We start from the raw sequence: 53,915 nt of genomic DNA, 5'->3' as shown, positions 1-53,915 counted from the left end.
ATTGGCAAATGTCTGCTGATGAGCTTCTCGCGTACCTCCTTGGCAAGTGCCGCATTGACAACGAAACCGGCTGCGAGTTGTGGGCTGGATCAACAAATGGCCGTCAGGGGCCGCTGGTGTATGTCCCAGGTGGCAAGCCCAAGACATCGGTGCGCAGGTTGATCTGGGAGACGACCACAGGCAAGTCGTTGACAAACAGCGATGTGTTGCTTCCCAAGTGTGAAGACCCCGCATGTGTGGCGTTCGGGCACATCAAGAAGGTAAAGCGAGGCCATTCCCAGAAGGGCAAGAAGATGACTCTTCTGCACCGCATGCGCCAGTCGATTGGCAGAAAGAAGCGTTCGCACATCACAGACGAGATGGTGCGTGGGTTGCGTGCATTCATTGGAACAAATCAGCAGGCCGCTGACCACTTCGGGATCACCAAAGCTGCAGCGCAAGGAATCCGGTCGGGTCGAAATCGCCGGGAGTACGCGGCGAACGGGATCTTCACGCAACTTATTGAGCGCAAGGCCGCATGAGGGGGGAGCAATGCAGCGAATTTCAAAGAACACGGGACTGGCTGGTGACGTTGGCAATGACGCCGGGGTGGTGGCACTACAGCAGGGCGCAGGCTGCCAAGCTGGAAGCCGACCAGGATGCGGCGGGTGCCTGGTCCGGGATGAGGGAGGCTGTGCGGGAGCAACTCAAGGCCAAAGGGTTCAAGCCATCGTCGGAGGAGGTCAAGCCTCTGGATTGATCGCTGCCCTGACGCTGCCATGGCCGCCAAAGGCGCTGAGCCCTAATGCTCGCCTGCATTGGGCAGTGGTGGCAAAGGCCAAGAAGGCGTACCGCGCAGAGTGCGCTTTGCAGGCGCGGGCTCAGGGAGTCAGCCGTACCAAAGTGCAGAAATTGCACATTGATCTGCTGTTCTATCCGCCGAGCCGCCGCGCCTTTGATCTGGATAACGCCCTGGCGCGCATGAAGTCTGGCCTTGATGGCTTGGCTGATGTGCTTGGAGTAGATGACAAGAATTGGAAACTGGGTATCGACAAGGCCGACCAGATCGGCGGAATGGTGAAAGTGGAGGTGCGCCATGTCCGAACCAATTGATCCTCAAGTTGCGGTTGACTACTTGCTCCAGACTGCACCCCGATACGCGGCAGCCAAGGCCAAGCGTGTCCAGCTGGAAGAGTTCCGCAAATCCAAGAAGGCCATCCTCATGCAGCAGGCCGAGGGCAAGACCGTGGCCGACCGTGAAGCCTACGCCTACAGCCACCCCGAGTACATCGAGCTGCTGAACGGCTTGGAATCGGCTGTAGAGGCTGAGGAACTGTTCCGCTGGAAGATGAAGGCAGCTGAGCTGCAGGTGGAAATCTGGCGTTCTCAGGAAGCAAGCAATCGGGCAGAGGGGAGGGTGGTGCGATGAAGCCAAGGCTTTCCCTCAAGCATGGCTATTGGTTATGTCTTGGAGGCGTAGGGTTTGGAATTGGCCCGACGCCTCAGTTCTCCTACCAACAATGGGAGGAAAACTGCCGTTGGAGGAATGAACAAGAGTTCACCAGAATCTATAGCGAAATCAAAGCTATGGTTCAACTCACATGGCAGGCTCTGGAGGACGCACGGAAATGAGCCGCAAGCAATGGACCGATGCCCAACTCTACGACCTGGCCGGCTGTGTTGCTCGTCGGATGACTTGGAGACAGATCGCCGATGAATACAAGATGAGCCAGAAATGGGTGCAGTGCGTCTACAGAGGGTATTTGCACCGGGTAGAAAAAGGCAAGTTCTGCCACTGGACGCCGATGCGCTTGATGAATCTTCATCTGGAGCGTGGCCGCGGCGTCAGTGTTGAGTCGCTTGCACATGCCAACAAGGTGAGTGTGCTGGTGGTCCATCAAAAGCTGGGTGAGGCCCGACGACTTCTGGAGGGCGCACGATGAGGCGCAGTGGCTTCAAGCGCCTGGAGCGGCAGATTGCCCCAAAGCCTGTGTGCCGACCTCTGCCTGCTGCGCCGAACTACGCACTGGCGTCTGCTGCAGCTATCCCAGTGTCAAAGGGTGAGTTTCTGCGCCATGAGGGCTACCGCCGACTGGTGGCGAGCCTTCCATGCTGCGCCTGCAAGATTGTTGGATACAGCCAAGCAGCGCATGCCAATCATGGAAAGGGGGCAGGCCTCAAGACTGATGACCGCACCTGCTTCCCGCTGTGCTGTGACAGGCCAGGGGTGAAGGGGTGCCACCCAAAATTTGACCAGTACGAGCTTTACCCCAGGATTGCTGCCGCCATCGTGGCCGAAGCCTGGGGCGCAGACACCCGCAGAAAGATCGAGATGCAAGGGAAATGGCCCAAGGATCTTCCCAAGTGGCCAAGCCCCGAGACAGAGATTCAACAGGAAAAGGAGGCCCTATGACCGAAAAGCTGACCCCCGCCCAGGAGCGAACCGCCAAGGCCCGCGTCTGTGAAGCAGTCTGGGAACTCTACGACCTCGGCGCCCCAATCACTCGGGATGCCTTGGTGCGCCAAACAGGGCTGAAGACCGTGACGGTCGATGAAGCCCTGAAATCCCTCAAGCGAGAGGACAAGATCATCAGCATTGAGCGCGGCCTTTATGAGCCGGCCGAGGTGCCTGAGCAGTCCGAGGCGGTGAGCGTAACCATCCTCCCCCGGGGATACGCCAAGATCGAGAAGGGCGACCAAGTGATGTCGCTCACCCCAGGAGAGTGGCGCATGCTGGCTCCTCTTGCCGCTGGATCAGCCGCCCAGGCCGCCGTGGTGGAGCATACGCACCTGACAGTACGCCTGGCTGACCAGGTGGAAAAACTCAAGCGTCAAGTTGCGGGGCTCAAGGAGATGCTGGAGGCGGATGGGCGGCAGATGGCAATTGAGATGTGAGGTCTAGGCTTTTCAGACTTATAAGCTGTCTCTGTAATTTAGGCGCAAGCGATCCAAACTATAGTTCTGCGCTTCACATTTATGGAGTTGGTGATGGAAGTAGGTGAAAAATTGGCTCAACAAAGCAACTCAGAACAATTGCGGGAGTTGGAGGCTAGAGTGCTCTCATGGAAGAAATGGGTTGCAGGAATAGCAGTGTGCCTTGTTGGGGCATATCTGATCTACTTTGGTTTAATCCTTGGACAAAATCCTGCAACTGATTCTGACAAATGGGGGGCTTTTGGGGATTTCTTGGGCGGGCTGATGAATCCGATAGTTGCCTTTGCGGCATTCTTCTGGCTTACCGAGTCTGTGAAGATACAAAAGCAAGAACTCGTCAATACTAGGGATGAGCTCGCGAAAGCTACCGAAGCACAGAATTTGTTGGTTTGGAATGGTAGAGAGTCAGTAAGGTTGGCGGCGGTTACGGCATTGGCAAACGCGGCATCTATGGCTATCGATCGTTTAGACAATTCCATAACACTTTATGAGATAGAGAAGCCTTCAGAGTTTTCGTCAAGTGCAGCAGAAGGTATAAAGCGTGATAATTTAATTGCTAAGATTTCTACGCTAAGGCATGAAAAGAAAACATTAGAGGCTGAGAGAGATGCATATTTGAATGAGATGAAAGAACTACTAAATGCTCATCACTTGAGCAAGAAAGATTAGCCCCCTCGTAGGGTTCGACACCAAGTAGCCTTCCCTGAACACTCAGGGAATGGCAACACCAAAGCAAGGCGCAAGGCCTGCAACCACCAAGAACTCTAAAGCTAAGCCTGCGGTCAAGAAGAAGGCGGCAGGCGTTGCTGCGCCTTTAGGTAGACCAACTGCCTATCGTGAGGAGTATTCGGATTGGGCTCTCAAGCTGGCCAAGCTGGGTGCGACCGACAAAGATCTAGCTGAGGCTTTCGAGGTCACAGAGCAGACAGTAAACACTTGGAAGAAGGTTCACCCAGATTTCTTTGAGTCCATAAAAAAGGGGAAGACTAGAGCTGATGCAGAGGTGGCAAGCAAGCTGTTCCACCGAGCAACTGGTTATGAGCATCCCGAGAACGATATTAAAAGCGTCAATGGCGAGATCGTCATTACGCCAACAATCAAGCATTACCCGCCAGATACGACAGCTGCCATCTTTTGGTTGAAGAATCGCCGTCCGGATCTGTGGCGCGACAAGTTTGAACAGGAACACAGCGGCCCAGGTGGTGGTGCGATGCAGGTTCAATCCACCGTTACGTTTGTACAGGCACCTGCCAGGAATGAGGGTGACCAGGAATGAGTGCCCCCCTGGCCATCAACGTGCAAATCCCTGCCAAGCTGTCGGGGCTGTACAAGCCTTGCCGGTACAAAGTGATGAAAGGCGGCCGTGGTGGTGGTAAGTCGCACGGTGTTGCTGAGGTGTTGCTGGAGAAGGGGGCTCGCAATCCATTGCGCATCCTCTGTGCCCGTGAAATACAGAAGTCCATGCGCGACTCTGTGCATCGGCTGCTCAAAGACAAGATCATCAAGCTTGGCCTGCAAGCGTTCTATGAAGTGCTGGATACTGAGATTCGGGGTGCCAATGGCACTCTGATCGTGTTTTCAGGCCTGCAGAGCCACACGGTGGATTCCATCAAGTCTTTTGAGGGGGTGGATCTTGTCTGGGTGGAAGAAGCCCATGGGGTGAGCAAGAAGTCCTGGGACACGCTTACGCCCACGATCCGCAAGGAAGGCAGTGAGATATGGCTGACTCTGAATCCGGACATGGAGACGGATGAAACCTACCAGCGTTTCATTGCCACACCCTCTGATGACACCTGGGTTTGCGACATCAACTGGCGGGACAACCCCTGGTTTCCAGATGTCCTGAATGAAGAGCGCCTCAAGGCCAAGCGCTCCATGCTCAAGGAGGACTACGAGCATATCTGGGAGGGCAAGGCCCGTACGGTATCTGCCGGGGCAATCTATCGCTTTGAGATTGAAGCGCTGTACCAGGACCAGCGTGTTGGCAATGTGCCATATGACACGCGTCTGCCAGTACACACAGTCTGGGACTTGGGCTGGAATGACTCTATGACCATCGCAATGGTCCAGATTGGCGGCGCGCAGGATGTGCGGATCATCGACTACATAGAGGACAGCCACCGGACATTGGATTGGTATGTCGCCCAACTAGACAAGCGCCCATACCGCTGGGGCTGGGACTATCTGCCGCACGACGGGAATGCTGGAAACTTCCAGACGGGACAGACCGCAGAGCAGAAGCTGCGTCTGCTTGGCCGGCGTCAAGTTAAGTGCAATCCGGCCCTCAGTGTGGAAGAGGGGATCAAGTCTGCACGCATGCTTTTCCCACGATGCTACTTCGACAAGAGCAAGGCAGCCAGGCTGCTGGAATGCCTGAAACGTTACCAGCGTGCGGTCAACAGCAAAACGAATGAGCCCATGGGGCCGCTGCACGATGAGTACAGCCATGGGGCAGATGCATTCCGGTATATCGCCATGTCGGCCGAGCACATGTACAGAGCCCAGCAAGAGCGCCCTATAGCAATCAATTCAAGCTGGGTAGCACACGATCCAGAGATGGGATATTGACATGCAAGCAATCACAGAAAACAACCAGGCAGACATGCAGCATGACCGCCCAGATTCTGGAGCGGATATTGGTCGCACTTTCCTCAATACGCTCCTGACCAAGCGCCGAGAAGCCATCTCCGGGCGCGCAGGAGCTGGCATCGAGGAAGAGTGGACAGAGGATGAAGAGCACTATCAGGGCATTGATGATGCCAACCGTGACTTTCAGAATGCCAACCAGCTCTACCGTAGCCGCAAGACCGCAATCCTGAGTGGCCAGAGCATGAAAAGGAATGAGGGCGGCCGCTCTGTCATCTTCCTGAACATCACCCGAAGCTATACGGACACAGCAAGCGCACGAGTATCGGACATGCTGCTGCCAATCGATGATCGGTGCTGGGAAATCAAGCCAACGCCATTGCCGCAGATTTCGCCAATCAAACTGGCTGCGCTTGCTCAACAGATGGGCGCTGACGGTCCCGAGCAGTTGCAATCTCAACTGGAGGCGCAGCAGGCACAGGCTGAAGAAGCCGCCTTGCGGATGCAGGATGCAATTGAGGATCCGTTGGTTGAATCCAATTGGCATGGTGAGGTACGCCAGGTCATTGAAGATTCAGCGCGCATTGGCTCCGGTGTCCTGAAAGGGCCATTCCCGGTCATGCGCACTGTCCGTGTGACACAAAAGGACCCAGTGACTGGCTTGACTGCAATGGTCAAGGTGGATGAAATCCAGCCAGCTAGCAAGCGCATCGATCCATGGAATCTCTTCCCTGACCCATCCTGTGGAGAGAACATCCATCACGGCAGTTATATCTGGGAGCGCGAGTGCATTAGCAGGCGCCAGATCAAGGAATTGCTGGCTGATGAGAGCTATGACATTACTGCCCTGAAGGCGGCGCTCAAAGAAGGGCCAAGCCGCGTGCGTGAAGGCACCGAGGCGACCTACCGCCCAGGCGATGATGAGTACGAGATGTGGATCTTCTACGGTTACTGCGCAAAGGAGCACCTGGCAGCCATCGGTGTTGATCTGGAAGAGGATGACGAAGATCGTGTGCCAACCATGGCGGTTCTGATCAATGACCGCCTGGTCAAATGTGTCATGAGCCCACAGGAGAATGGCGAGTTCCCCTATGACGTTCTGGCCTGGCAGCGTCGCCCTGGCATGCCATGGGGTATGGGCATCAGCCGCCAGATTCGCACTACGCAGCGCATGCTCAATGCAAGCGCCCGGGCCATGATGGACAACGGCGGTCTGTCGGCTGCCCCGCAGATCATCATTGGCAACAACATCACACCTGCTGATGGGAACTATGCGCTTCGCCCAGGCAAGGTGTGGAGGGCAGAAGCAAACGCCACGGTTCAGGATGTGCGCGGCGCCTTCAACGCCTTTGTTGTCCCATCCGTGCAGAACGAACTGATGAACATCATCAACTTCGCTCTCAAGATGGCTGAGGACACAACTGGCATGCCTGCCATGCTGCAGGGTATCCGTGGCGATGCGCCCAACACCTTAGGCGGCATGCAGATGCAGAACAACAACGCCACCAGCGTTCTGCGACGCCTTGCCAAGCGGTTTGACGACTACATGACTGCTCCACACATCCGTCGCTACTTCGACTGGATGATGATCTACAGCGATGACGAGAGCATCAAGGGAGATTTTCAGGTGGATGTGCGCGCATCGTCTGCCCTGGTGGAGCGTGATGCGCAGCAGCAATTCCTGATGTCCATGCTTCAAGCTGCTGCCAATCCGCTTTACAAACTCGATCCAGCCAAACTGGCTGCAGAGTTGTGCAAGGGGCAGCGCCTGGATCCGAAGAAATTTCAGATGGACGAAGAGGCCATGCAAGCGCAGCAACCAGCGCCTGATCCAACATTGGAGGCCAAGGCGGGGCTACTGGAAGCCCAACAGACCAAAGAACTGGCACTGGCTCGTAAGGCAGATGCAGAGGCAACCAATGTTGGCATGGAGACGCTTTACAGCGGAGTCCAGACCGCACAGGTTATTGCGGCAGTACCTCAAGCGGCAGGGCTGGCTGATGGCCTTGCTCGATCAGTTGGGTTCAAAGACCAGGATGTGGCGCCAATCTACCCTGAGGCTGACACTTCGGCCATTCCACCCATTGAGCCACAGGAGAACACGGATCCTATGCATCCAGGTAACCCAGTGAGTCCCGACATCGGTATGAAGCAGGGTATTGAGACGCAACGCCTTGATGGTGTGCTGTAACCCCCTGTAGGGTTGGACTCGCATCCCCTCCAAATTGAAACTGCTTCCATGACGAAGCAGGCAGTCGATATTAGCTCTCAGACCTGGCGGGCAGTTCAACAGTTCGCTGAGGGACAAATTGCCATTCTGAGAGAAAAGAACGATTCGCCTGTGCTGGATGCAATAGCCACTGCAGAGATGCGAGGGCGAATTGCAGCCTTTAAGTCACTACTGGCTCTGGCCAATAAACCAGACCCGGAATTGAGCACCAACGTTGGGCCAACGTACTGACCTTGGTGGAAGTGGATTTAAGGAGTGCATGACGCATGGACGAGCAGCAACAGGAGCTAGCAGCGTTTGAACGTGGATTTGCTGAGGCCAGTGGTCTTGAGCCCCCCGCACCGGTTGCGCCGGTAGCCGAGGTTCCTCAAGAGCCAGAGGTTCCGACAGAGCCACAGGAGCCTGAACAACAGCCTGAGGCGCCAGATGCTGAGGGAGCTGAAAAGACTGGTGAAACGCCAGTCGAGAAGCCCCCCACAGAAGATGACCCCGAGTTGTTTGATGGCTTCAAGCGCAGCGAACTAAAGCGCCTGGTTGAAAGTGCATCAGAAGTTGAGCCTCTCAAGCAGCGGCTGCGTAAGGCTGAGGGAAGGGTAGGTGAGCTGATCGGCCGCCTGCAACAACAGCCTCCGGCGCCGCAGGTTCAGGCATCTCAACAGGCAGTTGTGTCGGTTGAGGATCTGCCTGAAATCAAGCAGCTTGAGCAGGACTACCCGGATGTGTACCGAGGCATCCAAGCGTTGATTAAGTCGCAGCAGCCGCAGGCTCAGGTAGCCCCGCCCGTTGCACCGCAAGAACCAGTGGCCACTGTTCAAGCGGTGGAGCAGGCCGAGCCAGACCAGTTGTTCATCGAGCTCGCTGTGATGGATCGCACTCAACCAGGGTGGCGCGAAAAGGTGCAGTCGCAACCATTTGGTTCGTGGCTGGCCGCGCAAGGGGATGAAACACGGCAGGCGTTTCAGGCGGCACAAACCGCCGAAGCACTGGCCTCTGTGGTGGATGGATACGACAAGTGGATTGCTGGTCGGCAGGAGGCCGCTGAAAAGGCGGCAAAGGGCCAACAGCGATTGCAGCGTGCCGTTACGCCAACAGGCTCTGCCCAGCGTCCCCAAGCCGCGCCTACAGAACAGGAAGCAATGGAAGCTGCGTTCAAACGCACTTTAGGGCAGTAGCCCAACAAGGAGTTAAATCATGGCTCAATTCAAGACGACTGCTCCAGCGGAGCGAATTGGCAAACTGAAGGGAGAGATCCTGGCGCACGCTGTTGGCGTGGAAGTGCTGGGTATCACTGGTGTTCAGCGCGCCATCCCCAAGAACAACGGCCGCACGGTCATTTACCGCCGCTACCTACCTTTTGGTGCGGCAAATACGGACTGGAACACGCGCAACCGCCCGGTGGTGGATGCCGTTGCCCACGAGTTGACCGAAGGCGTAACGCCTGCAGCCGACACGCTGGTGCCACAGGACATCACCACAACCATCAAGCAGTACGGCTGCCTGTATGAGTTGACCGACCAGGTGGTGGACACCTACGAAGACGACGTGCCTGCTGAAATGAAAAAGCAGTGCGGCGAGCGCGTAGGCCTGCTGCGTGAAATGATCCGCTATGGCGTCATCAAGTCTTGCACCAACGTGTTCTACGGTGGCGCTGGCTCCAGCCGTGCCACGGTGGACGGCAAAATTTCTCTGAACACCTTGCGCAAGGTCAGCCGCAACCTGCAGGCGAACCATGCAAAGCGTGTGACGGGCATTCTGGCCCCCAGCGTGGATATCGCTACCAAGCCGGTGGAAGCCAGCTATCTGGTGTTCGTGCACTCGGATGCCGAAGCTGATATCCGTGATTTGCCTGGCTTCGTGCATGTCAGCGCTTATGGCAGCCGCAAGCCGGTCCATGCGCAAGAGCTGGGTTCTTGCGAGAACTTCCGCTTCATCACCAGCCCTGAGCTGGCTCCCTATCTGGGTGCGGGTGCCGACATCGGCACTACTGGCCTGATGGGCGCTACCAAGGTGGACGTTTACCCGTTCATTGTGGTTGGCGAGGACGCCTGGGGTCAACTGGCTCTGCGCGGTGCTGATGCGGTGGATCCCACCTACATCCCGCCTGGTCAGAAGGACAAGAGCGACCCCCTGGGCCAGCGCGGCTATGTGGGCGCCAAGTTCTACATGCAGTGCACGTTGCTCAATGAGGGCTGGATGGCCTTGATTGAGGCTGGTGTCTCCGCCCTGTAATGGGCACGCCCGGCGCTCCATGAGGGTGCCGGGCATTTTCAATTGACTGGACAAGCACAATGGCAACACGCAAACAAATCGATGCAGACTCGCAATTCCTGGGGGCAGAGGAAATTCGCACCGTAGGCGAGATCGGAGGCCATGCTGGTATCGATGTGGTCGACAAGCCCATGCCGAAGAAGGCCATCGATATGGAGGCGTTCATGAACGAGAGGGTAACCATCATGGTCAATCCGCCCAACAATGCCGATGAGCCTTTGCTTGTCCAAGTTGGCGTGAACGGCGTCAACCAGTTCATTCCACGAGGTGAACCCGTCCAGGTGAAGCGCAAGTACGTGGAGGTTCTGGCCCGTTCGAAGCGTACCGACTTTGCACAGACCTTGGATGAACGCCTGGGAGAGCAGGGTTTCAACAAGCTGCGCTCCATGCACAGCCTGCGTTTCCCATTCAGCGTCCTGAGCGACCCCAACCCCAACGGCGGTGCTTGGTTGACCGGCGTACTGGCGGAAGCGCGCTAAGGCACTGCCATGAATCTCCAAGAGCTGATTGCGCTGTACCGGGCTGATGGCCAGGACGGGAAGAACTCCATTGGCGGTTGTGATGATGATGTGCTGTGCTCTGACGAACTGCTGACCATCTACGCCAATGAGGCCCAGGATGAGGCATGCCGACGTGGCCAACTCTTGAGGGATTCGACATCGAGCTGGTGCACGATCAAGGCTGCAGCTGGTGCAGAAGCAATCGGCCTCAACGCGCTTGCCATTCAGATTCTGCGAGCATTCGCAGATGGTCAGCCGCTAACCACCATTCACGTCGATGAAATGGATTGCCTGTTTCCGGGCTGGCAGTTCCAATCCGCCCAGAATCGACCAACGCATTTGGTTACTGGTGTCTCCACGGGGCAGCTCTATTTGTGGCCACGGCCTGCGCAGGAGTGCACTATCAAGTTGACAGTGCAACGGCTGCCTTTGAAACCCATGCGCGCCGATACCGACAAGCCAGAGATACGACAAGAGCTGCATCCTGCTTTGGTGAACTGGATGCTCTACAGGGTGTATGGCCGCACTGACTCTGACATTTTCGACCCATCGAAGGCCGCAGTATCTCTGGCCAACTTCGAAGCCGAGTTTGGGAGCAAGTCCAGTGGCCGTAACGAAACCTGGGTGCGCCAGGGCGATGGATTGATGCCTGGACCAATCGCGTAAGGTTCACATGGCAACCAACCCACCTCGCAGCCTCATCGACTCCATTCCTTTCGACAACTATGCTTCGCCACAGGCGCAAGCACCCGCTCCGGATGGACTTGTTGCGCGTCTGTTTGGCGCTGGCCAGAGCAATGCAGCACCCAGAGCGTCTGCGCGCTCCCTGATCGATGCTGCTTTTGCCAATGAGGTGGACAAAGCCACTTCGCCTCAAGTCGCATCTGGCATTCGAGATCTCGCTGGGCGCAGCCTGGCTTCCCTGGCTGGTGCGCCAGTTGATCTGACTGCGATGGCGATGGAGCCTTTGGGCTACAAGCATCCTGCTCCAGTAGCCGGTTCGGAATGGATAGGTCAGAAGCTGGAGGATGTTGGTGCAATCTCCACTGAGCGTCGGCCGGCCGCAGAGTTGTTGGCCAATCTTGCTACACCAGCGGCATTGCCCAAGAGTCTCGCAATGATGGCGGCCATGTCTCCAGAGGGGAAAGCTCGCTTGTTGGCTGATCTGACTGCGGGCAAAGGGAGCGGGACCTATCGCCTGGGGGATGTGACGCCTGGTCAACAGAAAGCCTTGCAACGTCTTGGTACGCCACCAACCGAGTCGCGCGATGTAATGATGACTGATGCAGCCACCGCACACATGCTTGACAGGCGGGTGAACCTAGATGGCTTTTCGCCAGAAGAGGTAGTCCGCTTTGCCGAACAGGCTATGCAGCCACGATCAAATGTTTGGGTTGATCCAGCAGCGAAAGCGCATAAACCAGCATTGTCCAACAGTGGCTTGCGCGATCCAGTAACAGGCAGGTCATATACCGCTCACATGCCAATGGCGCCAAACGGCGAATCACTGGATGTTGTGACAGTCGTGCCGAGGGGGCTTCCCGCCAGAAAGACAAAAGCCCCTGAATAGGGGCTTTGTCTGGACAATTCTGAAGGGGGTGGTTCCGAACTCCACCTCTCGTACATTTTGGTCAAAAAGACCAACATTGACAGGGCACAATCAGATCATCACTTTCAGCGGCATTTCGCTGACGGTTTGATTATCGCATAAAGCCAAAAACAAATAAAGCCCTCATGGGAGAGCTTTAGATGGGCTTAGGGGAGGGGGTGGCACCGATTTCCACCTCTCGTACTTTCACGGTCCTTGCGAACTGCCATTAACACTGCACAACCTTCTAAGCACTTCCGACTTACTTTATTCAGACGGCAAGTTAATTGTATACCGAAGGGTAGAAAACAAAAGCTCCCAATGGGAGCTAGTGTCGGCCGGTCATGCTGGGATGGTTCCGAACTCCACCTCTCGTACTTCCACTGCTTTTCCAAGCAGCCATTGACGCTGCACAACATGACTAGCACTTCTGGCGTCCATTACGCCAACAGAAGTATTGTGCCCCCTACAGGGTTCGACGTAAATCCCTCCTCTGTAGATACTGCAATCTGAACTATTAGAGGTGCAGGAATGGCAACGAACGATCAACGCCAGAGTCTTATTGATCAAATCCCAATGGATGACTATCGAGCGCCGAGGCCAAACTCATTCGGAGATGCTGCGGCAGCCTCCAAGCCTGGGATGGTGCAGGTGGCAATGGCGTCGCCTCCAAAGCCTCCCTCAGCCCCTGCTACGACTCCGGCCTCCAGTCCTGTAGCAGGCCCCCTGCAGCGTAACGTTACCAATAGCGGCGTGGCAAACCCACAAGCGCCTGCACCTGTTCAGGATTCTCTGGTGAGCCGTGCCTTTGCGGGGACTCCACAATCCAACAAGGTCAGCTTCGACCCGTCCACGAACACCTACAGCGGTGGCAATGTGGGTGGCGATGTCTCTATAAATGGCGCAAGTCCTGGCTCTCCTGGCATGGGTGGTGGGCTGGTTGCACGGGCTTTTGATACTCCCCCTGCTGCTGCAAGGCCTCCGGCCGGCCAATCTCTGATAGACCGGGCTTTCAACACCCAGCCACAGCAACAGGTGCCGCAGTTCAACGCCCCCCAGGTGGCTCACAGCGGTAACGACTGGGAGGCGCGCAACAATCTGCGCAATCTGGAGGTATCAGCCAGCTCGATCACGAACAATGGTGGCGCATTTGATTCCCGCCGTGGCCGGATCAATGGGCCATCACTTGCCCAAGCGGCGTTCCAGGATGCCGCCCGCGCGGATTTGTCGGCCCGGGCAGAGCAGCCTCGCCTAGATATGGCTACCAACCAGGTCAATGCAGGCCTGCAGCGGGAGGGAATGGAACAGCAGGGCAATCAACAGCGCTCTTTGGTGCAGGCTATGCTGGGCCAGCAGGCCAACCAGACTGAGCTGGAGAAGGCGCGAATCGCCGCGGATACCGGCACTCAGCGCTCGATGATCGATGCCCTGGGCACCATTGAAGCGGCCAAGGAGAGGGCGGCTGCTGCTAATCGCTCCAATGCGCCGGCAGGCTACAGATTCAACACTAGTGGTGGGCTGGAGGCGATTCCTGGCGGCCCAGCGGACAAAAGCCAAGCCCCGCTCAATGATGTGCAGTCCAAGGCGCTGCAGTTCGGCAGCCGCATGCAGGAGGCCGACAAGACGCTATCGGATCTGGCGAATCAAGGCGTGACCCAGCCTGGGTTAATCAAGCGTGCAGCTGATGCCGTCGGTATGGGTGCAGCTGCAAACTGGACACAAAGTGCTGAGCAGCAGAAGGTCGAGCAGAGTCAGCGGGACTATATCAACGCTGTGCTGCGCCGCGAGTCCGGTGCTGCTATCAGCGATGGTGAGTTTGCGAATGCCCGTCAGCAGTACTTTCCTCAGCCTGGTGACTCTCCTGAGGTAATCGACCAGAAGCTGAAGAACCGAGCCATCGCAACGGCTGGCATTAAAGCAGAAGTGCCCAATTCTGAGCAGCGTATTGGTCAGGTGGTGGGGGCTGGGAATGCAGCGGTAGCAGCCAACACCGAGAATGCCCAAATCACCGAGATTCAGCGGCGCGCAGCAAGTGATCCTGCATTTGCAGCACGCCTGAAAGAAATGGGGTATTGAGATGGCAGCACCTGATTACTCTTCAATGAGCAACGATGAGCTGCTGGCCTCCCTGCCACCTCGCAATCCTGCGCCTGCTTCCGGGCCTGCGACACCCCAGACTCCTACCCCATCGATCCAGCAACCAGCGACGGCTCAGAGTGTTTCGGCTGCTCCACCTCCAGCCGCCGGCCCTGACTATTCGAAGATGTCGAACGAGGAGCTGCTTGCTGGCCTGAAGCCTCGGAATGCTCCACCTGCAGAGGAAGCGTCCATGGGCGACAAGGTGACCCGTGGCATGGGCCTGGGTGTGCGCAGTCTTGCGCAGGGTCTGGCCAGCGTTCCTGGTATGGTCACAGACAACCTGATCGCCAAGCCTTTGAACGCTGCAGCCGACGCCGTGATGGGCGAGGGCAACGGCCCGCGCTTGCAACCCCTGAAGCAAGCTGTTGGCAATCTGGCGACCCATGCTGGTCTACCGCAGCCAGAGACTGCCAGCGAGCGCGTAGCACAGGACATCGTAGAGGGCGGGGCTGGTGCCGCCACTGGTATCGGCGCAGGAGCTGCACTAGCTCGGGGCGCGGGTGCTGTAGCCCAAGGCGTGGGCGGCATGTTGATGGAAGCCCCGATGCTGCAGACCGCCAGCGGTGCTGCTTCTGGAGCAGCCTCAGGCATTACGCGCGAGAACGGCGGCGGGGAGGGGGCTCAGCTGGTGGCCGCACTGGCTGGGGGAATGGCTCCACTCGCTGTTGGTCGCAAGCAGGTGGTGTTGCCGGAAAAAGCGCAAGTCGCCGCAGCAGCTCAGCAGGCGCGCGAGGCGGGATATGTGCTGCCACCAGCCGACTTATCTCCTGGAAAGACGGCAGAACTGATGTCCGCTTTCAGTGGAAAGATCAAAACAGCGCAAGAGGCTAGTTCGCGCAACCAGAATGTCAGTAATGCATTGGCCAAGCGGGCGTTGGGCCTTGAGCCAGAAGTAAACATCAACCTTGATACGCTTGAAGGACTGCGCCGCACCGCCGCGCAAGCATACGAACCTGTGGCTACTTCCGGTACGGTGGTGCCGACTGACAGATATCGACTGGATCTGCAGAAGGCACTTGCACCTTTCCGTAGTCAGGCTGCTTCCTTCCCAAATGCCAAGGTTCCCGGTGTTGTTGCTGACATCCAGGCGCTCAATGCAAGGCAGTTCGATGCCGGAGACGCGCTGAACATGGTTCGATACATGCGCGAGGCCGCTGATCGTTCGTATCGCGCTGGCGAGAACATGGCGGGCAAAGCGTACAAGATGGGAGCTGGAGCCCTAGAGGACGCTCTAGAGAAGCATCTTTCCAGCCTTGGAGAGTCAGGCGCAGACATCTTGAAGAATTTCAGAGATGCACGGCAGACAATTGCCAAAACTTATTCAGTTCAAGGCGCTCTAAATCCGCAAACTGGCGCAGTGAACGCCATAAAGCTGGCGCGAGACCTTGCTCAAAACAAGCCACTGACAGGGGAGCTGCGAACTATTGCAGAGGCTGGGCAGGCATTCCCGAAGGCGATGCAGGCATTAAAAGAAGCACCGAAGGAGTTGAGCGTGCTGGATATCACGGCGGCACTTGGGGCAGGCGTTGCAGGTCACCCCCTCGCAGCTGCAGGAGTACTTAGTCGCCCTCTTGCGCGTAATGCGTTGCTGTCGGATTTGGTGCAAGAAAGGGCAGTCAGAACCGCAGGAACTCAAAAAATGATCAATTCCGACGCCGTCCCCGCCATAGCCCTAAACGCCGCCACACAGTCAGCCCAATCGGAGCAGCCGGTCTACTCTCGCAGACTAGACGCAGAGATGGCAGGCCTCCGCCAGCGCAAGAAGGTCGTGCAGGTGCCGGGCGGCTGGGCGGTGGATCAGCGCTAGGCCTTGTCCAGCACGCAGGTGGCGTAGTTGGCGGCCATGGCGGGGGTGGCTAGGAGCAGGTCTGGAGCAACCATTCGTTTTGTGGTGGTCTCCTACGCCTAAAATTTGTAGCTTCCCTACGATGGTGATAAGTGCAGACGTATGACAGTCTGATGCCACGTTTGGCATGTTCTACCTTTGCTTTCGGTCCCAAATTGACAAAGGTTTATGAGGGTCTCCTCAATCTCTCTCAGATCCTCAAGCATGCTACGCTAGCCGGTCATCCGGGGGCGTACATGAAGAAGAGTGTTCTTGTAAAAGGTATTGAAATTCAGCGGAGGATAGCGCATCGTCGATGGTGGCTGAGGCATTTGGAGACAAGACGAAAGCTGGCTAGGCGCGGGAAAGGTAGCATCTCAACCTTAAAGCGCAAAGCAGGCCCAGAAAAAAACCGAAAAAATAATGCTTGGTTTGACTACGAAGCACCAGTAGTAATGGATTTCGATGCAAATAAAGAGAATACGCTAGCTTATTTCGATGGGTTGCATAGTTCAATGCGGGAGCGCGGATCCAGAATTCGGTTGCTTTTCCAACAGCTAAGATCTATTTCGTCTGAGGCATTAATATATCTATTAGGGCAAATTCACCTTCTGCAAGAAAAGCATGGTAAGCAAAATTTGACAGGATGCTACCCAAAAAGCAGAAAGATTGAGCATTTGCTTAATGAGAGCGGTTTCTTCGGTTTGCTTAATATTAAGAAGCGCAAAGTTGCTGGTAAGAAAACGGGTTCAACTAGATTTATAACCTATAAAACTGGCAATAAACTTCAATGTGAAGATATTCCAAAAATAAGAAATGAATTGTTTGGCGATGACTTTGAGATGCCGAGTCATGTCAAAAAAGAGGTTTATAGGGCTCTTTCTGAAGCTATGGCGAATGTTGGTGAACATGCTTATGCAAACAAGGCGGTAAGTGCCAAAAGCCTCCATGGAAGATGGTGGATAGGTGCAAGTATGAGTTTGAGAAAAAATATATTTTCTCTGACATTCTATGATGCTGGAGTGGGTATACCTAAAACTCTCCCGAGAAGATATAATATGGAATTAATTAGGCAGGCCCTTTCTGTTCTTCCATTAATTGATCCTGATGATGGAGCTATGATACATGCTGCTGTTGAGTTAGGTCGAACTCGGACAGGTAAAGAAAATAGGGGGAAGGGCTTGCTTGATCTGCATAGATTAATTGATAAAATTAATGATGGAAAGTTGACCATCATAAGCAGGCAAGGGTGGTACAAGTATCGTCCTTTAAGACATCAATCTGGCCCTATGACTGGTTTTTTAGAGGGTACATTAATAAGTTGGGAGTTGCCTCTTACAAAATCTGTTAATCAATTGATTGATATTGAAATTAGCGATTTGGAGCTTGAAGATGAAAATAATATCAGTGTCTAAGAATTTTTCTCCTTTTCCTGCTGGGAGAACCCCAGCGGATGGGCCAAATTCTGGTCAACGATTTAGAGATGAATTTTTAGTCCCGTCTTTGAAAGTTGGCCCCGTATGCATTATTTTAGATGCTGAGGGATATGGCTCTTCATTTCTGGAGGAAGCTTTTGGGCAGCTTATTCCAAAGGGGTTTAATGAGGAGTTTCTTCTAAAGAATTTGTCCTTTGAGACGGATGATGAAACCTTGGTGGATGAAATTTTTGGCTATATAAAAGATGAAGCCTCTCGCTAAGGGGGCTTAATGGATTATAAAATAGCAAGCCTGGTTAGTTTTTTTGCTGGCGCATTTTCTTGGGAGATTTTTTGGAAGATTTATTTTTATCATAAAGAAAAAAATAACAAAGCTGAAAGACGATCGCTTGATATAATCTCAGCTGATCTTGAGGGTATCCATACATTGGTTGAAACTGTTCAGCTGCAAGCTTATAAATATTATTCAAGCCCTGGCTTGTCAGATGCGCAATTGTCTAAGGATATTAAGATTGGCGTTAAGCAGGTGGGCGATAGATTTTCAAGAATTAATAAATTGTTAGAGCGAGAGCGTCATGGTAAAATTGATTCTGACCTAATGGTTTCTTTCAGAAGGTCCATGACTCTGGGTTTGGATACTGCCTCAAGACCTGCGTGGGACTTGAATTCGGATTGCTACAATCACATAGCTAATTCATCATCTGAATTGCTCTCTGCTTGTCGCAATTGTCAAATCGCGCTTGCCCACAAATCTTGATTGCGTAGTATTGCAAGAACCCGCTTCGGCGGGTTTTCTTTTGTCTGGTGGTGGCTGGGGCAACAAAAAACCGTCCTGAGACGGTTGTGTGGGGCTCCATCAAGGCTCGATAGAATGGTTTCTTCCTAGGTCGAATTTTATGAACCAATACCCATTCGTTCTCCGCGTTACCTCCACTCCTCCAGGGGAGGCTCCAGAATGGGTACGCCAAAAGTGGGTTGGCTTATCTTTGCCGCTTGCACAGAAAGATGCATCAGCACGAAACTACTTCACTTCAGAAGTACTGTCTGGCCCCAAAGGCTTGTTCTCGTGCTTGCTAGCCTTGTGCACAGGGAAGATTGTGCGCAAACCAGGTTACGCGGTTGAGAGTCTCAAAGCCATTCAAATTCTAGAAGCAGCACATCCGGAGGCTGGTGCTTGGTGGAGAGCTAACACGCCGGAGCTTCTAGATCCTCGTAGGAGCTTTGTATTTCAACTTGGAGTAGGCCATGTTGAAGAGAACGAATCACCGGCTTCTGATAACAGCTAAGTACTTATAGAGCAGTGCCATAGTGCCTCCGCTCCCAGAGGCAAGGTGATGGTAGGGGAAGGGGAGGGAGGGCGCTTTGCGGTGGATCAAGAACGGAATCGTTCTGGAGTAGCGGGCGCATGAAGGCGAAAACGCTGGAAGCGAACACCATCGCACTCAACCTCGCCATCTTCCAGAAACCCGAGTCTCGCTACCCCCTTGATTCTTGTTCTTGAGAACGGCAGAAGAATGGTTATGGACTCCAACCCCATGGTTGTGAATGCCCGATTGATGATCTCTTCGTAGATAGCTTTTCCACTTCCCCAGAAGTGCGGGTGAAGTACTAGTGCCAGATCAGCATCGCCATCCTCGTGCTGCAATCCGCCCCAGCCTGCAAATTGATGATCGATGAAGAATGCCCATGGGCCATACCCGTTCTGCTCCCACTGGGCATCCTTTTGTTTGATCCATTCTTTCGCCTTCACCTCATCAAAGTCGGGGCTGCCAAGTGGCATTTGCCGCAACACGTCAGGGTGGTTGTTGAGCGAGATGATGTCTTGCAGACTGGCTTCGGTGAGGCGCTTGAACTTTAAGTCCATTGTTCTAAATCTGTGTGGCCGCTTATCGCTGAGTCCAGAGCTATCGGCGGCAGTGAAGCTCGCCATCAGCAAAAAAGCCCACATCAGTGGGCTCGTCTTGGGGGAGGGTGGGGTTAGTGGCCGAAGAAGCTGGGGGTCTATTGGTCAAGGATGCAAACTAGTGCAATCACTGCAACGCCTATCAGAATTGAAACGAAGTATCCATTGAATACGCCGATTGTCATGAGACCTAGCGCTACAGCCCAAAAGACCCACTTGAGTAAACCGATCTTCCACCGGCCCTCGTTCAATTCCTGCTGCCTTGCACCGTCAAGCAGGCGCTGCGATTCCTGCATCGACATGGGCGGCTTGTAAGGATTGGGCTTGCTCATGCCCAGCATATTACCGCAGGACCGCCAAAACCTCCTAATGCGGTGGCGCACAGGCAACCAGGGCCAGCCTTGCATGTTCAGGTCAGCCAATAGCAGAGCACCTTCCAGCTCGGATCGAGAGACATTGCGATCTAGGCAGAGGCCTTCGCGCAGAACCCGACCTTTGACTGCTTGAAGCGCCTGCGATAGTGGGCGGTCCGGCTTGATGCTGCCAGTAGAAAAACACAGCAATTGCTCTGCAAGGTAACCGGAAATTTCGTCCGACTCCTGCCGAGCAGTCAGCTGGTAGTTTCCAGCGTCATCGGTGTAGGTTCTGCGAATATGTTGGCAAATCTGCTGCAGTCCTGGCTCTCCAGCACGAACACCTTCGCTGATGTGACGCATGAAGTGCTTCCACTCGCTACCCATCAGCTGCCGGAGGCCATGGTGGCCAATCGCCTCATGCGCCAAGGTCTGCGCCATGGAGTCCAGCGGCTGTTCGGCAACCAGGTGCACAGCGCCGCCCCAATACAGACCGCGCGCATCATCAGGCGCAGGCACGGGCAAGTCGCGGGCTGTAGGTGCGATGTGAACCTTGGGGCCGCGATGCCATCGTGCGGTGAAGTAGCGCGTGAGGCTTGAAGCAAGTCTTGTGTTCATCTAGCACTCCGCCTAGGAATACATTTCTTGCAGTACTTTGAGGCAGGCTTGCGTCACTTGGCTCTTCACCTCGCCGCGCTTCTCAATGAGGCGGGACTTATCTACTGCCCGCATCTGATCAAGAAGGACCAAGCCCTGCGTGCTCTGAAATGTCACAGGTACGCGGAATGGCGCAGGGTGACTTCCAGTCGTCATGGGCGCAACTGTCACGATGCCGAGGCCAAGGTTCATTTCGTCTGGGGACAGCACAACACAGGGCCGGGTCTTTTGGATCTCTTTTCCTTGGGTAGGGTCAAGGTTGACCAGCCAGATTTCGCCCCGTTTGACGTGATGGCTGCTGCTTACCACTCCACGGCCTCCTTTGGTTCATTTGCCAGAGGGGCAGGCGAATCGTCCCATGCCAAATTTTCATCTCCAGTATTCGAAAACTCACCCATGACAAGGTGATCATCTTTAGCTGCTGCAACTTTGGCTGCAGCATCTGCCCATCCATTGCGAACGGATGGAAGAGCCTTGATAACAATTGCGCCCTCCAATACTTCTGCGTTTGCAACAGTTGCGCCAGTTAGGCCCGCTTGAGACAGGAGTGCCTTAGGCAAGACGATGCCTTTGCTGTTTCCAAATGCGCGAATGGTGAGCTCCATATGACCTCCGAAAGTTATTACTATGTTATAACAATTGGGGTGCTTGTGCAACCCCCTATGGCATGACCAATCCCCCTCTAGGGCTTGCCCACCCCCTTGCCATAGCCGACCATAAAGTGAAAGCCGCCTCGGTGGGCGGCGGGAGTGGGTTGCATGAACAATGTGAGCTGGATTGCTTTGGTATTGGCTACATTGGCCCTGGGCGTTGCTTTGTACGCACTTGGAGTAGCGCGAGAAAAAAGAGGGCTTCGCCTCATGAGCGAAGCTTCTGTAGATGATCTTTCGAAACTGCAGGCGCTCCTTAGCGAAGTGATCTATCGTGCTCCTGACATCAAGCGTCAATCGGATGCGATTTCTTCAGCTCATCTCACAAGTGCAAGAAATGCTTCTTTCGCCAAAGAAGAAGAAAGGCAAAGACAGTACAGGCAATCACTCATTTAGAGTTTTTTTCACGATTCGCACTTGGGAATGTGTCAACCCAAAATGGAATGAATGAGCCCGCATCAGAGGACAATTTTTCTAGGTCGGCAAATTGATGTAAGGCTGGTCCTAGCAAATGACCCCAGCGGGTCAACAACTCATCACGGCGTGGATTAGATTCAAGAATTGCACCAGCAAATGCTGTCAGCGCGGCGACGCGAGCTTGTAGAATCTTTTGATCAGCTTGCAGCACACCAATAGCTCTTTCGATTTCTGCACTAGTCATAAACCCTCTAGGGATGGAAGTTGAGGAACTGCCATGGTATCCCTGGAGGGTTTTCTTTTGGCACCCCTCTAGGGTTAGTCACCACGCCCCATCACTGGAACACTCCTTGGAAACCATCAACCAGGAGTGCGCCAAGTGCCCAATACCAGCTATCCAAAGGGGATGGAGAAACTGCTCTCCGCCCAGATCAATCTGCTCAATGACGACCTTCGTGTCGCGCTCCTGCCCCCGACCTATACCTACAGCAACACGCATGAGTTCCTGAGCAACCTGGGAACGCGCATCGGCACAGACATGGTGCTGGCCAACAAGGATGTGACAGGCGGGGTGTTTGATGCTGACGATGTGGCGACCGACCCACTGCCGCCTGGGAATACGGCCAAGTCCGTGGCGATTTACAAGAACACCGGCAACGCTTCGACTTCGCCATTGCTGTTCTTCTTCGACACTGTGACCGGCTTGCCCATGGCGACCAATGGCGGCGCGATCAACTTCCCATGGAGCGATGGTCCGGACAAGATCGCAGTGCTCGATGGTCCATTCATCCCCTTGGGCGGCGAACTGGTAATGAAGGCTGGCGTGAACTTCCTCACGGATACCCTCAAGGTTGCGATGTTGCCGGCCACTTTTGACCATGAAGGCACCTACCAAAGCTTGGCCGACCTGGGCGAGATCATTGGCACACCCGTTGAACTGACAGGCAAATCCATCACTGGCGGTGTCTTTGATGCTGCTGATGTGGACTTCGGCACAGTGCCTGCTGGCAAATCGCCTGGCTCAGTGGCACTGTTTCGCCAGGAGGCCGATGCGGCCACTTCGCCCGTTCTGCAGATCATCAAAGATGACATCATGGGCCTGCCTTTCGCTGGCAATGGGGGCGGCTTCAAGCTGCGCTGGTCGGATGGCAACGCCAAGATCTTCTCGCTGATCCCAGCGTAAGGGGTCAGCCATGATCAAAAAGGACGGCTTCAGCAACAACGCTGACACAACCTTGGCACAGGCCATCCTGAGCGATGCCACTGGGATCGAGGTGGCGGACAGCGCTGCATTCGCTGATTTTTCCAGCGGGCGCCTTTTGCAGCGCGCGACCATCACCAATGACGCCATACCTGGTGAATATGAGATTGTTTCCATCCTGGCCGCTGATGGCGTCGTTTTCACTGTAGAGCGCGGCAAGGAAGGTACGTCCGCACGGGATTGGCCAGCAGGATCAAAACTCCAGGCCCGCATCACCGCAGGGCAGCTCAAGAATTTCCTGCAGATGGATGAATCTGGCACATATCGGGCAGACCGTGACGGGCAGCGCTCCTTTGTGGTGAATGGCCGGGTGGCCAACAATTACAACATGGTGCAGATTTCTGGAGTGCATCTGCTCCAGAGCCTGCATGCAAGTGCCGTATCTGGAGACCAGGGCGAGTTCCAGCAAGACATGAATATGTCTCAGGAGTCTGTAGGGGGTACTGCATACCTGGAACTGGGTAACGATATTCCGGCCTATGCAGAAGGTGGCTTTCTCTCAGACCGCAGCATCGTCAAGGCACCGACGGCGACCGGTTTCAACTACCTGCTTGACCTGGGCGACTACCACTCCAGCTCTGAGTACATCCATACGCCGGTGGCGAGTTTCGACGCATCGGGCTCACCTTTTCCAGCCATCGGGCCGGATGCTGGTCAAGAGGTGGGGCAATGGGTGCCTATTCCGGATCCATTGAACATCATCCAGAACATGCCCAGCCAGACTTCCAGCCTGGTGCTGTCGGAGGTGGGCTTCATCTGCACCCGCTACGAAGCCACGACAGCTCCAGTGGTATCCATCCTCCTGCGGGGTGAGGACACCGAGCACTCGCTGGTGGACCATGTTGCGCTGGATACGGTCACCAAAGCCAACCAGGTGCACCGCATTCCTGTCGCAAGCTACGGCGGGATTGTCTCCGGCATCCGATTACGGGTAGACACGCCGGCCACGGGCAAGTTCTACGGGCGCTTCTACTGGCGCGGCTTCTTCTTCGACGCGGGCGCATAAATGTCTTACCCGCTCATCAACGGCGCAGCCATCAACACCAATGGTGAATCGGCTTCGGGAACACCGAGCATTCGCCTGGTGGTGACTGGCCAGCACCAGGCAGAGTTCCTACTGGAAGGACTGGGCAGCCATCCCTTGCGGCTGGGGCCGCTGCGCGCCAAGGTGGGCTTTGATGTGAATCTGGTGATTCCCAGCATTCGCCTCGTCAAGACCGAGTACCACAGCGCGCTGCAGAACCAGACGCCTTCCCATACGGACGTGCTCGCCAAGAGCACTTTTCCGCTTGTCTTGGGCACGCCCCGGGCAGAGGCGGGGCCTGTCTCTGCAACGGCTTTGGGGACTACTCCGCTGCGTCTTGGCACGCCATCCGCAAATCCCATCGCATTCGCAGCAGGTGCACAGCCGCTGTCCCTGGGGCAGCCTGCCGCAGCCCGGGTTGGGTTTGCTGCCTCGTCCCAGCCCCTGCGCCTGGGCGCGCCCTCGGCGGTTGCCACTGTCCATGTGCCGAGCCTGCGGCTGGTACGGGCAGGCAAGGCAAGCATTGTGGTGGATGCTCTCGAATCGATAGCGCAATCCGCGCACCCACTTACGCTTGGTACACCCAGCGCGCACAGAATCGCATTTGTGCGGCAATCCATCGCGCTGCGGCTTACCCCGCCAACAGTTCATCGGGGGACGGAATGCTGACCTTTTCAGATTTCACAGGCATCAACAACCTGCAGCCCGAGCACCGGCTGACAGGCAAAGACCTGATCGCGGCTGAGAACGTGGACATTGGCCTCACGGGCGAGATCACGCGCCGGGGAGGCTTCGCGCTGGCTGATGAGGCCTGCCACAAGAACCTGCACCAGGCGCAGGGCTACATGCTGGCGACCTGCGGTAGCGTGCTCACGGCCATCTGGCCGGACGGCACACGGCATGTCATCCATCCTGCCCTGGGCTCTGATCGCGTCTGGTACTGCGATCTGCCGGACGGTCGCACCACCTACACCAATGGATTGATCCATGGGGTGACCGATGGGCGCACGGGCTTGGAGCGCAGCGTACCAGTGCCTGAATCGCTGGGGCTGCCGGATACCGCGTTCGGACAGCTTCACCCTGGCGACTACCGCTACTACCTCAGCTATGTGCGCATCTCGGATCGCCTGGAAGGCCCAGCCATCAGCTCGGCGCCAGTGGCGGTGGCGCAGGGCGGCTTGCGCCTGGGTGGCCTGCCTGTGCTTTTTGGCTATTCGATCAACGTCTACCTGAGCGGCAAGGACGGGGAGGGCGCCTACCTGGCCGGGAGCACCACGGGGAGCAGCTTTGAATATGGTGGCAACAACGCCTCGCTGGTACTGCCCTGCCGCACCCTGGGTGCAGAGCCATTTCCGGTGGGTACGATCACAGCGTTCTGGCGCGGCCGCGTGCTGGTGGCCAAGGGAAATGTGCTCTGGGCAAGCCGCCCGTCTGTGACGCACCTCTCGGACTGGCGCGATTTCAAGCAGCTGGCCGGCAAGATCACGGCCATCCAGCCTGTGGACGATGGCATTTATGTTGGCACCGACCAGGACCTGATATTTCTCTCGGGCACCACCTGGGACCAGCTGGCCCACCAGACCACCAAGCGCGGTCCTGTAGTTCTGGGGTCTGGCGTGGCGGTGCGCGGTGATCGCCTCAAGTTCGGCGACGGTGTGGGCACGGGGATGGGTATGGTGTGTATTGCCGGTGGCGAGATCGTGGCAGGCTTCAATGGCGGTCAGACCTCCAGCCTGACGGCCAACCGCTACCGCACCACTGTCAAAGAGGTATGTGCCACCTGGCGCGAGGTGGACGGCATCCCTCAGTATGTGGCGGTGCCGCAATGAGTCTGTGGAATCCCTATGCCCTGACGCCTGACGGGCGCCGCACCACCAGCATGGCGCCGCCCGCGCTTCGCGTCATGGGCGGGCGCGCCACGGTAGAGCAGATGGCCATGGCCCAGGCGGAGTTTGCGCGCTTTTGTGGCCGCAGCCGCGTCTCGTTCTGGCGCAACCCGAACGAACAAGGGGTTCTGAAGGACGGTTCTCGCTACCAGATCGTGACCATTGGCAATAGCACGGTGATGACCATCTGGCCTGTGGGCGCGGCTGAGCATGGGCTTGCCATGGGCGGGGTCAGCTTTTTTGCCAGCTTTGAGGGTGGTGCGCTGTACCAGTACGTGCTGGCGTATCGCAACGAGGTCTGGGTCATTCGGCGAGCACCCATCGTCTATGGCGGCTCGGGCGTCTGGGCATCGAGCACCAAGAACGTGTACTTCACGGATGACACAGCTTCCGGTGGCGCTACCCCCAATCTCAATAGAAAGTATTCAGAAGAAAACCTCCCCAGCTTGATTGTTGCGGGCGGGGCCACCTCAGTGGAGAAAGGAGTGGCCTATGGCATCCAGAGCGGAGTCTCCGCCAACGTGGCCAATGTGGTATCGCCATCCGGAAAGTATGTGCAGGTCGTGCAAACCGATGCACTCACGGCCCAGATTTATGAAGCTGACCTGGTAAAACGCAAGGTGTTTGAGGAAACGCCAGATGAGTTCTATACAGTGCCTGCAGCCAAGCAGACCGTGGTCGCATCGAACCCTGATTTCAACCTCACCCGAACCCATTTGTATGGTGTTGCCGCCTTCAGCCGGTTGCGCGACGGCTCTGCAGTTTACTTCCCCGCTTGGTCAGTTTCTGCCATTGGCAATGTGATCGGCCCCACGGACACGGGCGAGGGCTGGCTGGATTTCGTCACCCATGAATTGAAGGTGACGCTTTCACCCAATGGCGAGTATTCGGCTGCTGTGGTTCCACACGCGCTGCCGGAGCTGACCCTGCTGGAGCCACCCAAAGCGCCCAATGAATTCGGTGATCTGGTGGAACAGACGCATTTCGAGTTCAGCAAACATGGCTGGGCTGACTCTGGCCTGACGCCCCTGAAATCGACCAGCTACATTGAATACTTCGATCCGGGCGCTGGTCAAAATGTCCGGACATTTCACCAAACCGATATTGGCTGGAAGGATGTGCGTGGCCGTGCTGAAACGGTCGAGCGCGTGCGCAAGAAGAAGAACTACCGTGTGCCTGTGTATCTTGCCCGTGGTTGGCAGGACCAGAAGATTGCGTTCTTTGCAAGGGTTGAGGATGAAAAGAATGCAGTGGTTGAATCTTCGGTGAATGAGGATTTTGACCATGGCTTGGTGCAATCGGTATTTGGCGCACCACTTTGGAAGGTAAATGGGAGGACGGCCAATGACACGCTCAGCTATATCGACCTGGACGATATAACGCCAGATTTTAGCAACGGCCTGGACAACTTTATTGACTTCAATGCGTACTTCGACGCGAATCCGGCGCCTGACCTGCAGTTTGATTTCACAATGCTTGGCGAAAAATACATCGCCAAGCGCGCGGCGACGCTGCGAGGCAAAACAACGCTGGAAACACCATGGGGTGAGCTGGTCACCAATGATGTTGATTTGGTTGTGCGCATGCAGCAGAACTACGCAAGGGGCAGGTATTCGGAGTCAGGCTTAGAAGAAAAGGAAGTTCTCTATACCGGAATCTCCGGAAGGCATGTGCGCAGGGAGATTGTCCATATCAACCCCATTCTCGGGATCATTGCCTGCCTTGAAATCACCACCAGCCAATACACGGTGAACAATTCCGGTGAGTTCACGACTGTATCTACTGCAGGTACGACTGCCAAGCTGGTGGTGCTGCTCAAAAACAAAAAGATATTTGAAATCGAATGCACACCCACTGAAAGCTCCTACACGCGGCGCAAGGACGATACCCTGGTGGGAGTTTTTTCATTCAGCCCATTCACACCTGCCGACCGCAATCACTCACTTTTGCGCGGAAAAATTGGGGCGCTGTGGAACCTTCGGAATAACACGCACGTTCCAGCAGTCGCCGGCGTGATTATTCCAAGCGGCATTGGTGATGTCGAAATCACCAAAGACAGCGAAATTGATCGAGTAAAGGACATCTACCCAGTGGCCAAAGTGGAAGGCCAACAGTGGATGAAAACCGCCATCGATCCCAACAGCGGTGGGGGTGCATTGCTAGTACCCAATGAAGCTGGGCAGGTGGTCTATGCCCAAGCCATCTCACCTGCAGGCGTGCTCACCCCCCTGGATGCTCTGGTGCCCCAGAGTGCAGGAGCCCTGCAGCCATTCAGCACACACCTCATATCTGTATGAACACCATCGTATGTAACACCCTGAGCGGCGCTGTGTCGGAGTACACAGGCTTCGTCTTCCAAAGCATCACCCCCACCCATGCGGGCGATGCCAGTGGCCTCTACACGCTGGGCGGCGATTCCGACAACGGCCAGCCCATCGTGGCCAATATCCGCATGCCGGCCACTCTGCGCGAATCGACGCTCAAGAAGCGCCTGAGCATGGTCTACCTGTCGATGAAGGGCACGGGCTGCGCGCAGTTCAGCGTGCTCGGACCCAATGGCATGCCCTGGGCCTATGAGTTTCCACTGCGATGCAGCGGCCAGACGCGGTGCATCGTGGGCAAGGGCATCCGCGAGAACTACCTGGGCTTTGCCCTGAGCAACCCGGCCGGCCAGAAATTCAGCCTCGACCGCATCGAGATCCTCACCCTTGAATCCAAAACACGGAGAGTCTAACCATGGCAACCGGAGTCAACGGCCCCGCCGAAATCGTCAAAGACAAGTATGACCGCTCTGTGGTTCTGGCTGACAAAGCCGCTGCAGAGGTGAGTACCTTCCAGAAGGCGCTCAACGACAGCATCTACCAGCCGCCGCAGATTTCCATCCAATGGAGCACGCTGGGCGCGCCCAATTTGCCGCCGATCCCCGAGCTGCCCAAGGTGCCGGGCATCGACTTCGATCTGCCCGACGGCATGCCCAGCCCCTTCACGGGCAGCATGAAGGATGTGCAGTTCTCGGACTTCAACACCCCAGCGCCCACGCTCAACTTTGGCGTAGCGCCTACCATCACCATCGGCCAAGCCCCCAATCTCCCTGAAATGCGGGATGTGGCCATGCCTGATGCACCCGTGGTAGTTCTGCCAGACGGCCCACAAATGCTCGACCTGCAGGTGCACACCTTTGGCGGGATCGACTTGCACGAGGACTGGCTGGCCAAGCTCGACAATATCCCCGAGTTGGCCATCCTGCAGCCGGAGCCCATGCGCTACACCCCAGGTGCCCGCTACGCCTCGCAGCTGCTGGACAGCCTCAAGGCCACGCTGAACGCCCGCATCCATGGCGGCACTGGTCTGTCTCCTATCGTGGAGCAGCAGATCTGGGACCGTGGCCGCGACCGCGAGACGCAAATCGCCCTGGCCCGGGAGCAGGAGGTGTTGCGGGCTGCCGAGTCATTGGGCTATCCACTGCCGTCTGGCGTGATGGCGGGCCAGCTGGCGGACGCCCGCCGCGAGTACCAGGACAAGCTTTCAGGCCTGTCGCGGGACGTGTCCATCAAGCAGGCCGACCTGGAGCAGCAGAACCTGCAAAACTCCATCCAGGCCGCGCTGCAGCTGGAAGGCCAGCTGATGGACCAGCATTACAAATGGGAAATGCTGGTGTACGAGTCCACCAAGGCCGCTGCCGACAACGCCATTGCCGTACACAACGCCGCGCTTGAGCAGTACAAGGCGCTACTGGTGGGCTATCAGGCCTTTGCCTCTGCCTATGAAACGCTCATCAAGGCGGAGCAGACCAAGGTTGAAGTGTTCCGCGCGCTGCTGCAGGCAGAGCAGGCCAAGGTCGACATCAACAAGAGTCTGGTGGATCGCTACAAGGCCGAGATTGAGGCGCGCATGGCAGCCGTCGAGATCTACAAGGTTCAGGTGCAGGCTGCCCAGACACTGGTGGAGGTGGAGCGTACCCGCATTCAAGCGGGCGGCGAGCAGATCAAGGCCTTCGTGGCGACGATCAACGCCGAGCAGGCCAAGTCTGAACTCTACAAGGTGCAGATCAGTGCAGAAGGCACCAAGGCAGAGGTCTATGGCCGCATGGTGCAGGCCTACAGCGCCAAGGTGGGAGCCCAGGCCGAGCGCGCCCGTGCGCAGGTCGCCAGTTTCCAGGCACTAATCTCCGCCAAGGGGTTGGAGTGGGACGGCTGGAAAGCGCGACTTGCTGCTGAGTCGACGCGTATCGAGGCGGCAGCGCGCCAGTCTTCCGTCATCCTGGACGGCTACCGCGCCGGTGCCCATGCTGCAGAGGCGCAGGCCACCTCGTTCGCGCGGCGGTGGGAGGCCGAGGTGGCGCAGTACAACGCTGTGCGTGAGATCACCTACCGGGTGGAGAAGGCCAACAACGACGCCATCATCCACGCCAACGATGCGCGCATGGATGCTGCCAAGGTCATGCTGGTGACCGGTTCGCAGCAGGTGGGCTCGGCCTGGTCCATGGTGAGCGCATCGGCGGGTATCAGCGCCGGATCCTCGGACCAGTACGTCCACCAGGTGGATTGATTGGGGTGCTCCCCCGTATAGGGTTCGACCTGCGGGCGCTGCTGGCTGACACTTTCAGCTATGACAGCGCCCGCTCAACTTTGCTACACCATATACCAGGGTGCCACGTTCCGGCGTGGCTTCCGCTGGTGCACTGTCCCGTATCCCACCAAAGTCCATTGCGGCAAGTTGGTGCGTGCTGACACTGGCGCGCCGGTTCCCAATTCCGATCAGGTGCCGGTGGACTTGACAGACTGTAAGGCGCGTATCCAGTTTCGCAGTGATGTGCTCTCGCCGGATGTGCTGCTCGAGTTGACCACCGAAAACGGCGGCATTGACCTGTCAGAGGGGCAAGGCAGGGTGAATTTCGTCATCGAGGCATTAGCATCCTCAGCTTTTCCTTATGGCGATGAGCCTCCAAGTTTCTGGAGCAAGGCAGTTGGGCAGCTGGAAATCGTCCATCCGAACGGGGATGTCACCCGTGTTGCGGAAATCACCATTTATCTAAGCCCGGAGGGCACGCGATGAGCGCCGAGGACGTGGTGATCCAGGTTCCTGATGCCAATGTCATCGTGGACCAGCAGCCAGCCGACGTGCTGGTGGCGTCAGTGCCAGAGGCGGCAGTGTTCATTGAGGATGCTGCGCCTTCGGTGGTCACTCTGGACGAAGAAACCGATTTGCTGGTGCTTCCTGTTGAAGACACCCAGGTTGTGGTTGCAACTGGAGAGCAGGGGCCACCAGGTATCCCTGGGCCAGCAGGCGGACAGGTGCTGGAGCGCACGGCCGGCGAGCAACTGAGTGCCTTGCGTGCTGTGTATGAGGACGCAAATGCTCGGGTATGGCTGGCGGATGCGATGGAAGCAGGCGAGGTGTTCACGCTCCTGGGTGTGACCACCACGGCCGCCGAAGCCTATCAGCAGGTGCTGGTGCAGCGCCTGGGAGCCATCGACGATGCCGGGTGGAGCTGGACACCCGGCGTGCGCGTGTACCTCGGCGCTGCTGGCCAGCTCACCCAAACCCCGCCTGATGCAGGTTTCGACGTACTTATCGGGGTGGCGCTGTCTCCGACCCGGCTGCTGCTCAACATCCAAGACCCTATTGAAATGGAGTGACCTATGGCTATCCAGCCCACACAAGGCTTCCTGGCGCGCGTCGCGGGCAAGACCAAACAGATTTTCGGGATCGCCACGTCTGCAGGCGTGGCTGATGCCGGCAAGCTCGGTGCTCTTGGGCCTGATGGGCGATGGGACTTGAGCATGATGCCAGTGGGCATCGGTGCCAACACCACCCAGGCCACGGCCTCGGAGGCAATTGGCGCGGGCAAGTTCATCAACTTCTGGGACAACGCGGGCGTCTTTAGCATGCGGCTGGCAGACAGCAGCAATGGCCGCCAGGCCGACGGCTATGTGATCGCTTCTGTGGCCAGTGGCGCCGTGGGCACCGGCTACCCGCTGGACGGCACGAATGCAGGGCTCACGGGGCTGACGGTCGGGGCGCGCTACTACCTGGGCACTGCAGGCGGCGTCATCAGTACCCCACTGGATGAAACCGACACGGCCAACGTGAACAAGGTGAGCCAGTACCTGGGCGTTGCCAAGAGCGCTACCGAGCTTGTTACCGACGATCAGGGCTACGTGATCCTGTAAGCCATGCCCAGCGCCGTCCACAAACCCATTGTCTCGATTGCCGGCCAGCGCCGGCAGTTGCCCGTGGGCGAGACGCTGGATACCCCGGAACGCAGCGTCCCTGTGACGCTAGCGGGGGGAGGTATCCGCAGAGTCACCATCGGAGCATCCGGGCCAGCGCTTGTGTACCTTGCCAACGGCACCAGCCGGGAGGTATCCACCGGCGCGGCGGGTGTTTGGCGCATTGGCTTGAATCCCGAAACCTCCGCTCCCGTGGACATCTCAGGGAAGCTGGATGCCGATTTCAACGGGCTGGCTGCTGCCTCTGGCCAGGACAGTGACCTGCTGGTGATCCGGCGGGCGGCCGCCAACCTCAAACTATCCCTGTCCAGCCTGGTGGGCTACATCACCGGCGTGGCGCGCAGCTGGGCTGGAAAGCAGACCTTCAGTGCTGGAGCAGATATCTCGGCTCTGGGGGTTACAGGCGCAGCAACCATAGGAACCACGCTGGGCGTGTCTGGCGCAAGCACCCTCAGCGGGGGCGCGCAGCTTGGTGAGTTGGGCCCAGCCAACCTGAAATGCCTGCTTCTGACTGGCACAGCACCTGCATCCACGGGCACGACCGCGAGTATCGTTGCGCATGGACTGAGCCAGGGGGTGATTGTGCTGGTGCGGGCGGTCGTGACAACTTCGGATGGGTTCCTTGTGATGGATGGGAACGGCTTCAGTGATGCCCAGTTCAATGTTTCGGTGAACACCACGCATCTGCGGCTGTCCACTACTGGCGCTGCATCCACCACTGTTCTGGGGCGGCCTGTGAAATTCTTTGTTTTCTATCAAGGGTGATATATGCCAGCACAAGCACCCATCAAAATCGTTCCAACATCAGGTACAACCGGTGAGCTGCGGGAGTTCGCCGCAGGAGATTTTCTCGGCATAGCTGCGGGAGGAACTGGCGTCGCCGCAGGCACCGTGGCTGATGTGCGCATCGCATTGGGCCTTGGCTCTGCTGCCGTGGCAGCAATCCTCGGCACGGTCTCGCAGTCAGGCGGCGTGCCCACGGGCGCAATCGTTCAGCGGGGCAGCAATGCCAACGGCGAGTTTGTGCGATTCGCTGACGGAACCCAGTTTTGCTTCTTCACCCTCAGCAATACTGCCCAGTCGATGGCGGCTGACGCCCAGGTGCAATTTACGCCCACCTGGACCTTCCCCGCAGCATTTGCAGCTCCGCCTATCTATGTGGATCTCGTACCAACGGGCGTTGGGAGTGGCTACTTCAATGTCCGGGTTGTTGGTCCAACAGCGTCCAATGCTGGCAGCCTCTACATGATCAATACCGCGAGCACGACGCAAACCTGCGGAACTTCTATCCAATGCATCGCAATAGGGAGATGGTTCTGATGCGTATCAATCTGATTCCTCAGGTGCGCGAAGGTGCACTCCAGGTCTCCAAAAAGGGAGACGTTCTCACGGTCAATGGTCGCAGGTACGACTTTGGCCAACTCCCAGAAGGCGCTGTGCTGCCTGGAAATGCGGTCGACAGCGAGCACATCATTGGCAATGTGACGCGCACGGGCGGCCAGTTGCAGGTGACGTTGTTGCTGCCCATCGCTTGGGATGCACCACATGAGGCCTGCTTCCCTGAGCCCATCATCGACCCGCCAGACGGGCCCATTGCATTGCCAGGAGGTGCAGCATGATTGACTGGTCCCAGATGAAGACGGCTGAGCAGATCGCCGAAGAAGAGCGCCGTGCCCGCGTGCCAGCTGAGATCAGCCGGGCGCAAGGGCGTGCAATTCTCGGGTCGATGAAGCTGACGCCTCAAGTGGAGGCGTATTTCGCCAGCATTACAGACGAAGAAGAAGCCATGTGGGTGGATCTCGCCTGGAATCACACCACCACATGGCGCCGGTATGAGTCACCTTTTCTGACGAGAGCTGCGCAAGCATTGGGCCTGACGGATCAGCAGCTCGACGAGATGTTCATCGCTGCCGCCCAGATCGTGATCTAAGCACCCCTCTAGGGTTCGCCTGTCTGCGACAAGCCTTGGATCATCAGGGCATGGCAGATTTGAATGAAACCACCTCCGAGATCGCCACACCTCTGCTGCAGGTGTGGGGCGCAAAGCTCAACGTCTGGGCCGCATGGTTTCTGGGCCTATTTGGGACGGTGACCCTGGACAAGCTGGTGGCGCTCTCTGGCTTGGTGCTGGGGGTTGCTGGCTATCTCATGAATCGGCACTACCGGCGCAAGGAAGACCGTCGCCAGGCGTTACGCGCCAAGCGTGACGACGAGCAAGCTCGCAGGCAGCACAGCACCTGGGTGATGGACATGCGGGCCAAGTATTCCGAAGAGAAGCTTGTCGCCCAACTCGGCGAGAACTGGTCTGACTACATCAAGCTTCCAGCCTCCGGCGATACAGACCTGGGGGCGCTGTCATGAGCAAGGTGCCTAAGCTCTTGGCAGAAAGCCTGTTTGGGCTAATGCTCCTGATGGGCGCTGGTGGCGGCATCTATTTGAACAATCAGGCTGCGTTCCAACAGGCGCAGTCCAATGAGTACGCCCAGGCTGTGGCGGCTGACCCCAGCACAAGCATAGCGGTGAAGATCGCCATGGTCATGGGCAACTACTACGAATCGAGCAACCGGCATTTCGGCGTTGCCTATGTCGACAAGAATGGCCGTGGTCAACCTCTAACAGTCTGCAACGGTGTAACCGGTGCTGGTGTCATAGCCGACAAATACTACTCGCCCAAGGACTGCTACGAGCTGGAGCGCGCGCGCTACATCCAGACCGAGGCCGCTGTCGCACCGCTGCTGCGCTACTGGAACACCTACGACCCCTTCGTGCAGGCCACCTTTATCGACTTCGGTTGGAACAAGCCTCTTGCATCGTTTAAGACCAGCACCATGCGCGCCAAGGCCAATGCAGGTGATCTGCTTGGGGCCTGCGCCGAAAACCCACGCTGGAACAAAGGGACGGTGCAAGGTGTTCAGGTGGTGCTGCCAGGCCTGCAAATCCGTGGTGACTCCAATGGAGAGCTTTGTGCGGAGTGGAGGGTGCCATCGTGATGTACACGCATGTTGCCGCCGCGATTGCCGGTGCCGCGCTCTCTGCATGGATGACCTGGCAGGTGCAGGACTGGCGCCTGCAGGGACAGGTGACCACGGCCAAGACAGCCTTGGCCAAGGCCGAGGGTGATCTGGTCAAGGAAAAACAGGATCGCAAAGACCAACTGCTGCGCGCCCGCGCATCTGCCCAAGAAACCTACACCCGCATGGAGGGCGTGAAGAATGCCGCGATCGAGAAACAAACCCAACGGGCGGAAGGCAATCGCCTGCGTGCTCAGCAGTTGCAGCGTGATGTTGATGGGTTGCTCGGCAACCTCGCAGCCGTGCCCGCCCGTATCTCAGCCGCTTCCAGTGAAGCCGTCGCTGACTATGCCGCTACCGCAACGCGCGTATTCGGAGAGTGCACGCGCGAATACGCAGAGGTGGCAGAGCGAGCTGATGGCCACGCCAATGATGCGCAAGCCTTGAGCGAGGCTTGGCCAACCAATCCGAGCCAGCCGGCCGCTGGCAATCCTTTGGAGATCAAACGATGAACACAGCCCCTGGTCAACAGAGCATGGAAGAACTGAAGCGCCGCAGCGGACGGTCATTCAAGGTGCTGAGCGACAGCCAAGCCAAAGCCGATCTGGCTGGCAAGCGCCGTCCATTCAGTGTGCGCAGCTGGATTGCAACCCTGCTGGCAAATCGCGCAGCCGCTTAAAGCTCCAGATCAGACTCAACCCATGCCTTCACCTGGAGGTATGGGTTTTCTCTTGGCATGTCCAGCGGAGAACTCGGAGACGCTCTTAAACAGCGAGACGCCGAGGTAGCAGCGCTGTGCGACCAGGTGAACATTGAGCGCGGGTTGAGCGGTGATGCGGATGATCAGGCGTGCAGAGGACAATAAAAAACCGCCCGGAGGCGGTGTGAGGAGTGTGTTGGCGCGCTATTAAGCGAGCTTGAATGCCAAGGAGGGAGAGACTTGCTGGCCTTGCTCCTGATCCTGCTTTTCCTTGTCAGTAGGTGGCTTTTTCCCTTGCTCTTGCGGGGATGGGATACCTGACATGTGAAGCATTCGCTTGGTTTTGGCCCAGAAGGAAGCAGGAGGATAGGCTGAGAGTTTGAACATGTAGACCTCCGGTCTATTGCGGCGTATCGAGATGGATTGCCTAGACCCACAGTACTCTCTTTAATCCCCTAAATCCTGATTACACAAAGACTTACGTGTAGAGCCTCTCCTCTGGTTCCGATCGCCAAGGCGCAACGGGTAGTGTTGTTTCATTGTTGGAAATAATAAAGATAGCGGACTTTATGGCAATTGATGTATAGTGGGCTGCACAAAGAAGCGTGCATTCAATGTGCAGTGTCTTATTTGTCCGCATCTTGGTGGCTCAACGCTACCCAAAGCGTCCTTAGCGAAATTCGCCATGTTGACTTGTAGGGCTGCAGTCAACAGAGTACTTTTAAGTCCTCCAGGCCGACTAGGCTTGTGCTTCTGATTGATCTTCATTTTTAAGTCTTCTATTCCCATGGGCAAGTACGTCGTTTCGCCCGCGACTCATCAAACCGTCAGTGGTCGTTTCCGCGCCTCTTTTTCGGTTCAGCGTTTACAAGGCAATGGAAACTACTGCCGCGTGTTCCGCTTTGACAGAACCTTCGCCTCTAGCGAGGCCGCTCGAATGTTTGCAGTCACCCAGGGCTGGCTGCAGTCGAGCATGCCTAACCCGCCTGCATGTTGATGATCTGGTGACCCCAGATCCAATCCCATCCCCATCGCATATCCAGCGCAAATCTTCGCGTCTGTATTCGACCAGTGCGTCACGTCTTAGCGCACTCTAATCTAGAAAGGCTCCAACATGAGCAACAAAATTTATGTGGGCAACTTGCCCTACTCCGTAACCGATTCCAGCCTGAAGGACAACTTTGCTGAATTCGGTGACGTGTCATCAGCCAAGGTGATGATGGATCGTGATACGGGTCGCTCCAAAGGCTTTGGCTTTGTAGAGATGGCATCCGCTGATGTTGCACAGGCCGCGATTAAAGGCCTGAATGGCATGTCCGTTGACGGACGACAAATTATTGTCAACCTTGCTCGCCCCCGTGAAGAGTCCAGAAACTCTGGTGGATATGGCGATAACGGTTTCCGCGCAAGTGGCCGTAGCGATGTTGGCTATGGCGCAGGCGGTCACGGTGGTGGCCGATACTGAGCAGTTCAGATCTTGAAGAATCGACTGAAATAGCTGGTTTTATGAGATTTAGGTAGACGACTTTTGTCTAAGCCAAGAGCCTCCCAGGTGCCAAATACGGCGCCCGGGAGGCTATTTTTTCGTTTGTGCCAACGAGTAGGAAGTGGACTATTCCCATGTCCTGCTGATGGCGGTATGGTTGAACTCCTACTTGGGAGATTGCCATGCAGGAATTTGATGACAAGTACTTCGACGGTGATGCAAGGCTGGCCAGTGGCGATATGCTGTTTTCGTCCATCTTCCCCGGACCTGCATCGACAACAGCGGTTTACAACGAGATTGCAAAGCGCCTGGGCTTGGTGCACAAGGATGAGTTCATCTCAGAGGATCTATTGCGCTTTGCAGCAGTCGTGGTGGAAAAGTGTGCTCGGGCCTCGGATGACCCTGACTACATCAGGCGCACACTTCTGCCTGATTCAATCGAAGATGCCAAGCGTGCGATTGCTATCTACAACAAGGAACTTGCTGAATACTTGAGGTCGACCAGGCTTGAACTGGTAGGCGGAACAGCAATGGCAAAGAAGCCCGAAAGCGATTCCTAGCCCAGGGTAGAGCAATGTGCAATAAATACACGCCTCCCGACCAAGCCCAGATCGAGATGTACTGGCGCCCAAACTTGCGCAACCTCAAGATTTGGAAGGGCGGCGAGGTGTTTCCGAAGTACCCCGGTCCATTCATCCGCCGTGCTCAGGACGATACCGGGTACAGCAAGGAGCTTGTAGTAGGGCGCTGGGGGCTGATCCCGTGGTTCTCCAAGACGCCAGACATCAAGTACAGCACCAACAATGCTCGGGCTGAGGAGCTTGCTGAGAAGGCCAGTTATCGAGATCCCTGGAAGAAGGGTCAGCGCTGCATCATTCCCGCTGCCACATTCGATGAGCCCAACTGGGAGACTGGAAAGAATGTGTGGTGGAGATTTGCCCGGGCTGATGGCGATCCGTGGGGCTTGGCTGGGTTGTGGCACACCTGGAAGGATCCGGCATCAGGCGAGCTGATCGAGAGCTACACAATGCTCACACTCAACGCTGACGATCACCCGCTGATGAATCGCATGCACAAGCCTGATCCAAAGCTGCCACCGGACAAGCAGGACAAGCGTTCGGTCATTCCCATTGAACTGGCCGATGTTGATCAGTGGCTTGAGGGCACGATGAAGGATGCCCAGGCGCTTCTGAAACTCGCGCCGGTTGAGGTATTTGCTGCTGGCCCTGCCTAAAACGGCACATCTGGCCCCAGATCGCGGCAGACTTCCCGCATTTCCGCAGGCGTTGGCGCACAGCGCCAGATCATCGAGCCCAGGACGGGCATAGCCTCGGGGTGCGATGGCTTGATGCTGTCCGCGCGCTCATGCTCAGGCGTCTTGATCCATTGATCTTGTGGCTTGATGTGCCATTGCCAGTATCTTGATCCAATCATGTCGATCTCCAAAACACTGTATATTTATACAGTAATCTGGAGTTGCCATGGAATCATTTGCACACTTTGAAGTTGGGGATTTGCCCGGCAGGTTTGATCCAGGCAGGGCTTCTCCTGGAACTGGCGGGTACATTGCAGCCAAGAAGAAGGCAGGCTATCCATCCTGTGTTCTGAGGCTGCAGCATACTGGCGTGTTTCTTCCTGTCTACCTGTTGCACTTCAGACCAAGACTGCATGGAAATTTGGTCACAGCTCGAGCCCATAACGGATCTGACTGCACTTGTTTGGTGGATCGCGAAGACCCAGACAGGTTGCTTTGCCAGGCCTTGGAGCAGGCGGAGGTGTGGAAGGAGCGGGACAATGTGCTCTTGCTTCGTGGCATCGAGTGGGATGAAGCAGAGTTGCAGCAATGGCCTCAGATTTGGATCTGTGCACCTTCGCCCGCTGAGATTGGGAATAGTCTAAAAACCCTGGGCCCTTGGCTCGAGAAGCAATACATGAAGGTCAAGCGGCCTCCATATCCTGAATTTCCCCGGAGGAAATAGTTTTGACTCTACACATGCTGCGAGTGAGGAGGGTAGCTCTGCCACATCGCCCCCCTATGCGAATGATAGGCCGAGGTAGCGACTATCTTTTGGCGGATAAATGTGCTCGTTTTTTGCTCCGCATCGTGGCATTAGGAAACAATGAGATGCGGGTTAGATTGCTGTGCGCCCATACAGCAATGCGGAGCGGAAAACACCCGCAAACACGCATGAAATAACGATACAGCTATGAGCTTAGAAGGCTGTTGCTCTATCCAACTGAGCTACGGGCAGGTGATGGATTGGGCAGGTTTTTCAGCTCTGCCAAGAAGCCTGTGTTTGGCCGGAATGCGAAGCGCTCCGCTTTTTCCAAATCAGCGTCCGAGTGACGATCCGCCATTATGCCCGGAAACGAGGCTTCGACATTGCGGCCCTGGTGCGGATTCCGTGTCGTCGCGGCCGGTGTTGCCCACCGCTGTCTTGTGTACCGACTTACGGTGATCCAGTGATGGATGTGCCGGCCATGGTGCAGCAACCATAATGGGTTCCGATTGGCATTCGGTGGCGCATTGGGTTCGCTTTGCCGCGGCCCTCAAATCCAAACGATAGCCAAAACAAGCGATGCCCATGAATGGCCCTCGCATCACGCGCAGCACCCTGTGCACTGGCATTGTCCTCTCGAACCTGGAGGTCCATAGGCACGGGGCGCATTTCTCTACAGCGCCATGCAGCGCATGTGCATTTCTTGATTATTTTTATGATGTGAGATACTGTAACTTTTGATAATAAATTGATAATTACTTTGGTCAAAGGCCAAAAAGCAGGAGATGCTATGCGACGCTGTCTGAGTTTTCTCATTGTCGTGCTAGGGATGCTCTGCCTGGAGCAGGCGTCCGCGCAGGATGTTGTAGCAAATGGCGGCTTTGAGCAACAGACCAGTGCCTGGGATTTTTCAACCGCAGTCCCGAGTTGGGTAGGGGTAGATGGCACAAGCCCTCGCTCCGGCACTTTGGCCGCGTACTCGGGATGCCCTCAAAACTGCATGACAGCGGAACGTGCAGCGTTCTCCCAGACGGTCTCCACCATTCCTGGTGCCACCTATACCTTGAAGTTCTGGTACCAGGTAGAGAATGATGCTCAGGGAGGTTCCACAGGCGCCACCAATGAAATTCAGGTGCTGTTTGGTGGGGGGCCGCTGACAAGCGGAGGGGCCGGAACCTGCTCCGGCAACTGTGTTTTTCAATTGAAGCCCGACCCTGTTGGCTACACCCTTGCAACGGTAACCGTTCGGGCGACCAGTACCACCAGCGTGTTGTCATTCTTGTTGATGAGCAGTAATGCCTTCATTGATATTGATGATGTCAGCTTGAATCTGGGTGCTGTACAGACCGAGAAGCCCTCTGCTCCAGGTACTCCTGTCGTTATCGCTGGCGATGGACAGGTCGTCGTCAGTTGGGCTGCTTCTGCTGACAATGGATCACCCATCAGCAAATACACGGTCTCGGGAACCCCGGGCGGTACGTGCGTGAGCGAGACGGTACTTCCTGCAACATCACCTGCAACGAGTTGCACGGTTACCGGTCTGGCCAATGGCACAGCCTATCATTTCAATGTGGTAGCAACGAATGGGGTCGGCGACAGCCCGCCTTCAGCCGATAGTGTCCAGGTCACGCCTCTTGCTCCTTTTGTCTTCGAGGTACCTGGAGTCATTCCTCTTGCCAAAATGGGCGAGACCTACCACCTGCAACTCGCCGCAGCCGGTGGTTCCGGCATCTACAACTATGCCATCCGCAGTGGTTCATTACCCGCCGGTCTTTCGCTTGAGACCGATACTGGGCTGATCAGCGGCTCGCCGATGGTGGCTGGCGCGTTCATCATCACGGTTTGGGCTGGGGACACCGCTGCCCACGAGCGCAGCGTCGATCTGACGATCCTTGTGGATCCGCGAGACCTCAGCATACCGGTGGAAAGCCAAGTCCTTCCTCCCGGTCAGGTTGGAAAGGCCTACAGCGCCCATATTGCGGTGACCGGCGGTACGGCGCCCTACACTTTCTCGCTGGAGGGCGCGTTGCCAGAAGGGCTCATTCTCAATCCGGCAACGGGTGCAATCACTGGAACACCGGCCAAAGCACAGACCAGCACATTCAGCGTGACCGTATCGGGTAGCGCCGCGCCGAGCCCGGCAAGCGTCACCAAGGCTGCAGCAAATAGTCTCACGCAGAGCTTCACCATCACGATTGCTGCTGAGCCTGCGGTCAGTCCGACACCTGTCTCGGTGCCCGCACTGGGCATCTGGAGCCTGATCTCGCTGTCTTCATTGCTGGCCGTTGTTGGCGGGGTGCGGACTCGCAGATGCTGGACCTGTGATCTCCGTTCATTTCACTGACCTCAAGACAGGTCTTCATCTTTCCGCTCCGCGAAAGGCGCCATTCCATGAAAAAGCCTCTGATTGCAGCTGCTACGGTCCTTCTCAATTTCGCTCTCGCGCCGTCACTCTCTCATGCCCAGGCCACCGGGCCGGGACCGACCATTACCTGCGCATCCGATTCCAGTATTTTCAATACCGGCTTCAATGGTGCAGGCGGAAAGCTGAGTCCTCCTGCGCAGGATGCCTTTTGGGAGGCCGCTGCTGGAGATGCATCTGGCCCCGGCAGCGTGACCACATGGACCCAAGCCAATGTGGTGGGGAACATTGCGCCAGGGTCCTGGGTGAACTCTCCGTTTGGAAATGCGGAATGGATTGCCAGAGGCAATGGCCTGGGAGATGGCGGTGGCGCGATCGTCTACTACCGGTACCAATTCAATATCGATCCCAGTGTTGATCTGGCAACGTTTTCGTTGAACTTTGATTTCTATATAGACGACTATATTCAGCAGATCATTGTCAATAGCAGCGAGTACAAAAATTACGTGAGCGCAAGCTCGCCCAATGGCCAGGGCGGATTTGCGAGTGGAGCCCAACTGAGCGAAACTTTGAGCTACGGTCCGACGGCGCCCTGGGTGCACGGCGCCAACAGCATTGTTCTCAAGTCCTGGAACAATGTCGCGCCGACGGGCCTGTTGGCGCAAACCACAACATCGACCACCTGCCAGCCCAAACTGTCCATTGGCAAGACCACATCGGCTTCCAGCCCGCTGAAGCCAAAAGCCAATGTGACCTACACCGTTGTTGCGACCAATACCGGTCTAGTGGCTGCGGATGGCGCAGTGGTCGCGGACCCCATGCCGCCGGGGATCAGTTCCGGAGCATGGACCTGTGCTGCCTCCAATGGCGCAGTCTGCCCTGCTGCCTCCGGCGTATTGCCATTGAGCGAGACGATTGCGAATTTTCCCTCGCAAGGGGCTGTGACGTACACGATCGAGAGCCAGGTGGCCGAGACGCCTCCATTGACCATCACCAACACGGCATCGTTGACATTGAACACTGCCATCTGTACTCCTGCAGACTGCACGGCGAGCGTGAGCAATGCGGTCACGCTGGAGCCCATTGCTGTCACGCCTGCACCTGTTCCGGCGCTGAACAGGTGGGGATGGGTGCTGGGGATTATTCTTCTGTCAGTGCTGGGAATGAGCCGGTTGCGGAAGACGGGAAAATAACAACCCAGCCATCACAAACCAAATCTCACAAAGCGAATGCCGGGCAGCTTGGTGCCGTCGGGCATTTCAAACCCTGCGCGCACCGATTGGATTGCGATCAGGTGTTCTGTGCGGCTGCATTGCTGCCTGTTGTGACGGATGGGGACGCGGTGCGTGAGGTTGCGTGAGCGCACAGTGAGCACCCCATTGCGATGCTTGCGCATGTCGGCAGTTACCCGCGCCTTTCAGGCAAAAAGAAGCCACCCGAAGGTGGCGCGAGCTTCGCTGTAAAAAGCCGACCCTGGATTATCAGGGATCTCGTGCAAATATAGAGAGGGAGGGAGGAGGGCACGAATTCGGCGCAAATCGAGGAGACGATATTAGCGCATCACTATCGGTTATTGGAAGATATTTGTATTTTTTCGTCTTGAACTAAAAAAAGAGCCTGCTATGCGCAGGCTCAAAGCTGAACTAACTTTTTGTCGTGGTGTTCCCTCTCTCTATAGGAGTGTGATGATATATTAAATTTATAATAAATTGAATTTGATAATTTTGACAAATATCACTATTTGGCGGGTTGGTGGCGGGCGCGCTACAAATTTGGGCGATGTGCGGTAGCGGACCGTTCTCTTCCCCGCCGTAATTGCGTTGCGAGATGCCCGTAAAAGCACCGCTGCACGCGGCATTGCGGAAACGATGCAGCGAAACGCTCGCGGCGTCAGCTTCTCAGGCCGCTTGGCTGAGGTTCGCTATCATGACTGCATGACCCATCCATTGAAGAACCCCCTTGCCATCATCCTCTGTGCTCTTGTTGTCAGTGCCTGTGCGCAGACGGAGCAGCAGCCCCGCATCGGCATGTCCAACCCGGCCTCGGCGCACTGCGCCAAGATGGGCGGAACACTGCAGATCAAGGATACGCCCAGGGGGCAGGTAGGCATCTGCGTGCTCCCCGATGGCTCGCAGGTCGAGGAGTGGGAGCTTTTCAGACGCGACAATCCGCTCTCTCCCAAAAAGTAAAAGAGCACCGGGGATAGGCTGCGGGGCAGTTAACATGGCTGGGTACCTCGTCGAAAGCCTTATCTATGTTGCCTCCATTGCATTGTCTCCTTTACACAAGCCAGATAGCCCCTGATCTGGATATCCATCAGGTTGGGCAGATCGTCAAGCAGGCCAGAGAGCTCAATGCCATCCAGGGCATCACAGGAATGCTGGTTTTCGACGGAGAGCGATTTGCACAGTATGTCGAAGGGCCCGCAGAAGCGATTTCTCCCCTGGCTACCAAGCTGGCAGTGGATGCCCGGCACCGGCATTTCAACCCGCTGCTGAAGCAGCAACTTGCAGGGGAGCGCCGGTTCGCCAGTTGGGCGATGGGCTACTCCGATTCGGATATGGATGCGCTCGATATCGAGGCGCTGAGCAGCATGGAGTCCGGCAGGGCGCTTGAATATTTCTGCACTGCGACCACTGCCATCGACAGCCTGTAGGCGGCTCCTGGTTGCAACCGCCCTGGCGCAGGTTATCGCACAAGCAGCGACATGGTTAAAAAGAGCTTCGTGTGGTAACGTCGGCTATCAGTGGGCATCCAAAGGTTGCGAATCTGTGTTTTTCAAGTCGAATGAAATGCGTAATCAGCAGCGCAATGAAGAACGCAATTTGCCCGGATTTTCCGTGTTTTCCTCACCCATCCATTTTCTTCCCATGAACAAATCCGTCTTTTTCCGAAACCTCGCTGTCGCCTGTGGGTTGGCTGCATCGGCCATGCAGATTTCCGCGCAGGTGGCTCCCGCTTTTTTTCTGAATGACACGATCATCCGGAATATTCCGGCAAAGGATTTGCCCTCGTTTCGCTCGGCCCTGGGCAGCGTGCTGGAGAGCCCTCAGGACGGCGTGGCCAAGTCCTGGAGCAGCACCAGCGCGGTGGCATCCAAGGCCATCAAGGTGGTCTTGACGCCTTTGCAGACGGCGCAGACAAAATCTGCCAACACCTGCAGGCTGGTCAAGGCCGATGTGGCAAGAGGCAGCCAGTCGGAAAACTGGCAGTTCTGGTTCTGCAAGCAGAGCGATGGTGCCTGGAAGGCGAGCGGAAGCTCCACTCCGCGCTGATGGACTGGCGCATGGCGGTCTCCAAACCTACCAAGGGCAATTGCATGCATTCCCGCAGGAGCCGGTTCTTTGGCATCAAACCATGGCTCCTCAGCCTGGCGTTGCTGAATGCACTGCCAGGCGCGTCGGCATGCACGAGGCTGGTCTTTCTGGGCGATGGCGGGCAAGTGGTCACCGCGCGCTCCATGGACTGGAAAAGCGATATCACAAGCAACTTGTGGGTGATGCCGCGCGGTATGGCGAGAAGCGGTGAAGCAGGGCCGAATTCGCTGCGCTGGACGTCGCGTTATGGCAGTGTCGTCACATCGGGCTATGACATCTCCACGACCGATGGCGTCAACGAGGCGGGCCTGAGCGCCAACCTGCTGTGGCTGGTGGAGTCGCAGTACCCTCAATTCGACTCGAACAGCAAGCCGGGGCTGAGCATCGCCGCCTGGGCACAGTTTGTACTGGACAATTTTGCGACCGTCGAAGAGGCGGTGGCCGCCTTGCAGCAGCAGCCCTTCACCATTGTCACGGATAACGTTCCAGGCGAAAGTCGGCTGGCTACGCTGCATCTGTCGATATCGGATGCCAGTGGCGACAGCGCCATCGTTGAGTATATTGATGGGCGTCAAGTCATTCACCACAGCCGCAGCTACCAGGTGATGACGAACTCGCCGGTTTTTGACCAGCAACTGGCGCTCAACAGCTATTGGCAGCAGGTGGGTGGCACGACGATGCTGCCGGGCACCAATCGCGCAGCAGACCGCTTTGCCCGCGCTTCGTTCTACGTAAATGCCATTCCCAAGGACCAGGATGCCAACAAGACGCTGGCAAGTGTCTTCAGTGTCATCCGCAATGTCTCGGTGCCCTATGGCTTGACCACCCCTGGCGAGCCCAATATCTCGTCGACGCGCTGGCGCACCGTGTTTGACCACCAGCGCAAGCTGTATTTCTTTGAGTCGGCACTCACGCCCAATACCTTCTGGGTGGATCTCAAGCGCATCGATTTCAGCAGCGACAAGGGAAAGGTGCTCAAGCTTGACCTGGGGCCCAACCAGGACCACCCCTTTGCCGGAGATGCCACCAGTGCCTTCCAGCCTGCCGAGCCTTTCAGGTTTCTCGGAATTTGAGCGCTGCGGTGGCGTGAGCGCGCTCTGCAACCACAAGGCTTGATCTTCATCCGGGGCCCACGCTGTGGGCCTTTTTCATGGCTGCTCGCTCTCCAGAGATTCCAGGGTTGACTGCGCGTTGGGGTAGCCACTGTCCCTCGCCTTTCGTGCCCAGTAGATGGCTTTCTCGTAGTTGTTCTCATGCCGGTAGATCTGGGCCAGGATGTATTGCGAAGACGGGTAGCCCAGCTCGCCGGACATCAAGAGCCACTCCATGGCCTTTGGCTGGTCATTGGCGGTGGATCGGTAGTACGTATACACGTTGAAGGCGGCTCTGCCGTCACCGTTGTTGGCCAGCCCTTTCTGGCGCGTCAGCTCGGCTGCCGACATGGTTCGAATGCCGGTGACGGATGCCTTTGGGTCGTACCGGATGCCCGTGTCCGGGGGCGGGCGGTTGAAATGAGGAATATTGGTGCAGGAGACGAGGCTCAGCATTGCAAGTGATGCGATCAGGTGGTGTTTCATGGATTGCCAATGTGCCTTGGTGAAGAGGGTGTCGTCCGGCGCTGGCTCAATCGCCCAGTATCAGCAGCTCCGCCAGCCGCTGCTGCAGCCATAGCGCGGTGCCGTCCAGCGTTGCGCCCTGCAGGCTGAGCATGCGCACGGCCAGCGGTGGCAGGCGCAGTTCCGGGCAATCGAGTGCAACGATACGCGGCTCGATGCCCGGTGCCTCGGCAATGTTGCGTGGCAGGATGCCCCAGCCTATGCCATCGGCCAGCATGTCGGCGAGTACGTAAAAGCTCTCCGAACGCCAGATACGCGGGCTGATCACGAGGTCTTCAACATCTTCGATGTGCATCACCAACTGGCGGTGGCTGGCCAGGTCCTCGCGGGTGATGGGGGCCTGCGCCGCAAGCGGGTGGTCTCGCGCCACGAACACCATCTGCGGCACGCCTGCCACATAGCTCTGGGCAAACTGCGCGTCCGCAGGCCCGCGCACGAACTGGAAGGCCAGCGCGGCCTGGCGCGATTGCACGGTTTGGGCCACTTCGGCTGCAGTGCCATTGAGCAGGGTCAATTCCAGCGCAGGAAACTGCTGCGCCAGCTCCCGCAGCAGCCTGGCGATCGGTGGGTAGGGCAGGGCCTCGTCAATGGCCACGCACAGCTGCGCGGCCTGACCGGCGGCCAGCGCCTGGGCGCGCAGATCGAGCGCCTGGGCCTGGTTGAGCAGGGCCCGCGCCTCCACCAGCATGACTTCCCCCGCCGGCGTGAGGTGCACCGAGCGCCCGATGCGCTGGAACAGTGCCAGCCCCAGGTCCGCCTCCAGCAGGCCCATGGCCATGCTCACTGCCGATTGGGCGCGCCCCAGCCGCCGCGCAGCCTGGGTCATGGAGCCGCAGTCGGCCACGGTGACGAATTGGTTCAAGCGCTCCAGAGTCCATTCCATACATCAATTTTACTGATTGATCTAAGCTTTTATTAAATATAAAAATGATTGATCATAGGGTTTTATTCAATACAACGACCCCTCTACAAGAGGATTTCATGCAAACCACAACACGCTCCACTTCGCTGACTCCGGGCCTCGGGGCTCGCCGCTGGCTGGTGCTGGGCATCGTCTCCGTAGCGCTGCTGCTCATCGTCATCGACATGACGGTTCTGTACACGGCACTGCCGCGTCTCACCCACGACCTGGCCGCCACCGCATCGGCCAAGCTCTGGATCATCAACAGCTACTCCCTGGTCGTCTCCGGCCTGCTGCTGGGCATGGGCACACTGGGTGACCGCCTGGGCCACAAGCGCCTGTTCATCGCGGGCCTGGCCGTATTTGGCGGTGCCTCGCTGGCGGCAGCCTTTGCGCCAAGCGCGGGCGTGCTGATCGCGGCCCGTGCGCTGCTGGGCGTGGGCGCTGCCATGATGATGCCGGCCACGTTGTCGCTGATCCGACTGAGCTTTTGCGACGAGAAGGAGCGCGCCCTGGCCATCGGCATCTGGGCCTCCGTGGCCTCCGGTGGTGCCGCCTTCGGCCCGGTGCTGGGCGGGGCGCTGCTGGAGCACTTCTGGTGGGGGTCGGTGTTCCTGATCAACGTGCCCATCGTGCTCATCGCCTTGCCGCTCGCCTGGCGGTACATTCCCGCCAGCCAAGGCAATCGGGAGCGCCCCTGGGATCTGGTGGCCTCCATCCAGGTCATGCTGGGCCTGATGGCCGGCACCTATGCGATCAAGGAACTGGGCAAGCAGTCACCGGACTGGGCCTTGGCTGCCTTCGCACTGTTGACAGGTATTGGCTTCCTCTGGATCTTCGTGCGCCGCCAGCGCAGCAGCAGCCACCCGCTGCTCGATCTGGCCCTGTTTCAGGACAAGGGCTTCAGCACGGCCGTGATCTCGGCCCTGGTGGCGGCGGCTGCGCTGCTGGGCATGGAGCTGGTGTTCAGCCAGCGCCTGCAACTGGTGCTGGGCTTCAGCCCGCTGGAGGCTGGCTGGGCCGTATTGCCGCTGCCGGTTGCAGCCTTCGTGGCAGGCCCCGTTGCCGGGCGCCTGCTGCCGCGCTGGGGCAGCAGTCGTCTGCTGGCGCTGGCGCTGCTCGCCTCCGGCCTGGGCATGGGTGCCTATCTGGCACTGCACGAGGCGACCGTGCTGTGGCAGTCGCTGAGCCTGGTGCTGCTGGGCTTGGGTATCGGCGGTGCCATCACGGCGGCCTCGGCCACCATGCTGATGCGTGCGCCTGCCGACCGTGCCGGCATGGCCGCCTCGGTGGAGGAGGTGTCGTACGAACTGGGCGGCGCCCTGGGGGTGACCGTCATGGGTAGCCTGCTGTCGGCCGTCTATGCCCATTCGCTGGTTGTGCCCGAAGCGGCTATCGCGGCTGCATTGCCACCCACGGTGCACGACAGCCTGGACGAAGCCTTGCTGGCGTCGGAGCGCATGCCGCTGGATGCCGCCCAAAGCCTGGTGCAGGCGGCCAGCGCCGCCTTCGATAAAGGCTTTGCCGCGGTGCTGCTGCTGGCCACTCTTTTGCTGCTGGTCACCGCCTGGGTAGCCTGGCGCACACGCACACGCTGAGCGGGCAGCTGCTCATGGCAAAGAATTTGAAATTGATTAGAAATTAAAAAGGATTGATTCATGAATACGAATATTCAACTGAGGCCGCTGGAGCGCGAGGATCTGCGTTTCGTGCACCTGCTGGACAACAATGCCAGCGTCATGCGCTACTGGTTCGAGGAGCCCTACGCCACATTCGATGAGCTGACCAGCCTGTACGATGCCCATGTGCATGACCAGGGCGAGCGGCGCTTTGTGGTGCAGCACGCGGGTGAGCGGGCTGGCCTCGTGGAGCTGGTGGAGATCAATCTGATCCACCGCAGCGCAGAGTTTCAGATCATCATCGCCCCCGACCAGCAGGGCAAGGGCATTGCAGCCCATGCCACGCGACTGGCGCTAGACCATGGCTTTCGTGTGCTGAACCTGCACAAGATTTACCTGTACGTCGACAAGGAAAACGCCAAGGCCATCCATATCTATGGCAAGCTGGGCTTTCAGCCGGAGGGCGAGTTGGTGGATGAGTTCTTTTCGAACGGCCAGTACCGCAGTGCAATCCGCATGTACATGCTGCAGGGGCCTTACCTGCAACGAACGGCCTGACCAGTAGGGCGAAAGGGCAAAGAAGAAAGCCACCCTGGCATGCCGGGGTGGCTTTCTTGTTCAGGGCTGCCGGTCAGGCCGTGCGCACGAGGCAGCTCAATCCGTTTCGTCGTACACCAGCGATGGATTGTTCATCGAGCGGGCCACATCGCTCAGGCCGGTGATGATGTGATTGGCAAAAAAGCTGCTCTGGGTGTCGGGCTCCAGGGCGGCAATGGCCAGGTTGGCCATGGGCTGGTTCAACGGCACGTAGTAGCTGCCTTCCGGCACATCGATGGCAATGCGCTGCAACTGGACCTTGACCCGCTCCACCGAGCGGGAAGAGGGGCCCAGCACATCATTTTTGGCGCTGCTGCTGCGCTCCACTTCCTGGTAGGTGTCTGCCAGCATATTGCCTGGCTCGGCCACCCGCAGCACCTGCAGCCCCAGGGCACGCAGCTTGTCGGCGGCTTCACCGGCATTGGTGGACAGCCAGTAGCCGCAAGGGCGGGCCCGGCTCTCGCCCGGCTGCAGCTTGACCGACGATTTCCAGTCCACTTCCTGCGGACGGTCCTCACCCGTCTGCGGGTCGAGGAAGACGATGCGCCGCTTTTCGGTCGTTTGCTGGGATTCGAGGGTGAACTGGCCCCGGCAGGCCTGCGACGCCACGTCGCGGGCCACGAATGCGCGCACCTGCTCCAGTTCCTTGGCGCGCTGCGCCGTGGTCTGCAGTGCCGATGTGAGGGCCACCACATGGCTGTGGACGCGGCGCTGGATATGGGCGCGGCCAATGCCGACGCCGCGGGTCTCGATCAACAGGCTGGGTGCATTCTTGAGGGCATAGACATTGCGGCCGGTATCGGGGCGCACGCCGCCCATCGACAGTGTCAGGTCGTCGGCCTTCTTCGTGGTGGTGTAGTACCAATTGGTGCTCATGCCCTGGTCGGTCAGCGCCTTCTGCATGGGCAGCAGATACCATTCATTGGCGGCCTTGCCGACAAACTCATGCGTATTGGCCGTGGTCGGGGTCTGCAGCAGCGCGTCGTAGCGCTGTACGGCCTGGAATTTTTCCAGATAGCGTCCGGCAACGGTAAATTCATGCGAATCAAACACCGCGACAGGCCGGTAGTTGCGGCTGAGCTTGGCCAGCGCATCGGCTTCAGGCGTCTGCAGCAGCAGATGGTCGCGGTTCATGTCGATGCCGTTGGAGGTGGTGCGTCGGCCCGAGGCAGCGCCATCGGGGTTGGCGCGCGGCACCAGCAAGACATTGAGCTTGTCGAGCAAAGGCCCAAGTGGGCCCTGCGCGAGGGATTGCGCCATGGCAAGCAGGGCTTCGCTGCCGGCAGGCTCGTCACCGTGCTGCTGGCCGATCAGCAATACCGTTGGGCGTCCGCTGGCATCGAGGTCGTGCAAGCTGGTGCCCGCAGCGCGCGTGAGCAGCAGGGCATGGATGGGGGTGCCTTCCTGCGAGGTGCCGGCCGTGATCAGCTCGGCCTTGGTTCCCCCGGCCGGTGCTGCAGCAACCTGGCGCAGCATCTGGCCCAGTTCCGCATTGCTGGTGAATGTGGTGCGCCCATTGGTCAGACCAGGGGTGCTGTAGGGCGTGGCCGGATCTGGAAACCGCGCTGCAACTTCGGGGCTTTCCTGCCACACGCTCAAGGGGACGGCCTGCAATGGCGTGGTTTCCACAGGGGTGCTGATGACCCCGGGGTTGCTGACGCCGGGAATGTGCACGGGGGCAGGCCCCTGGCTCTTAGGGGCGGTGGTGACCGTGCCGGGCGTTGCCGTGGGCGCGCTCGTCCAGGGGGGCAGGGGCGTGCTGGTGCATGCGCTCAGCAGGACTGCTGCAGAAACGGCGCTGAGCGTCATCCAGCGCGAGGCAGTGAGAGAGGAATGGGGTTGCATCATTGTTGTTGCGTGACGAAGCACGGCCCTCCTGAAAATTACGTTGCCATTATGCAAAACAGAGGCAGGTGTCTGCGTAGGATGGGTGCGAAAGAAAATCCGGCTGCCGCTGCGGTTGCAGCCGGGAGTCAAGACCCTTCGAATGTACCAGCGACCGGCGGGGCTCCGGCAGAACCAGGTGGGGTGGCTGCCTGTTCCTTGTCCGGGATGCGCAGGCGCAGCAGGGCGCGGACAAACCCGTGATCGGAGCGTGTGCGGTCGCGGCCTTCATGCAGATGGTCGTTGAAATAGTCCACCCGGCGCACATCGCCAATGGAATGCTTGCTGCCCGGGTCAAACTCCTCGCTCACCAGAATCTGGTCGAGCACGGCAGGTGCGCCCTGGTGGATGTGCGAATAGGCGACATCCTTCTTGAGGGCCGCATCACCAAGCAAATCGTAGGCATTGAACAGGGCGCGGTCGCGTGCCCCCCGGTCATAGGCGACTTCGGATGTGGCAGCAATCAGCTGGGTGGTGACGCTGTCGGGCGTGTCATTGAAGTCGCCCATCACCACCAGGGGCATGCGCGTATGGCGCAGCAGATCGATCACAAGGCAGCGCAGCGCCAGGGCTTCCACCCCGCGCATGATGAGCGAGCGCAGCGAGGCGAGTGCCGCAATCTTGGGGTTGTCGCGGTCTTCGAGCGGATTGCCTGCTTCGTCCTGCAGGAATTTGGGGCGCTTGGATTTGAGGTGGCATGTGAGCACCGAAACCACCTGGCCGTGCTTCATCTGCAAGGTGGCCACCAGCGGCGGGCGCTCGAATTTGTCGTGCATGCCCAGGCCCGGAATCGGCTGGCCGAGGCCTGCCGGGAAATCCGGAAAAGAGCGGCAGGCCAACACCTTGAGCCTCGTGGCAATGCCCACGCGGGGAGTACCGCTGGCACCAGGCTGTCCATCGGTGTTCTCGGCGCCCGGCACGCTCACAAAGGGGTAGTGCAGGCCGCTGAACTTGAGGGCCTCCTGCAGCGCAGCGGCATCCCAGACCTCCTGCACGGCCAGGATATCGGCGTTGAGCGTCTGGAAGCGGTTGCCCAGCCATTGCACCTTGCGTTCGTACTGGTTGCGCGTGTAGGCGTCCTGGTTGGCGTAGAACATGCGCTCGGCAAGCGCCAGATTCAGGGTGTTGCAGGTCGCAACCGTGAGGGTGTCAAGAGGTACAGATGAAACAAAGGGCCGCATGGAAATCTCTTTCTGATGCGGCCCTACCGTAGCGGAATCTGGTGACTAGATCAACGAAAAGAAGATTTGTTCACCATGCAAATGCTTATCTTGAAAACGAATGGTTACGATTTCCTCGTCCACCATTGCCGCCATTGCGGTTGCCGCCGCCAAAGCCGCCACGGCGGCCGCGTTCGGCCATGCTGTCCACGCTGGTGCGCATGGGGTCGGGTTGTGCAGCGCCGCTGCGGCGGTGATCGCGGCCATCCACGGTGCCACCAAACTGGGTACCCAGGTGGGCATCGGCGCGGGGCTGGCGCTCATCCTGGCGTGGAGCGCGCGGGCCGCTGTGGCGTGGATTGGCACCCTGTGGGTGGCGTGGCTGTGCACCTTGGCCACCTGGACGACGTGCCTCTGTGGAGCCGCGCGGGCCCTGGCGGTTGGCATCACGGCGTGGAGGGCGTTGGTCGCGGCGAGGCTGTTCTGCGCCTGCGGGCTCGAATTCGCCGTTGGCTTCTGCGCGAGGAGCCGCACCGCGCTTGGCGTTGCGCTGGCCGCCGTTGGCATTGCCTGCGGCGCCTGTGCCGCGGGTCGACTTGGTCGTGCGGATGCGCTCCATCATTTCCTGGCGCGCAGCCTTGGCGGCCGCTTGCATCACATCACGGCTTGGTGGCTTGCCGGCACCGCCCCAGATGGTTTGCCGGCCCATGGCAATGGGTTCGGCCTTTTCGCCTTCTTCAGGGCCGAAGCCGTCGATTACCTGCACCGGAATTTCCTGCTTGGTGAAGCGCTCGATGTCCATCATGAAGCCTTCTTCATCCATGCACACCAGGCTCACGGCATTGCCTTCGCGACCGGCGCGGCCCGTGCGGCCGATACGGTGCACGTAGTCTTCCGAGACATTGGGGATCTCGTAGTTCACCACATTGGGCAACTCGTCAATGTCGATGCCGCGTGCCGCAATATCGGTTGCTACCAGGGCGCGCAGATCACCCGTCTTGAAGCCTTCGAGGGCCTGGGTGCGGGCACTTTGGCTCTTGTTGCCGTGCAGGGCCATGGCAGAGACGCCATTCTTGGTCAGGAACTCGGCCACATTGTTGGCGCCAAACTTGGTGCGCGTGAATACCAGCACCTGGCTCCAGTTGTTTTCCTGGATGATGTGCAGCAGCACCTGCTTTTTCTTGCCGCGGCCCACAGGGTGGATCACCTGCTTGATGCGCTGCACCGTGGTGTTGCGCGGGGTAACCTGGATGGACTGCGGGTTCTTGAGCAGGCCATTGGCCAGCTCGCGGATCTCGTCGCTGAAGGTGGCGGAGAACAGCAGGCTCTGCTTGTCCTTGGGCACCAGGGCCAGCACCTTCTTCACATCGTGGATGAAGCCCATGTCCAGCAT

At 57.7% G+C, this 53,915-nt stretch carries 63 protein-coding genes (2 of these 63 cut by a window edge); 52 read left to right on the top strand and 11 right to left on the bottom strand.

Annotated elements, in window-relative coordinates; all coding sequences use genetic code 11:
* The 21 genes from ACH2DG_RS11775 to ACH2DG_RS11675 all read left to right on the top strand — a co-directional run.
* On the top strand, positions 1 to 521 hold the 3' portion of the coding sequence (locus ACH2DG_RS11775) for a hypothetical protein (protein WP_395026307.1). The gene continues 178 nt to the left of window position 1, outside the view; the window shows 521 of its 699 coding nt (coding positions 179–699); the start codon falls outside the window, past its left edge; the stop codon is at positions 519 to 521.
* A 44-nt stretch (positions 522 to 565) separates the two neighbouring features.
* On the top strand, positions 566 to 739 hold the full coding sequence (locus ACH2DG_RS11770) for a hypothetical protein (RefSeq protein WP_395026306.1): 174 nt from the start codon (positions 566 to 568) through the stop codon (positions 737 to 739).
* A complete protein-coding gene (locus tag ACH2DG_RS11765; RefSeq protein ID WP_395026303.1) occupies positions 736 to 1,092 on the top strand; it encodes an endonuclease in 357 nt (118 codons plus the stop codon). The genes ACH2DG_RS11770 and ACH2DG_RS11765 overlap by 4 nt, the downstream gene beginning before the upstream one ends.
* Positions 1,076 to 1,408 carry a hypothetical protein gene (locus ACH2DG_RS11760; RefSeq protein WP_224149157.1) on the top strand — a complete coding sequence of 111 codons (333 nt, stop codon included), beginning with the start codon at positions 1,076 to 1,078 and terminating at the stop codon, positions 1,406 to 1,408. Before ACH2DG_RS11765 ends, ACH2DG_RS11760 begins: the two co-directional genes overlap by 17 nt.
* A gap of 199 nt (positions 1,409 to 1,607) precedes the next feature.
* Positions 1,608 to 1,922, top strand: coding sequence for a hypothetical protein (locus ACH2DG_RS11755; protein ID WP_395026302.1), 315 nt, complete (start codon positions 1,608 to 1,610; stop codon positions 1,920 to 1,922).
* A gap of 466 nt (positions 1,923 to 2,388) precedes the next feature.
* A complete protein-coding gene (locus ACH2DG_RS11750; RefSeq protein WP_395026301.1) occupies positions 2,389 to 2,874 on the top strand; it encodes a hypothetical protein in 486 nt (161 codons plus the stop codon).
* A 93-nt stretch (positions 2,875 to 2,967) separates the two neighbouring features.
* Entirely contained in the window at positions 2,968 to 3,582 is a 615-nt protein-coding gene (locus ACH2DG_RS11745) for a hypothetical protein (RefSeq protein ID WP_395026300.1), read from the top strand.
* 49 nt (positions 3,583 to 3,631) lie between these two features.
* Positions 3,632 to 4,189: a helix-turn-helix domain-containing protein gene (locus tag ACH2DG_RS11740; RefSeq protein ID WP_395026298.1), complete on the top strand. Its 558-nt coding sequence runs from the start codon at positions 3,632 to 3,634 to the stop codon at positions 4,187 to 4,189.
* Entirely contained in the window at positions 4,186 to 5,481 is a 1,296-nt protein-coding gene (locus tag ACH2DG_RS11735; protein WP_395026297.1) for a PBSX family phage terminase large subunit, read from the top strand. Before ACH2DG_RS11740 ends, ACH2DG_RS11735 begins: the two co-directional genes overlap by 4 nt.
* 1 nt (position 5,482) lies before the next feature.
* Positions 5,483 to 7,690 (top strand): hypothetical protein, encoded by a 2,208-nt coding sequence (locus tag ACH2DG_RS11730; protein WP_395026295.1) that lies wholly within the window; start codon positions 5,483 to 5,485, stop codon positions 7,688 to 7,690.
* 48 nt (positions 7,691 to 7,738) lie between these two features.
* The gene (locus ACH2DG_RS11725; RefSeq protein WP_224149149.1) at positions 7,739 to 7,960 is read left to right on the top strand and encodes a hypothetical protein; all 222 of its coding nucleotides are present in this window, start codon (positions 7,739 to 7,741) and stop codon (positions 7,958 to 7,960) included.
* 35 nt (positions 7,961 to 7,995) lie between these two features.
* Positions 7,996 to 8,901 (top strand): hypothetical protein, encoded by a 906-nt coding sequence (locus ACH2DG_RS11720; protein WP_395026293.1) that lies wholly within the window; start codon positions 7,996 to 7,998, stop codon positions 8,899 to 8,901.
* A gap of 19 nt (positions 8,902 to 8,920) precedes the next feature.
* Entirely contained in the window at positions 8,921 to 9,958 is a 1,038-nt protein-coding gene (locus ACH2DG_RS11715) for a N4-gp56 family major capsid protein (RefSeq protein WP_395026292.1), read from the top strand.
* A gap of 59 nt (positions 9,959 to 10,017) precedes the next feature.
* Positions 10,018 to 10,476 (top strand): hypothetical protein, encoded by a 459-nt coding sequence (locus tag ACH2DG_RS11710; protein WP_395026290.1) that lies wholly within the window; start codon positions 10,018 to 10,020, stop codon positions 10,474 to 10,476.
* A gap of 9 nt (positions 10,477 to 10,485) precedes the next feature.
* On the top strand, positions 10,486 to 11,163 hold the full coding sequence (locus ACH2DG_RS11705; protein WP_395026289.1) for a DUF6682 family protein: 678 nt from the start codon (positions 10,486 to 10,488) through the stop codon (positions 11,161 to 11,163).
* 7 nt (positions 11,164 to 11,170) lie between these two features.
* Positions 11,171 to 12,067, top strand: coding sequence for a hypothetical protein (locus tag ACH2DG_RS11700; protein ID WP_395026287.1), 897 nt, complete (start codon positions 11,171 to 11,173; stop codon positions 12,065 to 12,067).
* A gap of 813 nt (positions 12,068 to 12,880) precedes the next feature.
* Complete coding sequence (locus ACH2DG_RS11695; RefSeq protein ID WP_395026286.1) at positions 12,881 to 14,161, top strand: hypothetical protein; 1,281 nt, start codon at positions 12,881 to 12,883, stop codon at positions 14,159 to 14,161.
* A gap of 253 nt (positions 14,162 to 14,414) precedes the next feature.
* Positions 14,415 to 16,031, top strand: coding sequence for a hypothetical protein (locus ACH2DG_RS11690; protein ID WP_395026285.1), 1,617 nt, complete (start codon positions 14,415 to 14,417; stop codon positions 16,029 to 16,031).
* Between the two features lie 275 nt (positions 16,032 to 16,306).
* The gene (locus ACH2DG_RS11685; RefSeq protein WP_395026284.1) at positions 16,307 to 17,464 is read left to right on the top strand and encodes a hypothetical protein; all 1,158 of its coding nucleotides are present in this window, start codon (positions 16,307 to 16,309) and stop codon (positions 17,462 to 17,464) included.
* On the top strand, positions 17,457 to 17,747 hold the full coding sequence (locus ACH2DG_RS11680; RefSeq protein ID WP_395026283.1) for an STAS-like domain-containing protein: 291 nt from the start codon (positions 17,457 to 17,459) through the stop codon (positions 17,745 to 17,747). Before ACH2DG_RS11685 ends, ACH2DG_RS11680 begins: the two co-directional genes overlap by 8 nt.
* Before the next feature lie 9 nt (positions 17,748 to 17,756).
* Complete coding sequence (locus ACH2DG_RS11675) at positions 17,757 to 18,242, top strand: hypothetical protein (RefSeq protein WP_395026282.1); 486 nt, start codon at positions 17,757 to 17,759, stop codon at positions 18,240 to 18,242.
* 615 nt (positions 18,243 to 18,857) lie between these two features.
* Here the strand turns inward: ACH2DG_RS11675 and ACH2DG_RS11670 are convergent.
* From ACH2DG_RS11670 to ACH2DG_RS11655, 4 genes are all read right to left on the bottom strand, one after another.
* A complete protein-coding gene (locus ACH2DG_RS11670; protein WP_395026280.1) occupies positions 18,858 to 19,349 on the bottom strand; it encodes a GNAT family N-acetyltransferase in 492 nt (163 codons plus the stop codon).
* Positions 19,350 to 19,486: 137 nt separating this feature from the next.
* Positions 19,487 to 20,359: a hypothetical protein gene (locus tag ACH2DG_RS11665; RefSeq protein ID WP_395026279.1), complete on the bottom strand. Its 873-nt coding sequence runs from the start codon at positions 20,357 to 20,359 to the stop codon at positions 19,487 to 19,489.
* A gap of 12 nt (positions 20,360 to 20,371) precedes the next feature.
* Positions 20,372 to 20,707: a type II toxin-antitoxin system PemK/MazF family toxin gene (locus ACH2DG_RS11660; protein WP_395026278.1), complete on the bottom strand. Its 336-nt coding sequence runs from the start codon at positions 20,705 to 20,707 to the stop codon at positions 20,372 to 20,374.
* Complete coding sequence (locus ACH2DG_RS11655) at positions 20,701 to 21,003, bottom strand: AbrB/MazE/SpoVT family DNA-binding domain-containing protein (protein ID WP_395026276.1); 303 nt, start codon at positions 21,001 to 21,003, stop codon at positions 20,701 to 20,703. Before ACH2DG_RS11655 ends, ACH2DG_RS11660 begins: the two co-directional genes overlap by 7 nt.
* 153 nt (positions 21,004 to 21,156) lie before the next feature.
* Between ACH2DG_RS11655 and ACH2DG_RS11650 the strand changes: the two genes are divergently transcribed.
* Positions 21,157 to 21,444: a hypothetical protein gene (locus tag ACH2DG_RS11650; RefSeq protein ID WP_395026274.1), complete on the top strand. Its 288-nt coding sequence runs from the start codon at positions 21,157 to 21,159 to the stop codon at positions 21,442 to 21,444.
* Here ACH2DG_RS11650 and ACH2DG_RS11645 read toward each other — a convergent pair.
* Positions 21,437 to 21,709 (bottom strand): hypothetical protein, encoded by a 273-nt coding sequence (locus tag ACH2DG_RS11645; protein ID WP_395026272.1) that lies wholly within the window; start codon positions 21,707 to 21,709, stop codon positions 21,437 to 21,439. The two genes, ACH2DG_RS11650 and ACH2DG_RS11645, sit on opposite strands and share 8 nt — an antisense overlap.
* Positions 21,710 to 21,844: 135 nt before the next feature.
* Here ACH2DG_RS11645 and ACH2DG_RS11640 point away from each other — a divergent pair, with 135 nt between their 5' ends.
* The 22 genes from ACH2DG_RS11640 to ACH2DG_RS11535 all read left to right on the top strand — a co-directional run bounded on the left by ACH2DG_RS11640 (position 21,845) and on the right by ACH2DG_RS11535 (position 38,300).
* Positions 21,845 to 22,648 (top strand): hypothetical protein, encoded by an 804-nt coding sequence (locus tag ACH2DG_RS11640; RefSeq protein ID WP_395026270.1) that lies wholly within the window; start codon positions 21,845 to 21,847, stop codon positions 22,646 to 22,648.
* 10 nt (positions 22,649 to 22,658) lie between these two features.
* A complete protein-coding gene (locus tag ACH2DG_RS11635) occupies positions 22,659 to 23,732 on the top strand; it encodes a hypothetical protein (RefSeq protein WP_395026269.1) in 1,074 nt (357 codons plus the stop codon).
* Positions 23,733 to 24,419: a hypothetical protein gene (locus tag ACH2DG_RS11630; protein WP_395026268.1), complete on the top strand. Its 687-nt coding sequence runs from the start codon at positions 23,733 to 23,735 to the stop codon at positions 24,417 to 24,419.
* Positions 24,413 to 25,579: a hypothetical protein gene (locus ACH2DG_RS11625; protein WP_395026266.1), complete on the top strand. Its 1,167-nt coding sequence runs from the start codon at positions 24,413 to 24,415 to the stop codon at positions 25,577 to 25,579. The genes ACH2DG_RS11630 and ACH2DG_RS11625 overlap by 7 nt, the downstream gene beginning before the upstream one ends.
* On the top strand, positions 25,576 to 27,933 hold the full coding sequence (locus ACH2DG_RS11620) for a hypothetical protein (RefSeq protein ID WP_395026264.1): 2,358 nt from the start codon (positions 25,576 to 25,578) through the stop codon (positions 27,931 to 27,933). Before ACH2DG_RS11625 ends, ACH2DG_RS11620 begins: the two co-directional genes overlap by 4 nt.
* The gene (locus ACH2DG_RS11615) at positions 27,930 to 28,370 is read left to right on the top strand and encodes a hypothetical protein (protein WP_395026263.1); all 441 of its coding nucleotides are present in this window, start codon (positions 27,930 to 27,932) and stop codon (positions 28,368 to 28,370) included. The genes ACH2DG_RS11620 and ACH2DG_RS11615 overlap by 4 nt, the downstream gene beginning before the upstream one ends.
* A 2-nt stretch (positions 28,371 to 28,372) precedes the next feature.
* Positions 28,373 to 30,184: a hypothetical protein gene (locus tag ACH2DG_RS11610; RefSeq protein ID WP_395026261.1), complete on the top strand. Its 1,812-nt coding sequence runs from the start codon at positions 28,373 to 28,375 to the stop codon at positions 30,182 to 30,184.
* 171 nt (positions 30,185 to 30,355) lie between these two features.
* The gene (locus tag ACH2DG_RS11605) at positions 30,356 to 30,691 is read left to right on the top strand and encodes a hypothetical protein (protein WP_395026260.1); all 336 of its coding nucleotides are present in this window, start codon (positions 30,356 to 30,358) and stop codon (positions 30,689 to 30,691) included.
* Positions 30,688 to 31,275, top strand: a complete 588-nt coding sequence (locus tag ACH2DG_RS11600; protein ID WP_395026259.1) for a hypothetical protein — start codon at positions 30,688 to 30,690, stop codon at positions 31,273 to 31,275. The genes ACH2DG_RS11605 and ACH2DG_RS11600 overlap by 4 nt, the downstream gene beginning before the upstream one ends.
* A 3-nt stretch (positions 31,276 to 31,278) precedes the next feature.
* Complete coding sequence (locus ACH2DG_RS11595) at positions 31,279 to 31,809, top strand: hypothetical protein (protein WP_395026258.1); 531 nt, start codon at positions 31,279 to 31,281, stop codon at positions 31,807 to 31,809.
* A 3-nt stretch (positions 31,810 to 31,812) separates the two neighbouring features.
* Complete coding sequence (locus ACH2DG_RS11590; RefSeq protein WP_395026257.1) at positions 31,813 to 32,634, top strand: hypothetical protein; 822 nt, start codon at positions 31,813 to 31,815, stop codon at positions 32,632 to 32,634.
* Positions 32,635 to 32,637: 3 nt separating this feature from the next.
* On the top strand, positions 32,638 to 33,189 hold the full coding sequence (locus ACH2DG_RS11585) for a hypothetical protein (RefSeq protein WP_395026256.1): 552 nt from the start codon (positions 32,638 to 32,640) through the stop codon (positions 33,187 to 33,189).
* Positions 33,189 to 33,488, top strand: coding sequence for a hypothetical protein (locus ACH2DG_RS11580; RefSeq protein ID WP_395026255.1), 300 nt, complete (start codon positions 33,189 to 33,191; stop codon positions 33,486 to 33,488). Before ACH2DG_RS11585 ends, ACH2DG_RS11580 begins: the two co-directional genes overlap by 1 nt.
* Positions 33,485 to 33,799: a hypothetical protein gene (locus ACH2DG_RS11575; protein WP_395026254.1), complete on the top strand. Its 315-nt coding sequence runs from the start codon at positions 33,485 to 33,487 to the stop codon at positions 33,797 to 33,799. The genes ACH2DG_RS11580 and ACH2DG_RS11575 overlap by 4 nt, the downstream gene beginning before the upstream one ends.
* Before the next feature lie 50 nt (positions 33,800 to 33,849).
* Positions 33,850 to 34,230 (top strand): hypothetical protein, encoded by a 381-nt coding sequence (locus ACH2DG_RS11570; RefSeq protein ID WP_395026252.1) that lies wholly within the window; start codon positions 33,850 to 33,852, stop codon positions 34,228 to 34,230.
* Complete coding sequence (locus ACH2DG_RS11565; protein WP_395026250.1) at positions 34,227 to 34,859, top strand: lysozyme; 633 nt, start codon at positions 34,227 to 34,229, stop codon at positions 34,857 to 34,859. The genes ACH2DG_RS11570 and ACH2DG_RS11565 overlap by 4 nt, the downstream gene beginning before the upstream one ends.
* The gene (locus tag ACH2DG_RS11560) at positions 34,859 to 35,392 is read left to right on the top strand and encodes a hypothetical protein (protein WP_395026249.1); all 534 of its coding nucleotides are present in this window, start codon (positions 34,859 to 34,861) and stop codon (positions 35,390 to 35,392) included. The genes ACH2DG_RS11565 and ACH2DG_RS11560 overlap by 1 nt, the downstream gene beginning before the upstream one ends.
* The gene (locus tag ACH2DG_RS11555) at positions 35,389 to 35,559 is read left to right on the top strand and encodes a hypothetical protein (RefSeq protein ID WP_395026247.1); all 171 of its coding nucleotides are present in this window, start codon (positions 35,389 to 35,391) and stop codon (positions 35,557 to 35,559) included. Before ACH2DG_RS11560 ends, ACH2DG_RS11555 begins: the two co-directional genes overlap by 4 nt.
* A gap of 808 nt (positions 35,560 to 36,367) precedes the next feature.
* Positions 36,368 to 36,577, top strand: coding sequence for a hypothetical protein (locus ACH2DG_RS11550; protein WP_395026245.1), 210 nt, complete (start codon positions 36,368 to 36,370; stop codon positions 36,575 to 36,577).
* Positions 36,578 to 36,694: 117 nt separating this feature from the next.
* A complete protein-coding gene (locus ACH2DG_RS11545) occupies positions 36,695 to 37,045 on the top strand; it encodes an RNA recognition motif domain-containing protein (protein WP_395026244.1) in 351 nt (116 codons plus the stop codon).
* Positions 37,046 to 37,248: 203 nt separating this feature from the next.
* A complete protein-coding gene (locus tag ACH2DG_RS11540) occupies positions 37,249 to 37,626 on the top strand; it encodes a hypothetical protein (RefSeq protein ID WP_395026242.1) in 378 nt (125 codons plus the stop codon).
* Between the two features lie 14 nt (positions 37,627 to 37,640).
* Positions 37,641 to 38,300, top strand: a complete 660-nt coding sequence (locus ACH2DG_RS11535) for an SOS response-associated peptidase (RefSeq protein ID WP_395026241.1) — start codon at positions 37,641 to 37,643, stop codon at positions 38,298 to 38,300.
* Here ACH2DG_RS11535 and ACH2DG_RS11530 read toward each other — a convergent pair.
* A complete protein-coding gene (locus tag ACH2DG_RS11530; protein ID WP_395026239.1) occupies positions 38,297 to 38,500 on the bottom strand; it encodes a hypothetical protein in 204 nt (67 codons plus the stop codon). The two genes, ACH2DG_RS11535 and ACH2DG_RS11530, sit on opposite strands and share 4 nt — an antisense overlap.
* Positions 38,501 to 39,856: 1,356 nt before the next feature.
* On the opposite strand from ACH2DG_RS11530, the gene ACH2DG_RS11525 reads away from it, so the two are divergent.
* From ACH2DG_RS11525 to ACH2DG_RS11500, 6 genes are all read left to right on the top strand, one after another.
* Positions 39,857 to 41,410: an IPTL-CTERM sorting domain-containing protein gene (locus tag ACH2DG_RS11525; protein WP_395026237.1), complete on the top strand. Its 1,554-nt coding sequence runs from the start codon at positions 39,857 to 39,859 to the stop codon at positions 41,408 to 41,410.
* A 47-nt stretch (positions 41,411 to 41,457) separates the two neighbouring features.
* Entirely contained in the window at positions 41,458 to 42,621 is a 1,164-nt protein-coding gene (locus tag ACH2DG_RS11520) for a hypothetical protein (RefSeq protein ID WP_395026236.1), read from the top strand.
* Between the two features lie 741 nt (positions 42,622 to 43,362).
* A complete protein-coding gene (locus ACH2DG_RS11515; RefSeq protein WP_395026234.1) occupies positions 43,363 to 43,617 on the top strand; it encodes a DUF333 domain-containing protein in 255 nt (84 codons plus the stop codon).
* Between the two features lie 65 nt (positions 43,618 to 43,682).
* The gene (locus ACH2DG_RS11510; RefSeq protein ID WP_395026233.1) at positions 43,683 to 44,084 is read left to right on the top strand and encodes a BLUF domain-containing protein; all 402 of its coding nucleotides are present in this window, start codon (positions 43,683 to 43,685) and stop codon (positions 44,082 to 44,084) included.
* Complete coding sequence (locus ACH2DG_RS11505) at positions 44,041 to 44,703, top strand: hypothetical protein (RefSeq protein WP_395026232.1); 663 nt, start codon at positions 44,041 to 44,043, stop codon at positions 44,701 to 44,703. The genes ACH2DG_RS11510 and ACH2DG_RS11505 overlap by 44 nt, the downstream gene beginning before the upstream one ends.
* A 44-nt stretch (positions 44,704 to 44,747) precedes the next feature.
* Entirely contained in the window at positions 44,748 to 45,818 is a 1,071-nt protein-coding gene (locus ACH2DG_RS11500) for a linear amide C-N hydrolase (RefSeq protein WP_395026230.1), read from the top strand.
* Positions 45,819 to 45,893: 75 nt separating this feature from the next.
* On the opposite strand, the gene ACH2DG_RS11495 is transcribed toward ACH2DG_RS11500, so the two are convergent.
* Complete coding sequence (locus ACH2DG_RS11495; RefSeq protein WP_395026229.1) at positions 45,894 to 46,322, bottom strand: tetratricopeptide repeat protein; 429 nt, start codon at positions 46,320 to 46,322, stop codon at positions 45,894 to 45,896.
* Between the two features lie 46 nt (positions 46,323 to 46,368).
* Positions 46,369 to 47,244, bottom strand: coding sequence for a LysR family transcriptional regulator (locus ACH2DG_RS11490; RefSeq protein ID WP_395026227.1), 876 nt, complete (start codon positions 47,242 to 47,244; stop codon positions 46,369 to 46,371).
* Between the two features lie 98 nt (positions 47,245 to 47,342).
* Here ACH2DG_RS11490 and ACH2DG_RS11485 point away from each other — a divergent pair, with 98 nt between their 5' ends.
* Together ACH2DG_RS11485 and speG are read left to right on the top strand one after the other, a co-directional pair.
* Positions 47,343 to 48,860 (top strand): MFS transporter, encoded by a 1,518-nt coding sequence (locus ACH2DG_RS11485; RefSeq protein ID WP_395026226.1) that lies wholly within the window; start codon positions 47,343 to 47,345, stop codon positions 48,858 to 48,860.
* 60 nt (positions 48,861 to 48,920) lie between these two features.
* Complete coding sequence (speG, locus tag ACH2DG_RS11480; RefSeq protein WP_395026225.1) at positions 48,921 to 49,439, top strand: spermidine N1-acetyltransferase; 519 nt, start codon at positions 48,921 to 48,923, stop codon at positions 49,437 to 49,439.
* 96 nt (positions 49,440 to 49,535) lie between these two features.
* Here the strand turns inward: speG and ACH2DG_RS11475 are convergent, their stop codons facing one another.
* From ACH2DG_RS11475 to ACH2DG_RS11465, 3 genes are all read right to left on the bottom strand, one after another.
* Positions 49,536 to 51,326, bottom strand: a complete 1,791-nt coding sequence (locus ACH2DG_RS11475; RefSeq protein ID WP_395026224.1) for a M14 family metallocarboxypeptidase — start codon at positions 51,324 to 51,326, stop codon at positions 49,536 to 49,538.
* Between the two features lie 125 nt (positions 51,327 to 51,451).
* The gene (locus ACH2DG_RS11470; RefSeq protein ID WP_395026222.1) at positions 51,452 to 52,543 is read right to left on the bottom strand and encodes an endonuclease/exonuclease/phosphatase family protein; all 1,092 of its coding nucleotides are present in this window, start codon (positions 52,541 to 52,543) and stop codon (positions 51,452 to 51,454) included.
* Positions 52,544 to 52,628: 85 nt separating this feature from the next.
* Positions 52,629 to 53,915, bottom strand: partial view of a DEAD/DEAH box helicase gene (locus ACH2DG_RS11465; RefSeq protein WP_395026220.1) — the 3' portion only. The gene runs 486 nt beyond the window's last position; only the last 1,287 of its 1,773 coding nucleotides appear in the window; its start codon lies off the right edge, out of view; its stop codon occupies positions 52,629 to 52,631.

It is taken from the genome of Comamonas odontotermitis (assembly GCF_040396735.1).
GTDB lineage: Bacteria > Pseudomonadota > Gammaproteobacteria > Burkholderiales > Burkholderiaceae_C > Comamonas > Comamonas odontotermitis_C.
This window is presented reverse-complemented; position numbering and strand designations above follow the sequence as displayed.

What these genes read in the sequence shown, in the direction of transcription:
- ACH2DG_RS11760 (WP_224149157.1), top strand. Translation starts at nt 1,076, where the DNA reads ATGTCCGAACCAATTGATCCTCAAGTTGCGGTTGACTACTTGCTCCAG.
- ACH2DG_RS11755 (WP_395026302.1), top strand. Translation starts at nt 1,608, where the DNA reads ATGAGCCGCAAGCAATGGACCGATGCCCAACTCTACGACCTGGCCGGC.
- ACH2DG_RS11750 (WP_395026301.1), top strand. Translation starts at nt 2,389, where the DNA reads ATGACCGAAAAGCTGACCCCCGCCCAGGAGCGAACCGCCAAGGCCCGC.
- ACH2DG_RS11745 (WP_395026300.1), top strand. Translation starts at nt 2,968, where the DNA reads ATGGAAGTAGGTGAAAAATTGGCTCAACAAAGCAACTCAGAACAATTG.
- ACH2DG_RS11740 (WP_395026298.1), top strand. Translation starts at nt 3,632, where the DNA reads ATGGCAACACCAAAGCAAGGCGCAAGGCCTGCAACCACCAAGAACTCT.
- ACH2DG_RS11735 (WP_395026297.1), top strand. Translation starts at nt 4,186, where the DNA reads ATGAGTGCCCCCCTGGCCATCAACGTGCAAATCCCTGCCAAGCTGTCG.
- ACH2DG_RS11730 (WP_395026295.1), top strand. Translation starts at nt 5,483, where the DNA reads ATGCAAGCAATCACAGAAAACAACCAGGCAGACATGCAGCATGACCGC.
- ACH2DG_RS11725 (WP_224149149.1), top strand. Translation starts at nt 7,739, where the DNA reads ATGACGAAGCAGGCAGTCGATATTAGCTCTCAGACCTGGCGGGCAGTT.
- ACH2DG_RS11720 (WP_395026293.1), top strand. Translation starts at nt 7,996, where the DNA reads ATGGACGAGCAGCAACAGGAGCTAGCAGCGTTTGAACGTGGATTTGCT.
- ACH2DG_RS11715 (WP_395026292.1), top strand. Translation starts at nt 8,921, where the DNA reads ATGGCTCAATTCAAGACGACTGCTCCAGCGGAGCGAATTGGCAAACTG.
- ACH2DG_RS11710 (WP_395026290.1), top strand. Translation starts at nt 10,018, where the DNA reads ATGGCAACACGCAAACAAATCGATGCAGACTCGCAATTCCTGGGGGCA.
- ACH2DG_RS11705 (WP_395026289.1), top strand. Translation starts at nt 10,486, where the DNA reads ATGAATCTCCAAGAGCTGATTGCGCTGTACCGGGCTGATGGCCAGGAC.
- ACH2DG_RS11700 (WP_395026287.1), top strand. Translation starts at nt 11,171, where the DNA reads ATGGCAACCAACCCACCTCGCAGCCTCATCGACTCCATTCCTTTCGAC.
- ACH2DG_RS11690 (WP_395026285.1), top strand. Translation starts at nt 14,415, where the DNA reads ATGGGCGACAAGGTGACCCGTGGCATGGGCCTGGGTGTGCGCAGTCTT.
- ACH2DG_RS11685 (WP_395026284.1), top strand. Translation starts at nt 16,307, where the DNA reads ATGAAGAAGAGTGTTCTTGTAAAAGGTATTGAAATTCAGCGGAGGATA.
- ACH2DG_RS11675 (WP_395026282.1), top strand. Translation starts at nt 17,757, where the DNA reads ATGGATTATAAAATAGCAAGCCTGGTTAGTTTTTTTGCTGGCGCATTT.
- ACH2DG_RS11670 (WP_395026280.1), bottom strand. Translation starts at nt 19,349, where the DNA reads ATGGACTTAAAGTTCAAGCGCCTCACCGAAGCCAGTCTGCAAGACATC.
- ACH2DG_RS11665 (WP_395026279.1), bottom strand. Translation starts at nt 20,359, where the DNA reads ATGAACACAAGACTTGCTTCAAGCCTCACGCGCTACTTCACCGCACGA.
- ACH2DG_RS11655 (WP_395026276.1), bottom strand. Translation starts at nt 21,003, where the DNA reads ATGGAGCTCACCATTCGCGCATTTGGAAACAGCAAAGGCATCGTCTTG.
- ACH2DG_RS11650 (WP_395026274.1), top strand. Translation starts at nt 21,157, where the DNA reads ATGAACAATGTGAGCTGGATTGCTTTGGTATTGGCTACATTGGCCCTG.
- ACH2DG_RS11645 (WP_395026272.1), bottom strand. Translation starts at nt 21,709, where the DNA reads ATGACTAGTGCAGAAATCGAAAGAGCTATTGGTGTGCTGCAAGCTGAT.
- ACH2DG_RS11635 (WP_395026269.1), top strand. Translation starts at nt 22,659, where the DNA reads ATGATCAAAAAGGACGGCTTCAGCAACAACGCTGACACAACCTTGGCA.
- ACH2DG_RS11630 (WP_395026268.1), top strand. Translation starts at nt 23,733, where the DNA reads ATGTCTTACCCGCTCATCAACGGCGCAGCCATCAACACCAATGGTGAA.
- ACH2DG_RS11625 (WP_395026266.1), top strand. Translation starts at nt 24,413, where the DNA reads ATGCTGACCTTTTCAGATTTCACAGGCATCAACAACCTGCAGCCCGAG.
- ACH2DG_RS11620 (WP_395026264.1), top strand. Translation starts at nt 25,576, where the DNA reads ATGAGTCTGTGGAATCCCTATGCCCTGACGCCTGACGGGCGCCGCACC.
- ACH2DG_RS11615 (WP_395026263.1), top strand. Translation starts at nt 27,930, where the DNA reads ATGAACACCATCGTATGTAACACCCTGAGCGGCGCTGTGTCGGAGTAC.
- ACH2DG_RS11610 (WP_395026261.1), top strand. Translation starts at nt 28,373, where the DNA reads ATGGCAACCGGAGTCAACGGCCCCGCCGAAATCGTCAAAGACAAGTAT.
- ACH2DG_RS11600 (WP_395026259.1), top strand. Translation starts at nt 30,688, where the DNA reads ATGAGCGCCGAGGACGTGGTGATCCAGGTTCCTGATGCCAATGTCATC.
- ACH2DG_RS11595 (WP_395026258.1), top strand. Translation starts at nt 31,279, where the DNA reads ATGGCTATCCAGCCCACACAAGGCTTCCTGGCGCGCGTCGCGGGCAAG.
- ACH2DG_RS11590 (WP_395026257.1), top strand. Translation starts at nt 31,813, where the DNA reads ATGCCCAGCGCCGTCCACAAACCCATTGTCTCGATTGCCGGCCAGCGC.
- ACH2DG_RS11585 (WP_395026256.1), top strand. Translation starts at nt 32,638, where the DNA reads ATGCCAGCACAAGCACCCATCAAAATCGTTCCAACATCAGGTACAACC.
- ACH2DG_RS11580 (WP_395026255.1), top strand. Translation starts at nt 33,189, where the DNA reads ATGCGTATCAATCTGATTCCTCAGGTGCGCGAAGGTGCACTCCAGGTC.
- ACH2DG_RS11575 (WP_395026254.1), top strand. Translation starts at nt 33,485, where the DNA reads ATGATTGACTGGTCCCAGATGAAGACGGCTGAGCAGATCGCCGAAGAA.
- ACH2DG_RS11570 (WP_395026252.1), top strand. Translation starts at nt 33,850, where the DNA reads ATGGCAGATTTGAATGAAACCACCTCCGAGATCGCCACACCTCTGCTG.
- ACH2DG_RS11565 (WP_395026250.1), top strand. Translation starts at nt 34,227, where the DNA reads ATGAGCAAGGTGCCTAAGCTCTTGGCAGAAAGCCTGTTTGGGCTAATG.
- ACH2DG_RS11560 (WP_395026249.1), top strand. Translation starts at nt 34,859, where the DNA reads ATGTACACGCATGTTGCCGCCGCGATTGCCGGTGCCGCGCTCTCTGCA.
- ACH2DG_RS11555 (WP_395026247.1), top strand. Translation starts at nt 35,389, where the DNA reads ATGAACACAGCCCCTGGTCAACAGAGCATGGAAGAACTGAAGCGCCGC.
- ACH2DG_RS11550 (WP_395026245.1), top strand. Translation starts at nt 36,368, where the DNA reads ATGGGCAAGTACGTCGTTTCGCCCGCGACTCATCAAACCGTCAGTGGT.
- ACH2DG_RS11545 (WP_395026244.1), top strand. Translation starts at nt 36,695, where the DNA reads ATGAGCAACAAAATTTATGTGGGCAACTTGCCCTACTCCGTAACCGAT.
- ACH2DG_RS11540 (WP_395026242.1), top strand. Translation starts at nt 37,249, where the DNA reads ATGCAGGAATTTGATGACAAGTACTTCGACGGTGATGCAAGGCTGGCC.
- ACH2DG_RS11535 (WP_395026241.1), top strand. Translation starts at nt 37,641, where the DNA reads ATGTGCAATAAATACACGCCTCCCGACCAAGCCCAGATCGAGATGTAC.
- ACH2DG_RS11530 (WP_395026239.1), bottom strand. Translation starts at nt 38,500, where the DNA reads ATGATTGGATCAAGATACTGGCAATGGCACATCAAGCCACAAGATCAA.
- ACH2DG_RS11525 (WP_395026237.1), top strand. Translation starts at nt 39,857, where the DNA reads ATGCGACGCTGTCTGAGTTTTCTCATTGTCGTGCTAGGGATGCTCTGC.
- ACH2DG_RS11520 (WP_395026236.1), top strand. Translation starts at nt 41,458, where the DNA reads ATGAAAAAGCCTCTGATTGCAGCTGCTACGGTCCTTCTCAATTTCGCT.
- ACH2DG_RS11515 (WP_395026234.1), top strand. Translation starts at nt 43,363, where the DNA reads ATGACCCATCCATTGAAGAACCCCCTTGCCATCATCCTCTGTGCTCTT.
- ACH2DG_RS11510 (WP_395026233.1), top strand. Translation starts at nt 43,683, where the DNA reads ATGTTGCCTCCATTGCATTGTCTCCTTTACACAAGCCAGATAGCCCCT.
- ACH2DG_RS11500 (WP_395026230.1), top strand. Translation starts at nt 44,748, where the DNA reads ATGCATTCCCGCAGGAGCCGGTTCTTTGGCATCAAACCATGGCTCCTC.
- ACH2DG_RS11495 (WP_395026229.1), bottom strand. Translation starts at nt 46,322, where the DNA reads ATGAAACACCACCTGATCGCATCACTTGCAATGCTGAGCCTCGTCTCC.
- ACH2DG_RS11490 (WP_395026227.1), bottom strand. Translation starts at nt 47,244, where the DNA reads ATGGAATGGACTCTGGAGCGCTTGAACCAATTCGTCACCGTGGCCGAC.
- ACH2DG_RS11485 (WP_395026226.1), top strand. Translation starts at nt 47,343, where the DNA reads ATGCAAACCACAACACGCTCCACTTCGCTGACTCCGGGCCTCGGGGCT.
- speG (WP_395026225.1), top strand. Translation starts at nt 48,921, where the DNA reads ATGAATACGAATATTCAACTGAGGCCGCTGGAGCGCGAGGATCTGCGT.
- ACH2DG_RS11475 (WP_395026224.1), bottom strand. Translation starts at nt 51,326, where the DNA reads ATGATGCAACCCCATTCCTCTCTCACTGCCTCGCGCTGGATGACGCTC.
- ACH2DG_RS11470 (WP_395026222.1), bottom strand. Translation starts at nt 52,543, where the DNA reads ATGCGGCCCTTTGTTTCATCTGTACCTCTTGACACCCTCACGGTTGCG.